This is a genomic window from Methyloprofundus sp., from assembly GCF_965251085.1.
Classification (GTDB): Bacteria; Pseudomonadota; Gammaproteobacteria; order Methylococcales; family Methylomonadaceae; genus Methyloprofundus.
This window is the reverse complement of sequence record NZ_OZ252594.1, coordinates 3402617-3460287: the sequence shown is the minus strand read 5'-3', so window position 1 is coordinate 3460287 and position 57671 is coordinate 3402617. Positions and strand designations below refer to the sequence as shown.

Annotated in this window: 57 protein-coding genes and 4 pseudogenes (1 of these 61 cut by a window edge); 36 read left to right on the top strand and 25 right to left on the bottom strand. The window is 41.1% G+C overall.

Annotated elements, in window-relative coordinates; translation table 11 throughout:
* On the top strand, positions 1 to 1215 hold the 3' portion of the coding sequence (gene tnpC / locus ACQY3F_RS16140) for an IS66 family transposase (RefSeq protein ID WP_428353782.1). 351 nt of this gene lie to the left of the window's left edge; only the last 1215 of its 1566 coding nucleotides appear in the window; its start codon lies beyond the left edge, outside the window; the stop codon is at positions 1213 to 1215.
* Positions 1212 to 1913, top strand: a pseudogene (locus ACQY3F_RS16135) (ISAzo13-like element transposase-related protein); the annotation flags it as partial. The gene tnpC (ACQY3F_RS16140) and the pseudogene ACQY3F_RS16135, both read left to right, overlap by 4 nt.
* Here ACQY3F_RS16135 and ACQY3F_RS16130 read toward each other — a convergent pair.
* The 3 genes from ACQY3F_RS16130 to ACQY3F_RS16120 all read right to left on the bottom strand — a co-directional run bounded on the left by ACQY3F_RS16130 (position 1852) and on the right by ACQY3F_RS16120 (position 5838).
* Entirely contained in the window at positions 1852 to 3612 is a 1761-nt protein-coding gene (locus ACQY3F_RS16130) for an acetolactate synthase large subunit (protein ID WP_428355961.1), read from the bottom strand. The pseudogene ACQY3F_RS16135 and the gene ACQY3F_RS16130 sit on opposite strands and share 62 nt — an antisense overlap.
* 405 nt (positions 3613 to 4017) lie before the next feature.
* On the bottom strand, positions 4018 to 5379 hold the full coding sequence (locus ACQY3F_RS16125) for an IS1380 family transposase (RefSeq protein WP_428352976.1): 1362 nt from the start codon (positions 5377 to 5379) through the stop codon (positions 4018 to 4020).
* Between the two features lie 21 nt (positions 5380 to 5400).
* A complete protein-coding gene (locus tag ACQY3F_RS16120) occupies positions 5401 to 5838 on the bottom strand; it encodes a DUF6789 family protein (protein WP_428355959.1) in 438 nt (145 codons plus the stop codon).
* A 348-nt stretch (positions 5839 to 6186) separates the two neighbouring features.
* On the opposite strand from ACQY3F_RS16120, the gene ACQY3F_RS16115 reads away from it, so the two are divergent.
* The 10 genes from ACQY3F_RS16115 to ACQY3F_RS16070 all read left to right on the top strand — a co-directional run bounded on the left by ACQY3F_RS16115 (position 6187) and on the right by ACQY3F_RS16070 (position 16772).
* Positions 6187 to 7068 (top strand): LysR substrate-binding domain-containing protein, encoded by an 882-nt coding sequence (locus ACQY3F_RS16115; RefSeq protein ID WP_428355958.1) that lies wholly within the window; start codon positions 6187 to 6189, stop codon positions 7066 to 7068.
* Between the two features lie 172 nt (positions 7069 to 7240).
* On the top strand, positions 7241 to 8704 hold the full coding sequence (locus ACQY3F_RS16110; RefSeq protein ID WP_428355956.1) for a catalase: 1464 nt from the start codon (positions 7241 to 7243) through the stop codon (positions 8702 to 8704).
* 362 nt (positions 8705 to 9066) lie between these two features.
* Complete coding sequence (locus ACQY3F_RS16105) at positions 9067 to 9933, top strand: Druantia anti-phage system protein DruA (protein ID WP_428355954.1); 867 nt, start codon at positions 9067 to 9069, stop codon at positions 9931 to 9933.
* Between the two features lie 146 nt (positions 9934 to 10079).
* On the top strand, positions 10080 to 10544 hold the full coding sequence (locus ACQY3F_RS16100; RefSeq protein ID WP_428353027.1) for a hypothetical protein: 465 nt from the start codon (positions 10080 to 10082) through the stop codon (positions 10542 to 10544).
* 59 nt (positions 10545 to 10603) lie between these two features.
* The gene (locus ACQY3F_RS16095) at positions 10604 to 12337 is read left to right on the top strand and encodes a putative transposase (protein ID WP_428354873.1); all 1734 of its coding nucleotides are present in this window, start codon (positions 10604 to 10606) and stop codon (positions 12335 to 12337) included.
* Positions 12322 to 14358 (top strand): EcoAI/FtnUII family type I restriction enzme subunit R, encoded by a 2037-nt coding sequence (hsdR, locus tag ACQY3F_RS16090; protein WP_428357710.1) that lies wholly within the window; start codon positions 12322 to 12324, stop codon positions 14356 to 14358. The genes ACQY3F_RS16095 and hsdR overlap by 16 nt, the downstream gene beginning before the upstream one ends.
* Positions 14359 to 14780: 422 nt before the next feature.
* A complete protein-coding gene (locus ACQY3F_RS16085; protein WP_428355952.1) occupies positions 14781 to 15017 on the top strand; it encodes an antitoxin in 237 nt (78 codons plus the stop codon).
* The gene (locus ACQY3F_RS16080) at positions 15017 to 15430 is read left to right on the top strand and encodes a type II toxin-antitoxin system VapC family toxin (RefSeq protein ID WP_428355950.1); all 414 of its coding nucleotides are present in this window, start codon (positions 15017 to 15019) and stop codon (positions 15428 to 15430) included. Before ACQY3F_RS16085 ends, ACQY3F_RS16080 begins: the two co-directional genes overlap by 1 nt.
* A gap of 343 nt (positions 15431 to 15773) precedes the next feature.
* A complete protein-coding gene (locus ACQY3F_RS16075; protein WP_428355904.1) occupies positions 15774 to 16307 on the top strand; it encodes a YaeQ family protein in 534 nt (177 codons plus the stop codon).
* A 9-nt stretch (positions 16308 to 16316) separates the two neighbouring features.
* Positions 16317 to 16772 carry a GNAT family N-acetyltransferase gene (locus ACQY3F_RS16070; RefSeq protein WP_428355949.1) on the top strand — a complete coding sequence of 152 codons (456 nt, stop codon included), beginning with the start codon at positions 16317 to 16319 and terminating at the stop codon, positions 16770 to 16772.
* 288 nt (positions 16773 to 17060) lie between these two features.
* On the opposite strand, the gene ACQY3F_RS16065 is transcribed toward ACQY3F_RS16070, so the two are convergent.
* On the bottom strand, positions 17061 to 17255 hold the full coding sequence (locus ACQY3F_RS16065; protein WP_428355948.1) for a hypothetical protein: 195 nt from the start codon (positions 17253 to 17255) through the stop codon (positions 17061 to 17063).
* A 442-nt stretch (positions 17256 to 17697) separates the two neighbouring features.
* Between ACQY3F_RS16065 and ACQY3F_RS16060 the strand changes: the two genes are divergently transcribed.
* The 5 genes and pseudogenes from ACQY3F_RS16060 to ACQY3F_RS16040 all read left to right on the top strand — a co-directional run bounded on the left by ACQY3F_RS16060 (position 17698) and on the right by ACQY3F_RS16040 (position 19361).
* The gene (locus tag ACQY3F_RS16060) at positions 17698 to 17931 is read left to right on the top strand and encodes a type II toxin-antitoxin system ParD family antitoxin (protein ID WP_428355947.1); all 234 of its coding nucleotides are present in this window, start codon (positions 17698 to 17700) and stop codon (positions 17929 to 17931) included.
* A complete protein-coding gene (locus ACQY3F_RS16055; protein ID WP_428355946.1) occupies positions 17931 to 18221 on the top strand; it encodes a type II toxin-antitoxin system RelE/ParE family toxin in 291 nt (96 codons plus the stop codon). Before ACQY3F_RS16060 ends, ACQY3F_RS16055 begins: the two co-directional genes overlap by 1 nt.
* An 85-nt stretch (positions 18222 to 18306) precedes the next feature.
* Positions 18307 to 18651, top strand: a pseudogene (locus tag ACQY3F_RS16050) (recombinase family protein); the annotation flags it as partial.
* Positions 18634 to 18816 carry a helix-turn-helix domain-containing protein gene (locus tag ACQY3F_RS16045; RefSeq protein ID WP_428357708.1) on the top strand — a complete coding sequence of 61 codons (183 nt, stop codon included), beginning with the start codon at positions 18634 to 18636 and terminating at the stop codon, positions 18814 to 18816. The pseudogene ACQY3F_RS16050 and the gene ACQY3F_RS16045, both read left to right, overlap by 18 nt.
* Positions 18816 to 19361, top strand: a complete 546-nt coding sequence (locus ACQY3F_RS16040) for a PHP domain-containing protein (RefSeq protein ID WP_428355945.1) — start codon at positions 18816 to 18818, stop codon at positions 19359 to 19361. Before ACQY3F_RS16045 ends, ACQY3F_RS16040 begins: the two co-directional genes overlap by 1 nt.
* A gap of 29 nt (positions 19362 to 19390) precedes the next feature.
* Here ACQY3F_RS16040 and ACQY3F_RS16035 read toward each other — a convergent pair whose 3' ends face one another.
* Entirely contained in the window at positions 19391 to 21124 is a 1734-nt protein-coding gene (locus tag ACQY3F_RS16035; protein ID WP_428355181.1) for a putative transposase, read from the bottom strand.
* A 59-nt stretch (positions 21125 to 21183) separates the two neighbouring features.
* On the bottom strand, positions 21184 to 21648 hold the full coding sequence (locus tag ACQY3F_RS16030) for a hypothetical protein (protein WP_428353027.1): 465 nt from the start codon (positions 21646 to 21648) through the stop codon (positions 21184 to 21186).
* A 164-nt stretch (positions 21649 to 21812) separates the two neighbouring features.
* Here ACQY3F_RS16030 and ACQY3F_RS16025 point away from each other — a divergent pair, with 164 nt between their 5' ends.
* Positions 21813 to 22208: an AAA family ATPase gene (locus ACQY3F_RS16025; protein WP_428355943.1), complete on the top strand. Its 396-nt coding sequence runs from the start codon at positions 21813 to 21815 to the stop codon at positions 22206 to 22208.
* 25 nt (positions 22209 to 22233) lie between these two features.
* Here ACQY3F_RS16025 and tnpC (ACQY3F_RS16020) read toward each other — a convergent pair whose 3' ends face one another.
* Genes tnpC (ACQY3F_RS16020) through tnpA (ACQY3F_RS16010) form a run of 3 tightly spaced genes read right to left on the bottom strand, consistent with a single transcriptional unit; the run spans position 22234 to position 24594 of the window.
* A complete protein-coding gene (tnpC, locus tag ACQY3F_RS16020; protein ID WP_428355942.1) occupies positions 22234 to 23868 on the bottom strand; it encodes an IS66 family transposase in 1635 nt (544 codons plus the stop codon).
* 46 nt (positions 23869 to 23914) lie between these two features.
* Positions 23915 to 24268 (bottom strand): IS66 family insertion sequence element accessory protein TnpB, encoded by a 354-nt coding sequence (tnpB, locus tag ACQY3F_RS16015; protein WP_428353775.1) that lies wholly within the window; start codon positions 24266 to 24268, stop codon positions 23915 to 23917.
* An 8-nt stretch (positions 24269 to 24276) separates the two neighbouring features.
* Complete coding sequence (gene tnpA / locus ACQY3F_RS16010) at positions 24277 to 24594, bottom strand: IS66 family insertion sequence element accessory protein TnpA (protein ID WP_428353774.1); 318 nt, start codon at positions 24592 to 24594, stop codon at positions 24277 to 24279.
* A 717-nt stretch (positions 24595 to 25311) separates the two neighbouring features.
* Between tnpA (ACQY3F_RS16010) and ACQY3F_RS16005 the strand changes: the two genes are divergently transcribed.
* Positions 25312 to 26508: an ISAzo13 family transposase gene (locus ACQY3F_RS16005; RefSeq protein WP_428352931.1), complete on the top strand. Its 1197-nt coding sequence runs from the start codon at positions 25312 to 25314 to the stop codon at positions 26506 to 26508.
* Between the two features lie 37 nt (positions 26509 to 26545).
* Here ACQY3F_RS16005 and ACQY3F_RS16000 read toward each other — a convergent pair.
* The 5 genes and pseudogenes from ACQY3F_RS16000 to ACQY3F_RS15980 form a co-directional block, all read right to left on the bottom strand.
* Positions 26546 to 27073: pseudogene (locus ACQY3F_RS16000) on the bottom strand (STY4526/YPO1902 family pathogenicity island replication protein); the annotation flags it as partial.
* A gap of 35 nt (positions 27074 to 27108) precedes the next feature.
* Positions 27109 to 28539, bottom strand: a complete 1431-nt coding sequence (locus ACQY3F_RS15995) for a ParB family protein (RefSeq protein WP_428355940.1) — start codon at positions 28537 to 28539, stop codon at positions 27109 to 27111.
* Between the two features lie 775 nt (positions 28540 to 29314).
* Positions 29315 to 29644, bottom strand: a complete 330-nt coding sequence (locus ACQY3F_RS15990) for a hypothetical protein (protein ID WP_428355939.1) — start codon at positions 29642 to 29644, stop codon at positions 29315 to 29317.
* Positions 29645 to 29650: 6 nt separating this feature from the next.
* Positions 29651 to 30457 carry a ParA family protein gene (locus ACQY3F_RS15985; protein WP_428355938.1) on the bottom strand — a complete coding sequence of 269 codons (807 nt, stop codon included), beginning with the start codon at positions 30455 to 30457 and terminating at the stop codon, positions 29651 to 29653.
* A gap of 20 nt (positions 30458 to 30477) precedes the next feature.
* A complete protein-coding gene (locus ACQY3F_RS15980; RefSeq protein WP_428355937.1) occupies positions 30478 to 30750 on the bottom strand; it encodes a hypothetical protein in 273 nt (90 codons plus the stop codon).
* Positions 30751 to 30862: 112 nt separating this feature from the next.
* Between ACQY3F_RS15980 and ACQY3F_RS15975 the strand changes: the two genes are divergently transcribed.
* The 3 genes from ACQY3F_RS15975 to ACQY3F_RS15965 all read left to right on the top strand — a co-directional run bounded on the left by ACQY3F_RS15975 (position 30863) and on the right by ACQY3F_RS15965 (position 32412).
* A complete protein-coding gene (locus ACQY3F_RS15975) occupies positions 30863 to 31540 on the top strand; it encodes a hypothetical protein (protein WP_428355935.1) in 678 nt (225 codons plus the stop codon).
* 202 nt (positions 31541 to 31742) lie between these two features.
* Positions 31743 to 32117 carry a type II toxin-antitoxin system RelE/ParE family toxin gene (locus ACQY3F_RS15970; protein WP_428355934.1) on the top strand — a complete coding sequence of 125 codons (375 nt, stop codon included), beginning with the start codon at positions 31743 to 31745 and terminating at the stop codon, positions 32115 to 32117.
* Positions 32110 to 32412, top strand: coding sequence for a helix-turn-helix domain-containing protein (locus ACQY3F_RS15965; protein ID WP_428355932.1), 303 nt, complete (start codon positions 32110 to 32112; stop codon positions 32410 to 32412). Before ACQY3F_RS15970 ends, ACQY3F_RS15965 begins: the two co-directional genes overlap by 8 nt.
* Before the next feature lie 163 nt (positions 32413 to 32575).
* Here the strand turns inward: ACQY3F_RS15965 and vapC are convergent, their stop codons facing one another.
* The 11 genes from vapC to tnpC (ACQY3F_RS15910) form a co-directional block, all read right to left on the bottom strand.
* Positions 32576 to 32971: a type II toxin-antitoxin system VapC family toxin gene (vapC, locus tag ACQY3F_RS15960; RefSeq protein ID WP_428355931.1), complete on the bottom strand. Its 396-nt coding sequence runs from the start codon at positions 32969 to 32971 to the stop codon at positions 32576 to 32578.
* Complete coding sequence (locus ACQY3F_RS15955) at positions 32958 to 33170, bottom strand: type II toxin-antitoxin system VapB family antitoxin (protein ID WP_428355930.1); 213 nt, start codon at positions 33168 to 33170, stop codon at positions 32958 to 32960. The genes vapC and ACQY3F_RS15955 overlap by 14 nt, the downstream gene beginning before the upstream one ends.
* Before the next feature lie 626 nt (positions 33171 to 33796).
* A complete protein-coding gene (gene tnpC, locus ACQY3F_RS15950; RefSeq protein WP_428355929.1) occupies positions 33797 to 35431 on the bottom strand; it encodes an IS66 family transposase in 1635 nt (544 codons plus the stop codon).
* Between the two features lie 46 nt (positions 35432 to 35477).
* On the bottom strand, positions 35478 to 35831 hold the full coding sequence (gene tnpB, locus ACQY3F_RS15945; protein ID WP_428353775.1) for an IS66 family insertion sequence element accessory protein TnpB: 354 nt from the start codon (positions 35829 to 35831) through the stop codon (positions 35478 to 35480).
* 8 nt (positions 35832 to 35839) lie between these two features.
* Positions 35840 to 36094 (bottom strand): IS66 family insertion sequence element accessory protein TnpA, encoded by a 255-nt coding sequence (gene tnpA, locus ACQY3F_RS15940; RefSeq protein WP_428355927.1) that lies wholly within the window; start codon positions 36092 to 36094, stop codon positions 35840 to 35842.
* On the bottom strand, positions 36091 to 37287 hold the full coding sequence (locus ACQY3F_RS15935; RefSeq protein WP_428352931.1) for an ISAzo13 family transposase: 1197 nt from the start codon (positions 37285 to 37287) through the stop codon (positions 36091 to 36093). The genes tnpA (ACQY3F_RS15940) and ACQY3F_RS15935 overlap by 4 nt, the downstream gene beginning before the upstream one ends.
* Positions 37288 to 38045: 758 nt before the next feature.
* The gene (locus tag ACQY3F_RS15930) at positions 38046 to 38723 is read right to left on the bottom strand and encodes a glutathione S-transferase (protein WP_428355925.1); all 678 of its coding nucleotides are present in this window, start codon (positions 38721 to 38723) and stop codon (positions 38046 to 38048) included.
* A 13-nt stretch (positions 38724 to 38736) separates the two neighbouring features.
* Positions 38737 to 40986 (bottom strand): peptidase U32 family protein, encoded by a 2250-nt coding sequence (locus ACQY3F_RS15925; RefSeq protein ID WP_428355924.1) that lies wholly within the window; start codon positions 40984 to 40986, stop codon positions 38737 to 38739.
* A 306-nt stretch (positions 40987 to 41292) separates the two neighbouring features.
* The gene (locus ACQY3F_RS15920) at positions 41293 to 41988 is read right to left on the bottom strand and encodes a 2OG-Fe(II) oxygenase (protein ID WP_428355923.1); all 696 of its coding nucleotides are present in this window, start codon (positions 41986 to 41988) and stop codon (positions 41293 to 41295) included.
* Positions 41989 to 42279: 291 nt separating this feature from the next.
* Positions 42280 to 43137, bottom strand: a complete 858-nt coding sequence (locus ACQY3F_RS15915; RefSeq protein ID WP_428355056.1) for a Druantia anti-phage system protein DruA — start codon at positions 43135 to 43137, stop codon at positions 42280 to 42282.
* A complete protein-coding gene (tnpC, locus tag ACQY3F_RS15910) occupies positions 43134 to 44855 on the bottom strand; it encodes an IS66 family transposase (protein WP_428355921.1) in 1722 nt (573 codons plus the stop codon). Before tnpC (ACQY3F_RS15910) ends, ACQY3F_RS15915 begins: the two co-directional genes overlap by 4 nt.
* 160 nt (positions 44856 to 45015) lie before the next feature.
* On the opposite strand from tnpC (ACQY3F_RS15910), the gene ACQY3F_RS15905 reads away from it, so the two are divergent.
* The 14 genes and pseudogenes from ACQY3F_RS15905 (at position 45016) to ACQY3F_RS15840 (ending at position 57650) form a co-directional block, all read left to right on the top strand.
* The gene (locus tag ACQY3F_RS15905; RefSeq protein WP_428355920.1) at positions 45016 to 46323 is read left to right on the top strand and encodes an NAD(P)/FAD-dependent oxidoreductase; all 1308 of its coding nucleotides are present in this window, start codon (positions 45016 to 45018) and stop codon (positions 46321 to 46323) included.
* A gap of 174 nt (positions 46324 to 46497) precedes the next feature.
* A complete protein-coding gene (locus tag ACQY3F_RS15900; protein WP_428355919.1) occupies positions 46498 to 47358 on the top strand; it encodes an ISAzo13-like element transposase-related protein in 861 nt (286 codons plus the stop codon).
* Positions 47325 to 47507, top strand: coding sequence for an ISAzo13-like element transposase-related protein (locus ACQY3F_RS15895; RefSeq protein ID WP_428355917.1), 183 nt, complete (start codon positions 47325 to 47327; stop codon positions 47505 to 47507). Before ACQY3F_RS15900 ends, ACQY3F_RS15895 begins: the two co-directional genes overlap by 34 nt.
* A gap of 71 nt (positions 47508 to 47578) precedes the next feature.
* The gene (gene tnpA / locus ACQY3F_RS15890) at positions 47579 to 47896 is read left to right on the top strand and encodes an IS66 family insertion sequence element accessory protein TnpA (RefSeq protein WP_428353701.1); all 318 of its coding nucleotides are present in this window, start codon (positions 47579 to 47581) and stop codon (positions 47894 to 47896) included.
* A gap of 8 nt (positions 47897 to 47904) precedes the next feature.
* Entirely contained in the window at positions 47905 to 48258 is a 354-nt protein-coding gene (gene tnpB / locus ACQY3F_RS15885) for an IS66 family insertion sequence element accessory protein TnpB (protein ID WP_428355774.1), read from the top strand.
* Positions 48242 to 49800: pseudogene (gene tnpC / locus ACQY3F_RS15880) on the top strand (IS66 family transposase); the annotation flags it as partial. The gene tnpB (ACQY3F_RS15885) and the pseudogene tnpC (ACQY3F_RS15880), both read left to right, overlap by 17 nt.
* Positions 49783 to 49869 carry a transposase domain-containing protein gene (locus ACQY3F_RS15875; RefSeq protein ID WP_428357706.1) on the top strand — a complete coding sequence of 29 codons (87 nt, stop codon included), beginning with the start codon at positions 49783 to 49785 and terminating at the stop codon, positions 49867 to 49869. The pseudogene tnpC (ACQY3F_RS15880) and the gene ACQY3F_RS15875, both read left to right, overlap by 18 nt.
* A gap of 101 nt (positions 49870 to 49970) precedes the next feature.
* Positions 49971 to 51167, top strand: a complete 1197-nt coding sequence (locus ACQY3F_RS15870) for an ISAzo13 family transposase (RefSeq protein ID WP_428352931.1) — start codon at positions 49971 to 49973, stop codon at positions 51165 to 51167.
* Positions 51168 to 51218: 51 nt separating this feature from the next.
* The gene (locus tag ACQY3F_RS15865; RefSeq protein ID WP_428353676.1) at positions 51219 to 51683 is read left to right on the top strand and encodes a hypothetical protein; all 465 of its coding nucleotides are present in this window, start codon (positions 51219 to 51221) and stop codon (positions 51681 to 51683) included.
* On the top strand, positions 51680 to 53476 hold the full coding sequence (locus ACQY3F_RS15860; RefSeq protein WP_428357705.1) for a putative transposase: 1797 nt from the start codon (positions 51680 to 51682) through the stop codon (positions 53474 to 53476). The genes ACQY3F_RS15865 and ACQY3F_RS15860 overlap by 4 nt, the downstream gene beginning before the upstream one ends.
* A gap of 50 nt (positions 53477 to 53526) precedes the next feature.
* The gene (locus ACQY3F_RS15855) at positions 53527 to 54945 is read left to right on the top strand and encodes a polysaccharide biosynthesis tyrosine autokinase (RefSeq protein WP_428355916.1); all 1419 of its coding nucleotides are present in this window, start codon (positions 53527 to 53529) and stop codon (positions 54943 to 54945) included.
* Positions 54946 to 55040: 95 nt separating this feature from the next.
* Positions 55041 to 56093, top strand: a complete 1053-nt coding sequence (locus ACQY3F_RS15850; RefSeq protein WP_428355914.1) for a Druantia anti-phage system protein DruA — start codon at positions 55041 to 55043, stop codon at positions 56091 to 56093.
* A complete protein-coding gene (locus ACQY3F_RS15845; protein ID WP_428355912.1) occupies positions 56072 to 56821 on the top strand; it encodes an ISAs1 family transposase in 750 nt (249 codons plus the stop codon). Before ACQY3F_RS15850 ends, ACQY3F_RS15845 begins: the two co-directional genes overlap by 22 nt.
* 238 nt (positions 56822 to 57059) lie before the next feature.
* The gene (locus ACQY3F_RS15840) at positions 57060 to 57650 is read left to right on the top strand and encodes a hypothetical protein (protein ID WP_428355910.1); all 591 of its coding nucleotides are present in this window, start codon (positions 57060 to 57062) and stop codon (positions 57648 to 57650) included.
* Positions 57651 to 57671 lie beyond the last annotated feature (21 nt).

Below are 57671 nucleotides of genomic sequence, written 5' to 3'. Positions count from 1 at the left end.
GGGCGACAACAAAAAATAGTGATCACAGACTATCAGGAACATTTTCCTGAAATATGTGAATGCTGCCATCAACCATTAAATGACCATTTCAAAAAAGCATACACGGCTTTTGAAACCATTGATATCGTATGGTCTGATGAGAAAAATCCAGGCCTGAGGCTAACGAATACCAAGCATAGCTATTATGAAGTCACCTGTCACTGTGGACATATTACAATAAAAGAACCGCATCGTTCCAATTCCGATGGCACCTTGCAGGATATAAACTGTAGCCAATGGAGATTGGTAGGTCCGGGGCTTGCAGCATTAATTATATGCCTTACTTATCGCATGCGGCTTTCACGAGAACGTGTCCAAGAGTTTTTATGTGATTGGCTAGGGTTACAGATTAGTGTTGGCACGATTAACAATACATTACATGAAAGCGGCGCAGCAGCAATGCCTATAGAAGCTGAATTAGTAAAGGAAGTCGTAGAAAGTAATCTACTTCATGTTGATGAAACTTCCTGGATGGAACTCACCACTTTTTTATGGCTATGGGTTTTTAGTACAGATACCGTCACAGCCTACTGGATTTCAACTCGGTCATCAGAACTGATTGAAAACATCCTGGGTCAAGCATATTGCGGCTGGCTAATGAGTGATGGTTACCAGGTTTATCGAAAATACCTTAATCGAGCTCGTTGCTGGGCTCACCTGATTCGTAAGGCAAAAGGCTTAAAAGAGGGCTTAAATAAAGACTCTCAGCTATTTGGAGAACAAACACTCAAATTAATGAACATGCTTATGACAGCAATTCGTGAAGCACGGCACCACCCTCCAAACTCGCCACTGACGGAAATTTACCAAACGCAATTGATAGCCTATCGGCAACTGTGTGAACAAATGAAAGCATCAACACACACAAAGACCCATGCGCTAGCAACAGAAATGCTCAATGATTGGGAGGCTATCTTTCGGGTACTCGAATTCCCTCATTTACCCTTAACCAATAACGAAGCAGAACGTGCCTTACGGCACTGGGTTATATTAAGGCGAATCAGCTATGGAACACGAACTGAAGAAGGTTCATGTGTGTTTGCTATTTTGATTAGTGTCATCGAAACCTGTAGAAAAAGGCAGCAATCCCCATGGATATATTTAGCGGCCGTTATTCACAATCAGCGGGTAGGTGTTGCGGTTCCTAAGCTACCAATTGTTAAGGGGTCTGAATAATTACCCTGAGTTACCATCCAAAAAAGGTACAAAAAACAAAGCCTCATAAGAAAATCAAGGAAACGGATGCAATTTTTGAACAAGTTCATGCAGTCAATGGAATGGCAGATATCAACCCAAAAGAGATTCGTATATCAATTGATGCCAAAGCAAGAATGAATATAGGAAATTTTTCACGGGGAGGACGAAATCGGGTTTTAACAAAAGCAGAGGATCATGATTTAGATGTTAAGGAAAAGTTAACTCCTTTTGGTTTTTATCTGCCTGAACATGATGATTTTTTCCTTTTCTTTACAGCAGGCTATGCCAGCAGTGATTTCATCGTTGACCGATTGGAAGAAATTTGGCCAGAAATTCAAGAAAAATATGGAGTAGATATTCTGACAATTAACGCTGACAATGGTATGGAGAACAGTAGCTCCAGAACTCAGTTTATAAAAAGGCTTGTGGAGTTTGCTGAAAAAAGCAACATAAAGATAAAACTGGCCTACTACCCTCCTTATCATAGTAAATATAACCCAATTGAACGAGTATGGGGAGCCTATGAAAATCATATTAGTGGCGACATAATGGATACAGTTGAAACAACTTTAAAATTTGCCAAAAGTATGACCTACAATGGCAAAGCACCTATTGTTAAATTAACAGAAAAAATATATGAAACAGGAGTAAAGGTAGGTAAAAAAGCAATGAAGACGTATTATCAGTTTGTTGACCGAATGCCATCGTTGGAGAAATGGTTTTTGACCATTTCTCCTGGTTGTTCTGGATGATTATTTCTTTCCATCTCCCTAACTTCATATTCTCACTGTAATCCACTGGCACATCGATGATAACAACCGTATTTTGCGCAAATGCTTTCTCCAGAGTAGGAATTAACTCTTCTGTCTTTTCGACTCGGTAGCCTATCGCACCGAACGATTCGGCATATTTGACAAAATCAGGATTATTAAAGCTGATATTTCCGCTACGACCGAAGCGGCGTTGTTGATGCCACTTAATTAAACCGTATTCTTTGTCATGCCAAATCATCACGACTAAGGCGAGCTTATAGCGCAATGCCGTTTCAATTTCTTGAGAATTCATCAAAAACCCAGCATCTCCGGTAATGGCAAGGATTCTTTTGTTCGGATATGCCATCTTGGCAGCCAAAGCACCCGGTAAGGCAATCCCCATTGAGGCAAAGCCATTGGAAATAATGCAGGTATTCGGCTGTTCACAATGATACAGTCGGGCAATCCACATCTTGTGTGCTCCGACATCAGAAAGTAAAATATCCTCGTCGGCTAAAACTTGCCGAGTGTCATATAAAATACGCTGAGGTTTGATTGGAAAACTGTTGTCATCGCGATAAGCATCAATTTGTTCTTTAATGATCTCACGCAAGGACCCTGCATAAACCGACTCCTTAGCGGTCGCCTGTTTCGCTATTAACTCCAGAGATGTGCTGATTTCACCCAGTACCCCGACTTCCAGCTGATAAAACGCATCGACCTCTGCATACGTCTGATCGATATGGATAATTTTTTTATCGCCTTGAGGGTTCCATGATTTAGGGTGATATTCCACCATATCGAAACCGACACAAATCACCACATCGGCACGGTCAAAGCCGCAATTCACATAATCATGCGCCTGAAGACCGACAGTTCCAAGACTTAAGGGATGAGAAAATGGCACACAGCCCTTGGCCATAAAAGTGTGTGCAACGGGAATATTAAGCTTCTCAACAAAATTAACTAATGCATTGCAAGCATTTGCTCGAATCACTCCATTACCGACCATAATAATAGGAAACTGCGCCGAAGAAATAAGCTCAGCGGCTTGAGTGATTTTATTGGGTGCAGGGAATGGGGGGGTTGCGCTTTGTACTTTTAGCGGGGTTAAATTTTCTGCCACTTCCATTCCGGCAATATTCTCAGGAAAGCTTATAAATGCACCTCCCGGTTTTTCTGACTGCGCATCCTTAAAAGCCTTGCGCACTATTTCAGGCACAATGTCTGGCTGTACTATTTCGGCACTATATTTTGATATAGGTTCAAATAAATTGACCAGGTCAATCATTTGATGGCTTTCCTTATGCATACGTGCAGTAGAACCCTGCCCAGCAATGGCCACAATCGGTGCTCTATCCATATTGGCATCCGCATAACCGGTAATGAGATTGGTTGCGCCAGGACCGAGTGTTGCTAGACAGACACCCGCTCGGCCAGTGAGGCGACCATACACATCAGCCATAAACGCAGCCCCCTGCTCATGTCTAACGGTAATAAATTTTATTGAGCTATTGCGCAGAGCATCCATGACATGGAGGTTTTCCTCTCCGGGGATTCCAAAAATAAATTCGACACCTTCATTTTCGAGGCACTTAATTAATAATTCAGCAGCTGTTGGCATTATCATTCTCCACTTAGGGGTTGAATAAAAGTTGGTAGGTAGAAATAAATAGGTATTGTAATGATTTTGTTAAGAGGGTTAAAAATCAACATTAGCTATTAAGACGGGCTTTTTAACTGATCTACCCATTTATAAACAAGACCTAGCACAACACCCCATATAATATGTAACCTAAATCCTGCAAGCCCATATTTTGACTCTCATTAACCTGTCTAGCTAAGTGGTTATTAGGTTTTTACTGCCGCTTTGCCAGCCCTCTTTGTCCAACCGATCAAAATATCCAGATTTAAATCATAAATAGAGGAAATTTTTTGTATCGTATGGATATCCCCCGAGCCCAAGGCAATAAACACCCTGCCAACGTGCCATGACCTTTTAATCAAAGTGACTTAACTTCGGTTAATGTTAAGCGAGTAACCCCACCTTAACCCAATCATCCCATTCCTGTGGATAGAGCGGACCTGCAGGTGTTCTGACTCTCAGCTGATTATTGCCTGTGAGTAATTTTCCAGCCACCCGAATCAGATAAGTACGAAGTGTATCCGGCTCCCATTGGCACAACGTTTTGTTGCCACTCAATTGAGCCATCCAGCGCACGGTATTGTAGGCAAGAACGGCGCAATGAAATAATGCGGCATTAGCCAGAAATTGATTCGTTCTGATTTTACCTAAACCCATTTGTGATTTTGCTTCTTCAATCCATGTTTCGCACGTCGCTCGTTCACCATACTTCTTATGTGTTTGCCAAGGCGATAGAGGTTCAGTTGTTACATAACAAAAATAGTCATATTCTGCCGTATCCCAAAGCTCGGACTGAGGTCCTGTCACTTGTTTAGGTTGCTTTATCCTGACCGCGACAAACTGACGAGAGCGAGACCAGCCACCACAACGATATTGAAACTCGCTCTGCTCCCAACCGGGTCGGCCTTGTATGGCTGTCCAGGCCTGTTTGGCCAGCAATGCGTTCAAATTCTTAAGTTTAACCTTTATTAGATACCCATGCCCTCTGGTATCGAGAAATTCAAGCAAATCACCGACAAAATAACCACTGTCACCGCGAAAAATAATGCGCATCCGATTGGGCAAGTGTGCAAGTAACTGTTTGGTAAATTCTACAACACCATTGCTTGTAAAGGCATTGCCTGTCCGGAACCAGGCTTGTAAAATTTCTTTTGTTTCCGCTAGAAAAGCGAGTTGTGGATGGTATGAACGGGCACCTTTCTTTTTGGGGTTGAAGCCTTTGGCACTTCCTTCTTGTCGACCACAAACGGTGTCCACAGTTGAATCGACATCGACCCACTGGACGGATTGTATGCCAGTTTTCGATTTTCCGGAACGAAGCAATCGCCGCCAGTGTTGACCACGCAAAGTATGCGTGAGCGTTTCAAACTGGCTTATCTGCCTATCACTTACTTCTTTAAAGATCCGTAAAATTGTGGTTTCAACAGGAATCTTTATCCAGCCAGCTACTTTGCGCAGTACGCTATCTGCCCATACGGTCGTCACCTTTGCCATTGATGTTGCTCCCCCCATCATGCCAACCAACGTCAATAGAACCACATCAGATAAGTGATGGTCTGCATTTTCACCCCGCCGATGTGGAACGCTTTGTTTTACGGTTTTTTCAAAACCTATCCTGTCTAAATATTTCACGACGGGAATCAGTCCCGCCTGGCTTGTCAATCCATGTGCTGTAGATGTCATTTTTACCGTTCGGGTACGGTTTCTTACGTGAGATGAGGATTTTGATACTTTAGAGGGCTTCATTAAAACAATGAGATAGTGAAATCAGGAAAATGATATTATATCATTGTTTAATAAGGAGTTTTGTGGATTATTATGTATAATGCTTGCAGGATTTAGGTGTAACATCAATGTTGCTACTGGTGCCATCATGCCAATATTTAGACCAAACAGACCCTCACCAGCCATTGGCATTGGTCCGATCATCATAATTAACCATGCAACGATGGAAAAAAGAATGGCACTGCTGATTACCCCCCCGGGAAGTTTATTAACTAGCAGTGCAAATAATATGCCCCACACAAATGTGCCGATCATAAAATGTGCGACCCAACCCATGAAAGGTGATGTATTCATCATGCCGGCCAGCATTTTGATCGCGTTGAGTTCTGGCATCACCCCCATTTTAGTCTTAATGACCATAATAATTGACAATGCTATGGTGGCTACAAAGCCTGATATTATGCCTGCTTTGATATTCATACGGGTATCCCCTGTTGTTGCCGGATTGTTGTCCAGCTGTTTAAGTTACCCCTTAGATGCCAGAATAGTCGATAAGGTTACAGTGGATGTTGAATGTTTTTTTGAATTGCTTGGTTTGGCGACCTGGCTTGGTGAGTTACCTTAGGTTCAACTAATAAGTGCAATTCATTTTTATGGGACTGAGAGGGTCAGCTGATGTATATAGTTCAGGATTTTTCATAACGACCTCCAAAGAACTGCTTGTTTACGACTTAATTTCTATGGTTGATATGTTATCGATTGATTGTATCAATGTATAATTGATTGTTCTTATGTTATCAATTGATACAGCCTATACATGGAGAGCTTATGAATCTAAGAGATTTAAGTTATTTGGTGGCAGTAGCAGATTTGCATAGCTTTGTGCAAGCAGCTGAACAATGCTGTATTAGCCAACCTACACTGAGTACGCAAATTAAGAAATTGGAAGAAAATCTGAACATCCAGATTTTTGAGCGGAGCAATAAAAAAGTATTAACAACTGAGTTAGGTGAACAGATTATTTCATCAGCCCGACGCGTGTTATTGGAAATTGATCATTTGGAGGAATTAGCCAGAAATGCACAGAACCCCTTTGCAGGTAATTTCAGGCTGGCGGCAATTCCTACACTTTCACCTTATATTTTCCCTAGCCTGGTCCCGCACATCAAAAAGGCGCTGCCTGAATTGCAACTCATTCTGATCGAAGAAAAAACAGATGAATTGATTATACAACTGAAACAAGGTCAAATTGATGCTGCTCTACTGACGTTACCAATAAAGGAAGACTTTCTGACCAGTGAAAAACTGTTTGATGATGAGTTCCAACTGGCTGTGGCAGTAGATAATCCCTTAGTAGGAAAAGCCATTATTAGGCCAGAAGATCTACTACATCAGCAAATATTATTGCTTGATGAAGGCCATTGTCTACGCGACCAGGCATTGCAGATTTGCCAATTGCAAGGAGCCGAAGAACAGCAGAATGTCAGAGCAACAGGACTGGAAACACTCAGACAAATGGTTCGAGCGGGTACAGGAATTACCTTTATGCCCAAAATTGCAATCAATGAAGCTGAGACAGGCATTAGTTATATTCCTTTCACAGAACCGGTTCCCAGTCGTAGCATCGGATTAGTCTGGAGAAAAACAAGTGTTAGGACGGAGCTAATGGTAAAGATTGTTGAGCTTATCGCCATATCTATAGAGCATTAACAAATATAAGCAGATAGGCTATGCGATTAGAGGTAGATCATTTATTTATAGAGCCCATCAATCGAAATAATATAAACAATCAATTATACAAATCTTTATCGTTTGTATAATCTAGATCACGAAAGCATACTAAAATTTGCTTATTGTTCAATTGCAATTGGGAGTACGAATAATGAATAAACCAACTTTAACAACTGCGACAGGTTCACCTGTCGCAGATGATGACAACAGCATTAGTATTGGAGATCGTGGTGCTTTAACTTTCGATAATCACTATACCTTCGAAAAACTAGCGCATTTAAATCGGGAAAGAATTCCAGAACGTGTTGTGCATGCCAGAGGCACCGGCGCTTATGGCACATTTACAGTCAGCAAATCATTAAGCGATTATACGATCGCGAGTTTCCTACAGGATGAAGAAAAGCAAACTGAAGTTTTTGTTCGTTTTTCTACCGTGGGTGGTGGACAGGATTCCAGTGATTATGCCCGTGATCCCCGAGGCTTTGCGATCAAGTTTTATACCGAACAGGGTAACTACGACATGGTCGGTAATAATACCCCAGTGTTCTTTTTGCGCGATCCGATCAAATTCCCGGATTTTGTGCATTCTCAGAAAAAAAATCCAAGAACCAACTTGCCTGATCCAGCGGCTATGTTTGAATTCTGGGCAAATCACCCTCAATCGTTACATCAAATGACCATATTGATGTCAGACAGAGGCATTCCAGCCACGCTTCGACACATGCATGGTTTTGGTTCACATACTTTTAGTTTCTGGAATGATAAAGGTGAACGTTTCTGGATGAAATGGCACTTTAAATCTAATCAGGGTATCAAGTGCTTGACCAATGAAGAGGCTGCACAAGCATCGCCTTTTGGTGCGCAACAAGATCTGGTTGAAGCAATTGATCGGGGTGATTTTCCAAGCTGGACAGCCAAGATTCAGATCATGACTGAGGAAGAAGCAAAGAATTATCACATTAATCCCTTTGATCTAACTAAAATCTGGCCTCATGCTGATTTCCCTTTAATTGAGGTCGGCCAACTTGAATTGAACCGCAATGTTGAAAATTATTTTGCCGAAACAGAACAAGCTTGTTTTGCACCCAGTAACTTGGTGCCCGGTATCGGTGCATCACCTGATAAAATGCTGCAAGGTCGTTTATTAGCCTATCAGGATGCCCATCGTTACCGTGTTGGCGTTAATGCAAATCAACTACCCGTTAATGCGGCAAAATGTCCGGTGAATCATTATCAAAGAGACGGTGCAATGGCTGGTTGTCCTGTACACGGCCAAAGCAGCATTCAAAGTTCAGAGGTTAATTTTTATCCTAATGATCAGATCAATGAAGGCGCACCAGTTCCCCAGCCATCAGTTGCAGAACCACCTATGCCAATACTGGAAAATGCATGGATTAAACGGCATGGAGTAGCGAATGATGAAGATCACTATAGCCAGGCGGGTGATTTATTCCGTCTGATGAATGAATCACAAAAACAACAGCTAACCACAACGATTGCTGAAGGTTTGGTGCAAGCGGAAGCATCAGTTCAGCAACGAATGCTTGAACAATTTAAAAAGATAGATCCTGATTATGCTAATCGTATTGCTGCTAATATGCGCACGTTAGGATAAAAAACATAATAAAGAAGTTTGGCTACCTATTTAAGCTGGGAGAGAGCACGACTAGTGTCTCGTATTAAGTTCGTAGCCAGAAGTTTTAACCTTGGCCTTTTCCTAACTGATGGGTATCGCTTTGAGTCTGTATCTGTATCAGATTTCAAATTCCATTAGAAATTGATATCTAATGGTGAGCTCGGTTTTACCCATTTCTCTGAAATGCGCCTTAATCTTAATATAGATACTAACGTACGTTTTCGTACCACGGCTAATTTGTTCTAGCTATAAAGGGTAAGCATGGTAATGAGTTACACCCCAAGATGGACAAACCCATGAAAAGCATGTATAGTTTCTATCCAGTTTCTTGAGATAAAACGATGCAACTCAACCAAATATCAGTCAGGCCCATTTTAAAGCAAGAAGAACCAAAATATCAGGATTTGATGGAGGCCCAGCATTACTTAGGTGCTATTCCAAAAATTGGTGAAACCCTTTGGTATGTGGCCTATTCTGAAACAGAATGGATTGCACTGATCAGCTTTTCGGCCGCCGCATTAAAGTGTGCGGCTCGTGATAGCTGGATAGGATGGAGTTATCGCCACCAAACGGGCCGCTTAAAACTGATTGCCAACAACAGCCGTTTTTTGATATTACCGACGAGGCATGATAAAAACCTAGGATCACGCCTCCTTTCACTGTGCCTTAAACGCTTATCCAATGATTGGGTTGAAAAGTATGGACACCCTATTTTGTTGGTCGAGACCTTTGTCGATCCAAAGCGATTTCATGGAGGTGTTTATCGAGCCAGTAACTGGCAGGCTATTGGTTACACGAAAGGGTTTCGCAGGGTAACAGACGGTTACTCTGCTCAAACAGAGCACAAAAAGCTGATTTTCGTTAAGCCACTTCATCGTCGAGCACAATCTGTTTTATCTCACACTATATTAAGTCATCATTTTTTATTAGGTGAGGTAAAAATGAAAATAACGCGTCATCAAATGCGTTCATTACCGGATTTCTTCAAGGAAATTAATGATCCCCGTAGAGCCCAAGGGCGACGCCATAGAATACAGACTGTTCTGGGAATAGCCGCTGGAGCTGTGTTATGCGGCATGAGGAGCTATGAATCTATTTTTGACTGGGCTGAAAGCTTATCTCAAAAGTCCAGAGCGCATTTTCGTTGCCGTTATGATAAAGGCCGTTATGTGATTCCAAGCCTCAGACATCTTGATTCGCTATCCTGAAAGAAATCCATTAAAACTTAAACTAGGCAATATAATTAAAGGGTTAGGGAATTATTGTCAAATGATTGATATTTTCAGCTAAAGAAATGAAAATGGTACTCATTTAGGTTAAACTAAGCCCTCATATCATACGAGGTATTCAATTAATGCAGCAACTCATGCTCCCAATAATTCCTCAGGGTACGACTATTATAAATGGTCAGGTCAGTGTTGATAACCGAAATGATGAGTGGTTTTATTTCCTCGGCGGTATCCCGATCTATTCTCACCAGGCTGACAATAAGAGATTATTTAGACTTCACACCTCTCAACTCATCAATACCGGTTCCTGTCGTTCAATCGATATTATTACAACCTTTGGTGTCTCTAAAAGTAGTGTTATGCGCTCATTAAGGCAACTACGAGAAAAAGGGGCTGATTCGTTTTTTGAACCTCGCCCGACTCGCAAGGGAGGACCACTCTTTACGCTTGAGGTTTTGCAGCAAGCTCAGGAATATCTGGATCAAGGTATGACGCCTAACGAAGCCGCTAAAGAATTAGGCATCCGGGCAGATACCTTTCGCAAGGCGATCAGTGATGGACGTTTAAAAAAAAGTCTGCCGCATCAATAGACCCCAATGATGGCAGTACCAAATCAGCCCGTGATATTATAGATGCCAATGCAGCCGATGTGCTTGGTACGGCCTGCACTCGAGTAGAAGAGCGAATCCAGGCTGCTTTGGGTGAGCAGGAAAAGGGAGCCTCAATCGAATTCGAATCCTGTTTAGATGTTCCTAAAGGCGGTGTGTTATGTGCATTGCCCGCGTTACTTGGCAATGGCTTATTAAATGACATTGAGCGCCACCTGGGCAAACTGACAGGTTACTATCAAACCTTTCATATTCTATTGCTACTCGCCTTTATGGGGCTATGTCGCATCAAAAATGCTGAACAACTTCGCGAGCATGCACCGGGTGAATTCGGAAAACTACTTGGCCTGGATCGGGCTCCCGAAGTGCGTTGTTTAAGATCCAAAGTAAAAGGACTGGCTGAACCAAAATCAGTCGAAAGCTGGGCGGCCGACCTCAGTCGACAATGGATGGAAAATGAACCAGAGGCAGCAGGAACACTCTACATAGATGGTCATGTCCGTGTCTATCATGGACACTTGACTAAACTTCCCAAACGGCATGTTTCACGCGAAAAACTCTGCTTACGGGGTATCACCGACTACTGGGTTAATGATGGTACGGGGCGTCCCTTCTTTGTCGTTGAAAAAACGGTGGATCCGGGCTTACTAAAAACGCTGGAAGAAGATATCGTCCCCCGATTACTCAAAGACATTCCGAATCAACCGAGTGCACAAGCATTACAGCAAAACAAACAAGCCTGTCGTTTTATCCTGGTGTTTGATAGAGAAGGCTATAGCCCCGCATTCTTTAGAAAGATGTGGGACAAGCATCGTGTCGCTTGCATGACCTATCATAAATTTCCCACCGAAAATTGGCCACTGGACAATTTTTCCAGTCAGGAGATCACACTACCGAGTGGTGAAAAAGTCATCATGAAACTCGCCGAACGAGGCAGTCTGGTTGGAACCAAAAAACAGGCGATGTGGATGAGAGAAGTGCGCAAGTTGACTGATTCTGGTCACCAAACCAGTATTATTACCACAGCCTATGAACTAGAGTTGACGGCTGTTTCTGGGCGAATGTTTAGCCGGTGGTGCCAAGAGAACTTTTTTAGATATATGAAGCACCACTATGGGCTAGATATGCTACAGGAGTATGGAATAGAGCCACTATCCGATACCCAAAAGGTGGTCAACCCTGATAGGCGCCAACAGGAAGGACAGCGTAATTCGATACAATCCAAACTCAATTACCGTCTATCTCGATTTGCAGCGATGGAACTTCATCCGGTGATTAAAAAAGATGAAACGGAAGATGTGAAATACAAGAAATGGGAAAGAAAACGAGCAGAATTACTCGAAGAAATAGAGCATTATGAAAATGAACTAAAAACCATCAAGGAAAAACTAAGCCAAACGCCCAAACACATTACCTGGCAAGAGTTGAGAGACGAAGATAAGTTCGAACAGCTTCTGCCAGGGAAAAAGCGGCTGATAGATACTGTCAACATGATCGCTTATCGGGCAGAAACAGCAATGGCCGCTCTGCTAACCTCACCGACAATCGACTTTCCGATGGCAAGGCAACTATTACAAACGCTGTTTGTGACAGAAGCAGATATATTACCCGATGAAGTAAAAAAACAACTTCGGATACGTGTGCATAGTACTTCCCGACCTGCAAGTAATAAAGCAATAGAAAAGTTATTTGAACAACTCAATCAAACGGAACTCAATTATCCAGGAACCGATCTGCGCTTAATTTATGAGCTGACTTCATCCGCAAAAAATTAGGAAATGGTCTCAAATTAGTTTCGTCTGAATCAAGATGTCTGAGCATCCCTTTTGAAGATAAGGGTGGCACATGGGAAGCGCGTTATTATCAACATAATGCGATTAATCAAGCCTTAGAATCTATAGCTTCAGGTAAAAACCGTATTCTATTAACACTGGCAACAGGGACAGGTAAGACTTTTATCGCTTTTCAGTTAGCGTGGAAGCTGTTTCAAAGTCGCTGGAATTTAAAAGACTGGAATAGTGGAACAGAACCCAGTCGCAGACCGCGTATTCTATTTTTAGCTGACCGAAATATATTAGCCGACCAGGCTTACAATTCATTTTCTGCCTTTCCAGAAGATGCTTTGATTCGTATATCACCCGAAACCATCCGTGAAAAAGGCAGAGTCCCCAAGAACGGTAATATCTTCTTTACCATTTTCCAGTCTTTTATGTCGGGTAAAGATGAAGAAGGCAACCCAGCACCCAGCTTCAGTGGTTACCCTAAAGACTTCTTTGATTTTATTATCATTGACGAATGCCATCGGGGTGGCGCCAATGATGAAAGCAACTGGCGTGGCGTTTTGGAATATTTTTCACCTGCTATTCAGTTAGGCTTAACAGCCACGCCTAAACGTAAAGGCAATGTTGATACTTATGCCTATTTTGGCGAACCTGTTTATATTTATTCGCTGAAAGAAGGTATTAACGATGGTTACCTAACACCCTTCAGAGTGCGACAGTTTGCAACGACCATGGATGACTATACCTACACCTCAGATGATGTGGTTGTGGGAGGCGAAGTTGAAGAAGGTAAGCGTTATGTCGAAGATGAATTTAATCGTCTTATCATTATTCCAGAACGTGAAGCGTACCGGGTTAAAGCCTTTATGGATTTAATAGACCAGAAACAAAAGACCCTGGTTTTTTGTGCAACACAGAAACATGCGTTGATGGTACGCGACGCGATTAATCAAGCTAAGCAAAGTGATAGTCCTAATTATTGCGTTCGTGTAACGGCAGATGATGGTAAAGAAGGTGAACGCTGGTTGCGTGTGTTTCAGGATAATGAAAAAACAATTCCTACTATTCTAACTACGTCAAAGAAACTTTCAACGGGAGTGGACGCACGTAATGTACGTAATATTATTCTGATGCGACCCATTAATTCGATGATTGAATTTAAGCAGATTGTCGGCAGAGGAACACGTTTGTTTGATGGTAAAGACTACTTTACGATTTATGACTTTGTTAAGGCGTATGAACATTTTAATGATGATGAATGGGATGGTGAGCCTTTAGAACCTGAGTTATGCAAACACTGTGGTAAAAGCCCCTGCGTTTGTGTGAATGAGCCGCCTCCTATATGTTACCTGTGTGGGAAACAGCCTTGTATCTGTGAAAAGCCATTACCTGAAGCTTGTTTTGAATGTGGTCAGAGCCCTTGCATTTGTGAGAAAAAGGTAAAGGTAGAAATTAAATTAGCCGATGGCAAAGCCCGCAAGATAAGGCATATTGATACTATGTCATTCTGGGCGGCAGATGGTAAGCCGATTTCTGCTGCTGAGTTTATTAAAAATCTATACGGTGAATTACCTGATTTATTTAAAGATGAAGACGAGTTAAGAGTCTTATGGGGTAAGCCTGATACCCGTAAAGCATTATTAGCAGGTCTGGAAGATAAAGGTTTTGGTCGTGAACAGCTGGACGATGTTAAACAGATGATTGATGCTGAAAATAGTGATGTGTTTGATGTATTGTCCTACATTGCGTTTGCATCAGACCCGATAAGCCGAGAAGAACGGGTAAATAACCATAAGCCAATCATATTTAAACATTATGCAGACCCGCAGCAACAGTTCTTAGCTTTTGTTTTAGACCATTATATTTCAGATGGTGTTGGTGAACTGGATTTGGAGAAATTACCTGATTTAATAAAAGCGAAATATCAGACTGTAAGAGATATTCCTGCTGAACTTGGCAGTGTTGCTGAAATACGTGATGTATTTGTTGGGTTTCAAGAGCATTTGTATCGTTAATTGTTGTCCTTCTTGAGATGAAGGAACAATTAAGCGTTTGTGACAGGGCTAATGCGACCTTAAAAAGTATACAGAAAGAATAGAATTAAACTTTCAATCTAGCTCAAACATATAAATCCAATCGCCTAATTCGGTACTGGCTTCATTGTCTGAGTGTTGGGAAGGCGAGCCTTTAGAGACTATGAAAGTATTCGTTTTTATCTATAAAAAATGCAGTTATGTAGGCTGGGTTGAGGTAACGAAACCCAGATTCAATAACTTAACTCACTTTTATTGCTGGGTTTCGTACCTCAACCCAGCCTACACTGAATAGGTTCACAGCCTCTTTAGAGCAGGCGCCGCAAGTTTAATGGTACCGGGTTGACAAGCCTATTTAGGTGGCCTATGCTTTGGCATAGGCTGTTATTTTAGGGGTGAAAAAAATGCACGGTGAACGACATGTTAGTTTATTTAGAAATGGCCGTAATCAGGCCATACGGATTCCCAGAGAATTTGAATTAGAGGGTACAGAAGCCATTATTTACAAAGAGGGGGATAAGTTAATTATTGAGCCTATCAGGAAAAAAAGCTTGACTGCCGTGTTAGCGACTTTATCCCCTGTTGCTGAAGATTTTCCTGAGTTTATTGATTTACCCATAGAGCCTGAAGATATTTTCTGATGGCTGAGTATCGTTATTTACTGGATACCAATATTCTTTCTGACTTAATTAAGAACCCGGCGGGCAGGGTTGCAGAAAAAATCAACGTATTGGGTGTGGAAGATGATTGTTGTACCAGTATTATCGTAGCGTGTGAGTTACGCTATGGTGCTGCTAAAAAACAATCCGCTAAATTATCATTCAATATTGAGCAGGTTTTAAACAGTTTACCCATATTGGCATTAGAAGCGTCGGTTGATGAGGTTTATGCTGCTATTCGAGTGAATCTTGAAAAACGGGATTTAATCATTGGTCAGCATGATTTATTGATTGCCGCTCATGCTCAATCTTTAGGTCTAACCGTTGTCACGGCGAATGAGCGTGAATTTAGGCGGGTTGAAAATTTAACAGTAGAAAACTGGCTTCAAGTCTGAGTACACGGAAATCGAACAGTTTTTTTTATAGCTTTTAATTTATAAATTATTGATTGATATATTATAAATATGTGTGTTTAGCGCTAGATGGTAAGGCACCTGGAAATAAATAAGCGTCCAATATTTGGGCCGGATTTTTGTTTGTCATTAGTGCTATAGCAATAGGCGCATAACTGGATGATTATTTGTTTCCAGGTGCCTACGCTTCTAAAAGATATTTATAATGATGTTTATAGTGATCAGGATGACTCTTAATAGTGTGTAACAAAGCTATTAATATTGTTCAGTAGTAAAATACAGTTTCCTACTTGAATTCAGTCAATTTATACAGATATTCGCAGATATGGCTATTAGCTCAACAATCAATAAAGTTTCGCTTAATATTGCAGATATGGATAGGCATTATTATCACAGTCATGAATTAACTGTGGCACAACACCCGTCTGAAACAGAAATTCGCTTTATGATACGGCTAATAGCGTTTATGGCAAATGCTGGTGAACAGCTTTGTTTTACAAAAGGATTAAGTAGCGATGATGAACCTGAACTCTGGCAAAAGTCGCTCACTGATGATATTGAGCTATGGATTGATTTAGGCCAGCCTGATGAAAAAAGGATTCGTAAGGCGTGTGGGCGTGCTCAGCAAGTCATTATCTACACTTATGATGAGCGTAAGGCAAAGGTCTGGTGGGAACAACAGCAAGATAAATTACAACGCTTTAGCAATCTTAAAGTTGTACATGTTAACGCAAAGGGTGTGGACTGCATGGTAAAACGTACGATGCAATTGCAATGCAATATTCAGGATGGAGACGTCTATTTAAATGATGATAGTTCTAGCCATAGCATTACGCTGGACAGACTTTTTGGTTATTGAGTATGCGCAATGATTAAATGGCAATGGTCATTATTTGATGAACTTTCCTTGCACGACTTATACGAAGTCTTAAAAGTACGCCAGGCTGTATTTGTGGTTGAGCAGGGTTGTGCTTACCAGGATGTCGATGAACTGGATCAAGTTGCGTGGCACTTAATTGGATGGCATGAGGATGCAGGTTTTAAAAAAATTGTTGCCTATTTGCGGGTAGTCTATCCTGAAGAAAAATTTTCAGAGCCATCCATTGGTCGAGTCCTTGTTACACCTGAATTACGCAAATCAGGTTTAGGAAAAAAGCTTATTGCTGAAGCAATAGTCCGCATTTCTGATGAGTATCCAGATTCAGCTATTAGAATTTCTGCGCAGAAGTATTTGGAAGTGTTTTACTCAGACTTTGGCTTTACAACTGTTTCTAGTATCTATAAAGAAGATGGGATCCCGCATATTGAAATGTTAAGGTCTTGAGTAGCTCTCTTTGGTTACAAATTTCAGCGACCACCTGGTCATTTCATAAGTCTCGAATTCATTTATTTTCCATTCGCAAGGTTAAAACCTTCGCCTTTCAAGCGAACAGATTTATTCAAATGTTTTACTTAAGAATTAACATAATTATACCCGAAACTTTGTGTAGCCTGCATGAAACTTGCGTAATGCAGGAATAGCAGTGCATCCACTTTCCCGTATTCCGCAAGCTTCATACAGACCACATTCTGATGATTTTAAAATAGAATAGGGTGAGCCTAAATAACAGGGCTATTCGCCCTGTATCCCGACTTTCAGTCGCCAAGCTTTCAAACCTACCCGTCTTTCAGCGGGTGGTTGTTTAGTGGCTACTTCAGAAATGCAGGTTTGTTTGGTTTTGTTATCGTCAGGTTTTTTAACGGTTGAAGCGCACCCCGTCAAGGTTGCTGCAATAAAAAGTGTGAATGCAGCAGGTATTTTAGGCATCTTTAGACTCCTGTTAGTTTTTCATTAGTTTGCCTATTTGGTGAGCTGCGTTCAACAATAAACCCTTTTTACATTTAAGAGGGTTTATTGTTGAAGATTCTTAGTCTTTGTTAATGGATGCCAAAAATTATCCCCAAAATCCTTGGCTAAACTGTATCAGCGGTAGCGCTGGCAAATAGAGATGGGTTATAGATCAATAAAAACACATATGGGGATGGAGATGTTACTTTGCAAAACAGCAGAGATGGTTAAGAAGTCTTAAAAAGTAAACCTTCTAATATATAGGGAAAGGCGTGTCTCTTTCCATGTATCAAAATAATGTTCTCATATCGCCTTAGATAAAACTTAACACTTTTAAGGCTGTTTCTCTTCAGCAAACTACGTTTTTTCTTGTATTTCTTGATATTCATATATACTATTAAATAGTATAGGAGGACATATTATGGCAACAACGAGTTTTACTCTAGGCGAACACTGGGAAGTGTTCATGAAAAATCAAATAGCTAGCGGGAAGTACGGTTCAGCTAGTGAATTAGTGCGTGATGGTTTACGCTTACTTGAACGAAGAGAAACCAAGATTGCAGCTTTACAAAAAGCTATTACAGAAGGCTTTGAAAGCGGCATTGTAGAAAATTTTAGTATGGATGAATTACAAAAAGAATTGGATTCTGAATAGTGCTGCGTTACCGAGTTAGTCAACGAGCAAAAGAAGATTTACGGCAAATTGGCCTTTATACTCAAAGAGAGTGGGGCAAGGTGCAACGGCGCAAATATCTATCTGGCCTCGATAACAAATTTTCTTTTCTTGCAGACTCCCCTTTAATTACCCCAGAACGACAAGAGTTTTTTCCTGTTGTTCGGATTCACCAGCATGAAAGCCATTTAATTATTTATGTGATTGATGACCTTGGAATTACTATTTTACGTGTTTTACACCAAAACGCAGATATAAACAGGCATTTGTAATTCACCAAAAGGGCATGTCAATATTACGCCCATGAAAATAGGCTATGCTAGAGTATCAACAGATGAATAAAATCTCGATCTACAGCTTGATGCACCCAAGGCGGGAGGCTGTGACAAGATATTCACCGATGAAGGTATTAGCGGAATACCTAAAGATAGGGATGGGCTTTCGCAAGCTCTTTCAGCCGTTGCAGAAGGTAACAATACTCTGGTTATCTGGAAGCTGGACAGATTAGGGCGTTCTCTAGGATTTCTTTGTGAATTAATTGATAAATTAAAAGGGCAAGGAGCAGGCTTTCATAGTTTAACTGATGGTATTGATACCACCACAGGCGGCAAGCTGGTCTTTCATATCATGGGTGCATTAGCTGAATTTGAACGTGATTTAATCAAAGAACGCACAAAAGCAGGAATGAGAGCCGCAAAAAAACGCGGTAAGCATGTCGGACGACCAAAAGCTTTATCACCAGGGCAAGTTCAGCATATGCATGAATTATTGAACAGCGGAAAAACACAAGCCGAAGTAGGGGCGTTGTTAGGAGTTTCTGCGAATACTATCGAGCGTGAATTAAGAAAAAACAAAATGGATAAATAATGGTAGATATTAATGATGGCGATCATTTTGTAAGAGCTGATCTTCACATACACTCTTACGGAGTCGATGATGGTTCTTTTGATGTTACAGACGAAAGCATGACACCAGAAAATATAGTTAATACAGCTATAAGTTCTAATCTCTCAATTATTAGCATTACTGACCATAATGAAATTGGGAACTCTAAGAAAGCCATAGACTACGCCAAAGTTAAGAATATATTGGTAATACCTGGAATAGAGGTAAGTACTACACAAGGTCATTTACTGGTTTTTTTTGAAACATTCACAAATTTACGATCTTTTTATGGGAAGTTAACAATATCAGATAATAAAGAGCGTTGTGATCAAGGAATAGTAGAATGTTTAGATTATGCCAAACAATATGGTGGCTTTGGGATTTTAGCCCATATTGATCTTGACTCAGGGTTTGAAAAGGTCATTGGTCGATTTAATGATGTTACCGAAGCGTGTTTTAGTCACCCCGAGTTATTAGGACTGGAGATTAGCAAAAAAGATAATTTTGAGCAGTATCAGACATCTTGATTCAGACGAAACTAATTTGAGACCATTTCCTAATTTTTTGCGGATGAAGTCAGCTCATAAATTAAGCGCAGATCGGTTCCTGGATAATTGAGTTCCGTTTGATTGAGTTGTTCAAATAACTTTTCTATTGCTTTATTACTTGCAGGTCGGGAAGTACTATGCACACGTATCCGAAGTTGTTTTTTTACTTCATCGGGTAATATATCTGCTTCTGTCACAAACAGCGTTTGTAATAGTTGCCTTGCCATCGGAAAGTCGATTGTCGGTGAGGTTAGCAGAGCGGCCATTGCTGTTTCTGCCCGATAAGCGATCATGTTGACAGTATCTATCAGCCGCTTTTTCCCTGGCAGAAGCTGTTCGAACTTATCTTCGTCTCTCAACTCTTGCCAGGTAATGTGTTTGGGCGTTTGGCTTAGTTTTTCCTTGATGGTTTTTAGTTCATTTTCATAATGCTCTATTTCTTCGAGTAATTCTGCTCGTTTTCTTTCCCATTTCTTGTATTTCACATCTTCCGTTTCATCTTTTTTAATCACCGGATGAAGTTCCATCGCTGCAAATCGAGATAGACGGTAATTGAGTTTGGATTGTATCGAATTACGCTGTCCTTCCTGTTGGCGCCTATCAGGGTTGACCACCTTTTGGGTATCGGATAGTGGCTCTATTCCATACTCCTGTAGCATATCTAGCCCATAGTGGTGCTTCATATATCTAAAAAAGTTCTCTTGGCACCACCGGCTAAACATTCGCCCAGAAACAGCCGTCAATTCTAGTTCATAGGCTGTGGTAATAATACTGGTTTGGTGACCAGAATCAGTCAACTTGCGCACTTCTCTCATCCACATCGCCTGTTTTCCAGTTCCAACCAGACTGCCTCGTTCGGCGAGTTTCATGATGACTTTTTCACCACTCGGTAGGGTGATCTCCTGACTGGAAAAATTGTCCAGTGGCCAATTTTCGGTGGGAAATTTATGATAGGTCATGCAAGCGACACGATGCTTGTCCCACATCTTTCTAAAGAATGCGGGGCTATAGCCTTCTCTATCAAACACCAGGATAAAACGACAGGCTTGTTTGTTTTGCTGTAATGCTTGTGCACTCGGTTGATTCGGAATGTCTTTGAGTAATCGGGGGACGATATCTTCTTCCAGCGTTTTTAGTAAGCCCGGATCCACCGTTTTTTCAACGACAAAGAAGGGACGCCCCGTACCATCATTAACCCAGTAGTCGGTGATACCCCGTAAGCAGAGTTTTTCGCGTGAAACATGCCGTTTGGGAAGTTTAGTCAAGTGTCCATGATAGACACGGACATGACCATCTATGTAGAGTGTTCCTGCTGCCTCTGGTTCATTTTCCATCCATTGTCGACTGAGGTCGGCCGCCCAGCTTTCGACTGATTTTGGTTCAGCCAGTCCTTTTACTTTGGATCTTAAACAACGCACTTCGGGAGCCCGATCCAGGCCAAGTAGTTTTCCGAATTCACCCGGTGCATGCTCGCGAAGTTGTTCGGCATTTTTGATGCGACATAGCCCCATAAAGGCGAGTAGCAATAGAATATGAAAGGTTTGATAGTAACCTGTCAGTTTGCCCAGGTGGCGCTCAATGTCATTTAATAAGCCATTGCCAAGTAACGCGGGCAATGCACATAACACACCGCCTTTAGGAACATCTAAACAGGATTCGAATTCGATTGAGGCTCCCTTTTCCTGCTCACCCAAAGCAGCCTGGATTCGCTCTTCTACTCGAGTGCAGGCCGTACCAAGCACATCGGCTGCATTGGCATCTATAATATCACGGGCTGATTTGGTACTGCCATCATTGGGGTCTATTGATGCGGCAGACTTTTTTTTAAACGTCCATCACTGATCGCCTTGCGAAAGGTATCTGCCCGGATGCCTAATTCTTTAGCGGCTTCGTTAGGCGTCATACCTTGATCCAGATATTCCTGAGCTTGCTGCAAAACCTCAAGCGTAAAGAGTGGTCCTCCCTTGCGAGTCGGGCGAGGTTCAAAAAACGAATCAGCCCCTTTTTCTCGTAGTTGCCTTAATGAGCGCATAACACTACTTTTAGAGACACCAAAGGTTGTAATAATATCGATTGAACGACAGGAACCGGTATTGATGAGTTGAGAGGTGTGAAGTCTAAATAATCTCTTATTGTCAGCCTGGTGAGAATAGATCGGGATACCGCCGAGGAAATAAAACCACTCATCATTTCGGTTATCAACACTGACCTGACCATTTATAATAGTCGTACCCTGAGGAATTATTGGGAGCATGAGTTGCTGCATTAATTGAATACCTCGTATGATATGAGGGCTTAGTTTAACCTAAATGAGTACCATTTTCATTTCTTTAGCTGAAAATATCAATCATTTGACAATAATTCCCTAACCCTTTAATTATATTGCCTAGTTTAAGTTTTAATGGATTTCTTTCAGGATAGCGAATCAAGATGTCTGAGTATACAGATTCAGATACCAATCCTAACCGAAAAAAATTAATGACTTCACGAAGAGATAAGCTTAGTCAGTCTGAAAGCACCATACTTCCCAAAGTAATGTCCTCGGATTCTCATAATTTAAATAAGCTTGGGATAAATGCTGTTGGAGAAAAAAGGTTAACTCGTTTTAAAGTAGATGAACTCAGTTTTGATGCTGTAAAAATAGCACTTTTTTCGTATGAATCCAGAATTAGGATTGAAGAGTTTATACCAGAAAAAATCCCTCACTTTGTGGGTATAAAACTTAAGGGAGGTCTTCTTGATGGTCAGTCGATAAATTTTAGTAAAAACTTAACGTGCATTATAGGTGGAAGGGGAACAGGAAAATCCACATTATTAGAATCGTAAGCGCTCAACGAAGCACGTACTTGCCCTATTCAGGCGTATCTGATTTTTTAATATTCCAGGGCAACAAAGCCTCCACTTTATCAACCGTATCAGCATAAGGTAAAGCAGTGAGAACCTGCTTAAGATATGCATAAGGCTCCAGCCCATTTGCTTTAGCTGTTTCTATCAGGCTGTAATGTATTGCACTGGCACGAGCACCCGCAGGGGTATCAGAAAATAACCAGGCTTTGCGCCCTATCACAAACGGGCGAATCGCATTTTCTGCCAGGATGTTGCTAATATTGAGTTCACCATGGGTGCAATACACATTGAGTTTTTCCCACTGGTTACTCAGGTAAGTCATTGCCTTTCCTGTCAGGCTATCTTTAGGTACTTTATGCTGGTTTTCTTCCAGATAGGCTTTGAGCTGGTTCAATACAGGAATGCTCTTCTCCTGGCGCTGCTGATATTTTTCATCCACTGACAGGTCTTTAATTTCTCGCTCAATGACATACAGTTTATTGATCAGGCTCAGCGCTTTACCTGCTTTTGAGGGTTTGTTATTTTGTCCCTTTTTGCGTTTAGGCTGTGCATTCTGGGCATCTTTAAAATAACGACGCGCATGATCCCAGCACCCCAGCTGGGTGATGCTGTTTTTTTGGCACACGGCATTGTACCCCGCATAGCCATCGGTTTTCAGATAGCCACTAAAGCCGTCAAGCAGGCGCATGGGGACGTCTCCACTACGAGAGGGATCGTATTCAAACAGGATGCTTTTTTCACCCGGTGGCCCGCCAAGCGTCACCCACATATATTTATCTGAGGTCGCTGGCCGCCCCGGTTCTTTTAATACCTGAACCCGCGTTTCATCAGCGAGTATGACTGCCCCTGTGTGTTGATGCTCTCGCATCAGGTTAATCAGGGGCTGAAGTTGTTTAGCCAGTGCGATCATCCAGTTTGCTAATGTCGCTCTGGAGATGTCACCCCCATAACGAGACAAGATGCCTTCTTGCCGATATAAAGGTAAGCCGTCAGCATACTTGGCGATAATAACAAAGCACATTAAACTGATGCTTCCCATTGCTCTGGCAATAGGGTGTCTGGGCATTTGTGCGGCTTTAACCTGGCGTTGCTTTTCGCCTTCAATCTGTTCGACAAAGACCGCTTTTTCCTGCATGTATTCAAGAACACGTACTTTAGCAGGAATAATATCCAGCTCTTCTTTCACTTTCGTGAAGAAAGTATCAATAGCGCCTTCTTTTTCTTCATCCGTTAAATGAATAAAAATTTGCTCGCGGGGTAACTTATCCGAAAAGGGTTTGCGTCCCGGCTTTTTCTTCGTGCCAGTAGAACTTGTCTGCTTATCGCCCTCAGGTGCTTCATCAGCTTCCTGGTCTAATTCCTCGCTGCTATCTGCTTCATTCTCTGCTTCATCAAACAAAGAGGATTGATGAGATTGTTCACTCGATGACCCAAAGCGTTTTATTTTAGATAAGCGTAGTACCTCTTCCAGAATAAGGATGCGTTTTTTCTGTTCGGAAATCACCCCAGACTTAACTTCAATCACACGCGTCAGTTCATCAATAGCCTCTTCTTTTTCAAGCAACAAAGCAACACTCTCCGACAGCAAAGAACCGGCTTTATCTTGTTGTTTTATATTTGAAATATCGGCTAAAATCATGGCTTTATTATAGCCTTTATAGTGGCAATAATGAACACAAAAACAGCTAAAAAACAGACTCATATTGAAGTTTTTTATGACCCTTCATCGCGCTAATATCAAAGCCATCCAGCAACCAGTTTAACGGCTGTCCTGTTAAGGTTAATGTCTCTTCATCACCTTTAGGCCACTTAAATTTGTCTTCTACCAATGACTTGTAATAAAGGACAAAACCATTATCTTCCCAGAACAGACATTTAATCTTATTCCGCTGTTTATTCGTAAAGGCATAGAGAGCCCCCTCAAAAGGATTATGCCCTAACTCACATTCAACAATCGCCGATAGCCCTCGGTGTGACTTACGAAAATCAATGGGACGCCGATACAGATACACCTCCGTTAAAGACAGGGATGGACGCATAACAACCGTCACCGCAACAGCTCAAGCAGTGGTTGAATACACGACATAGTGTCCTGCGTAATACCTTCCAGACGTGTGCCATCATTAAATCGTAAGGATAATCCAATAGCTAGATCCGGTGAGATACCCTCGTCAACCCGAATGCGCGTAAATCCTGTAGGGGAAGTAGTAGGCTTTACAGTCGATTTACGTTTCCAGTAGCCGAACTTTTGCGGGCATAAATCATGTTGCCGACAATAAGCTGCCTGTGATTGGCCTGATGCCTGCCAGTGCTCTATGTGAATAGGCCAGAAAGTCTTTTCCTGTATTTTTTCTAACGCTGCCATTTAAAATTCCCCGTGGTATTTAACAATGGGGATAGTTTGGCATTAATCTGAGTTGCCGTGAAGTACGCTGACTATTGAGCGCTTACTTTTTATGTGATATCTGTTGCTGTACAAAAGTTAAATACTCTTTATCAAGGTAGATAGAGTCAGAGATAGATACCGGTGCATCGTGGATAGCATAAATATTGCCTTTAAATTGCCCCTCTTGTGTTCGCAGTTGGGAGCAGAGTGATATCCACCGAGTTAACCTGAGAACATAGATTATTCTCGACACCGTTGCATTGGAGTAATTTAATGTTTCCGTTAACAATCTGTTTAGGCTCAACATGACAGCCGAACTATGTATCGCCTGGGTTCTAATAATCCCCCATGACCTGACTTCTCTTGAATCAAGCTCTTTATCAACCCATATGGATCTTGGGATGGCATCCTGCCAATTGCCAATATAAACCAGCGAGTCAACAGAGCTTGTGTCTCCTCGCGGTTCACTCGATAACCTTTCCAACTCACTTGAAATGCGGTTCGATAGAATCTTTATGTTATCTGATATCTCGTTTTCCATTGCTTAACAGGCGACTATTTTTAACAAACAGTCTTTGCTGTATATTCAGGTAAGGGAGATGGAAAGAAATAATCATCCAAACGAAGTAAGCTTGTGTCTCAATAATTTATAATAATGAATTCTGAATTTATTCTCACACTAGGCAGATAAGCTTGTTGATATTAACAGATAGCATTATAGGTTGGATTATAAATACAGCCCATCGTTTAAAAGGCTCGGTACGTCGTATATTCATGGCTGAAACGGTGGAGCTACTAGGCTCAGGTGGTGCAAGTATTGCTGAAGAAAAACTAGGATGGAATAGAGGCACTATCCGAAAAGGACAATATGAACTTGAAACTCAGCCCATAGAAGATAATTTTTCAGCGAGAGGGCGTAATAAAAGTGAAGAGCATTTTCCTCATCTACTTGATGACATAAAAAAAATTGCTGAACCGGAGTGTCAAACGGATCCCTCTTTTAATTCCTGTCGATTATATACCCGGCTAACGGCTAAAGAAGTTAGAAAACGTTTACTGGAGATTGATTATTACGATGAAAAAACATTACCTTGCTCAAAAACTATCAATACAAAATTAAATGACCTGAGTTACCATCCAAAAAAGGTACAAAAAACAAAGCCTCATAAGAAAATCAAGGAAACGGATGCAATTTTTGAACAAGTTCATTCAGTCAATGGAATGGCAGATATCAACCCAAAAGAGATTCGTATATCAATTGATGCCAAAGCAAGAATGAATATAGGAAATTTTTCACGGGGAGGACGAAATCGGGTTTTAACAAAAGCAGAGGATCATGATTTAGATGTTAAGGAAAAGTTAACTCCTTTTGGTTTTTATCTGCCTGAACATGATGATTTTTTCCTTTTCTTTACAGCAGGCTATGCCAGCAGTGATTTCATCGTTGACCGATTGGAAGAAATTTGGCCAGAAATTCAAGAAAAATATGGAGTAGATATTCTGACAATTAACGCTGACAATGGTATGGAGAACAGTAGCTCCAGAACTCAGTTTATAAAAAGGCTTGTGGAGTTTGCTGAAAAAAGCAACATAAAGATAAAACTGGCCTACTACCCTCCTTATCATAGTAAATATAACCCAATTGAACGAGTATGGGGAGCCTATGAAAATCATATTAGTGGCGACATAATGGATACAGTTGAAACAACTTTAAAATTTGCCAAAAGTATGACCTACAATGGCAAAGCACCTATTGTTAAATTAACAGAAAAAATATATGAAACAGGAGTAAAGGTAGGTAAAAAAGCAATGAAGACGTATTATCAGTTTGTTGACCGAATGCCATCGTTGGAGAAATGGTTTTTGACCATTTCTCCTGGTTGTTCTGGATGATTATTTCTTTCCATCTCCCTAAGTCTTTATCCCATTTATTTAATACCAGCCAAATAACATTTATCTGTAAGTTCGTGGTTTTTGATGCGTGCAATAATTTATCTGCTAACTCCTCAGTTTTAATATGAATATCTACATGAGTAATATGCTTCCATAGGTTGTGCTGCTTGTCCTCCGATGGAAGTGAGGGCCTTCCTTCACTTTTGGGTAAGTTAAGGAATTTTTTATAATTTGCCATATCAGACGTTGTTAGCCCGTATAGGTATTTCATAACCGGATATGACGCTCCTTCTCTGAGTAATTCATAAATTTTATGTTGATGTCTTTTTTTGTCGCCAATAATTACTAGGGCTTTATCCAGTGCCTTTTGATCAAATTGAACTGACAAAAATTTTGCTTGTGTCAAATCAGACAAGACATGAATATCCTGGGTACTTAAGTCACTAATTTTAGACATTTGCTCGTTACTTAATCCCATGCATCCAGCGGCTTTAAAATCACCTTCTGACACTAATCTTGAAACATATAGTAATGTTTGAAATGCATAGTCAGATGCACTGCTCATATATTCCCCATAATTGTAATAATTACTTGTTAAACTTATTCCTGGTGATCCCAAATCAGCTTATCCGGGTAATGTTTTTTTATTTTTCTAATATTTTCCATTAATCTAAATAACTGTAGAAAACCTGTGTCTGTTAATGCTACTGGGCATTGTATGATGATCGCTAATAAATTTAATATCTCAGGTGGTTGTTTAACACGATCAGTAAGCGCATTAGTACCGCGCTCATGATGATGAAAAAGTGTAAATAATTCTAAGTGATTCCATGCATGGAATCGCTTTGGATCAGTATTTTGTTCAGACAGTCCTAATAAAAACCACCAAACAACATATTTAAGATATGTCGTTTCTTTATGTCTCTGTGATCCTTCAAAATCAAATGGCTCAACAGGGCACTCAATAATAAAACCAAGTCCCGAATCACTTTGATGGATAACATGATCCATAATGAAATGACGAGCAAAGTGACATATCAGCTCATAGTTTCTTTTGCGTAAGCTGGCTAAGTTGACTTCACCTTCTGGATCAAGTGTTAATTGAGTGGAATTATCTTTAGAGCTAGGGGAGGGCGTGCTTTGCTGATTATTTGTCGCTTGTTTTTCTGCCAGGTTTTCTGGTTGCTGTTCGGTTGCTGCAGCGTTTGTTTTATTTGCATAATTACTAACATCACTCTCTTGAGATGAAGTGGAGGGCACTGAAGTCGTATTATCAGGATCAATCACTTCACTTTGTTGTGTGGATTGACTTTCAGTTGAGGTGGTGTGTTGTGCCAATGAATTAAAAGCATCACTGCTATTTTGATGGGCTGTAGAGTTGACTATCCTTGACTGAATCTCAAGGAAAATATGATTACTTTGAACTTCGATTTCGGCGGCAAGCTGCTCATCAAGATCAGTGCGCATATCTTTTATATTAAATTCTTCATTATCATGCTCTGACATAACCCCCATAAAAATTAGCTCAAAACGATCAGTTTTATCACTACAGTAATCACTGTAGGTTTGGTGTAGTTTTTTTAAATCATCTAATAATTTATAGCTACCAGTTCCTCGTCTCATTACTTGCGGGATCATTTGGTCGAGCTCAATGGCGTAATCTAATCGAATGAGGTTTCTTCGTGAGACCTTATAGCCTCGCTCAGCCGCAAGTTTAGAAAATTCGTTACGAGATAGTTCTTTCGCCAGCTCGATTTCTATTTCCTCTTTCAGGCTTTTCACCGCATAAGCTTTATCAATTAATATCATATCGCCACGTATTTCATTTTCTATCAGATGAGACGTGAGAATAGTTGACTCGGATGACCAGGGCACAAACAGGCATTGAACCTGATTAAAAACTTCATCGCCTGTTTCGTTATACAGCTCATTGAGTATTTGCAGGCGTGTATTCCCACCTGATTCAACCATAAACAGATTGTCGCCAGGCCTTCTGGTGATATTGAAGTTATTTGCGACACGAAGTTGCATAAATATATGTTGTAAATCACTTTTTTTTAAGTGAGGCGCAACCTGGAGTTCTGCCTCCAGTATCCTACCAGGCCATGCGACACGGATGTGGTGTGAAGCGTCTGGGACAATGAAACTCGTATAAGAGGAACCGTGAGGGGAATCGTAACTGCCAGTGCTAAGGCGGACGGGAGCTAGGATGGAATGATAGGGTGAATGTAATGTGAACTGTCGTCTTGAAGTCCCGTTAACAAAAGAGCAGCCAAAAGCACTGATAGGCTGTAACCAACAGGTGGGTAGTCAGTGGAACTGTTATAACGTCGGTTTCACGCAGATAATGCACTACTGGGATACAGGCAGCACCTAAGTCGTTCGTTAAGATATTTATGTGGAACGTGGCAATGTCGTATCGTCCTCCAGCAATGGAGAAAGCTGCCCGCAAGGGGTGCTGATGGCCATGCGTCGATGAGAGAATGGAAAAAGCGAAGGCGATTATGTAATGTAGTTGATACGGATTCAAGATTTGTCCGACACGAAAGTGTGCGCACGTCCATTTGGTGCTTCGTTGCGAGAGAGTTTAGAGAACCGGTTTTAAGAAGGAAACGCAAATGACGGCCTTTGGCTGGTGCACCTTCTGGCATAGCAATATGTATTATCGGCTGTAGATACGTATCGCAAAGGTTGGCTATTAAATTTGTTCAACAGACATTGTTTTTGGTAGTAAAGTTAGTGATGGAAAATACATCATTTTACACTAAATAAAATGAGTTTACTGTTGAATAATAAGGCAGCTGGGTCAGTTTATTCTGGCTTTTGAAGGGCTTGAGCCGTATGCTGGGAAACTCGCAAGTACGGTTCTTAGGGGGCAAAGGGTCGCGAGACCCTGAGCTACCCGGTTATTCAGTCGTTTATTACTTAGAACGGAGGCTTTGATTTCATCATAAAGCGGATTTTTTTCTTTGCGTGGGTTTTTGTCATACGCTTTGATTTCAGATAGCTTTAAAATCATTTGGGTGACCGTTAACGGGTCTGATAGTGTTAAGGGTGTATCAGTATGCTCTGCAAAATTACCCTCTAATAACATACCCTGTACCTGCTTTTTTGTTGCCCTTGCTTTTGTTGTCATCGGTCTTTACGCTATATCTGGAAGGTTAGGGATTAATTCACGAGCGAGTTCAACCATAATTTGCTTTGCTGACAAATTATTATTTCGTTTGTTTTTTTGCTCTAATCGATGCACGGGGATTTTTTGAGTCGCAGCTTCTCTGTACACAACTGAGCTGGGGATAACAGTATTAAGGATTGTAATCGCCCCTTTGCTAGGGGTAAATGATGCGGCTCTTAATTCTTCGGTGATAATTCTGGCATCAACTGTTCTATCCTGACGATAAATGATGCCGCGAAGAGGGCCTATAGGCGCACCTAATCTCGCCATGGGTTGTAATCTTTCAATCATTTTAACAGTTCCCCGGACAAATTCTTTGGCCGATAAGATTTCCGGGGGAATAGGGGAGAGCATAAAGTCTGCAGCGGTCACGGCAGCATCTTGAAGGGGGCCTACTGCTCCCTGGGTATCGAGTAAAACAAAATCGTATTGATTATCCAATTGTGACAATATGTGCTTCAATCGTACTCGACCATCCGGTGTATCACGTATCCAGTCTCTTAATTTTACATTGGGATCATCCGATACAATGATATCCAGATTATCAATATGTGTATGAGAGATAACAGTACGACTATCAGAGTTGATAAGAAAATGCGTTAGGCCATTGTCGGTTTTCTCTTTTAATGCATAATAACTAGAGAGTGTTGGCTGAGGGTCTGCGTCAATTAATAGAACGCGGTAACCAGAGTCGGCGAGCAAACCGCCTAAATTAGCTGTTAAGGTTGTTTTTCCAACACCGCCTTTGGTACTCACAATGGTTATTTTAATCATTTCTTCAGGCCTGCTTTGCGTTATTGACAATCTAAGAGGGGCGAACATGCACTCTTCTTATTTCTTTTTTTTCTGGGTTCAACTTTTGCATAAAAAAAGTTTGTTAAATCAGTAACGCTAACGCTATCTTCACTCGCTTCAGCCAGGCTAAGCATCAGCTTTTTACGGGGGATCTTGTAACGCGTAATGAGATGTGCCTGTATATAAGCTGCAGAGGTACCCGCTTTTTGTGCGTATATCACTTTTTCAAGCTCAGACATCGCCAAAAATAATGCTCTAAAATCTTGTTTCATAAGTCCCTCTCATGTATTTGTAAAGTTAAATATTATCAGCAAGATAATACAAAAGCAAGTCATTACCTTTTAATGAATTACCTAAAAGGTATTAATGGTGTATAATAAAACTATGAATATTTCAGAAATAAGACTCGAAAACGCAAGGTATCTGGCTAACTCAATAGGTGGCGTGGTTGCTATGTCTGTGAGACTGGGTAAATCACAACCGCAAGTTAGTCATTTTATAGGGGGCAACCCCATCAAGAATATTGGCAATAGAATCGCCCGGCAAATTGAGGAGGCTTTTAACAAAGAGAATGGCTGGCTAGATAACTGTCATACACAAAGAAGTGATATGGCGCATGATTCTGCGTCAAATACCACAAACAAAACATATCGCACTGATTTCTTAGCGTTTCCTATAGGTGAAATGGAAGCGCATGACTTTTGCACCTTTATTAACTCCATCAACAAATTGGAGTATGAAAAAGTGTATATAAAATTGGATTTTGAAATTAGTAATAAGGCCTTTGCTGTTTCAGTCGGCAAAGAAGGGTGCGGTGATTTTGCCGTTCTGGATGACTACATTATTTTTGATCCTGATGTCACTATGGATACAAAGGACTATGTACTTGTACAGTTTGGAGAACAACCACCCACAATTATGCAATATGTAACAATGGCTGATAAATCTTTCTTTGAAGACTTAACCAGGCGTTACCCACCCATAGAAATTACCGATGTTCTTGACTATAAAGTACATGGGATTGCTGTTTATAAGGGCCATAAGGGGACAAGGCTGAAGTAGTTGTATTTGTAATTGGAGGGGGATTACCTTTCCCCACCTTCTGTTTTCTTTCATTTATGTAAAAGTTGTTTTATGGGTAATTTATTCTGCGGCAAATACTTGCGGGAGTGCGTTGGCGCTAACATTCGGTAAGAGGAAAACTATTTTAATTTTGAAGTGGTGAACACAAGGGTATATATTAAGGCAGGGAGTTGTTGTAAATATGAGAATCTTCAAATATAAAACATTTGTAAAATGGGCTAAAAAGCAGGGAATGAGTGATGATGACCTGAAAAAATCGATAGTTGAAATACAAACAGGTCTAATAGATGCAAATTTAGGTGGAGATGTGTACAAAAAAAGGATTGGGATACATGGTCGTGGTAAACGAAGTTCACATCGAACAATCATTTTAATGAAGATAGGCAATAAAGCAATATTTGCTCATGGGTTTTCTAAGGGAGAAAAGGATAATATTGAAAAAAATGAACTTGAAGGGTTTAAAGTAATGGCTGAAGCTTTTCTTAGTTTGAATGATGAGCAACTTACAGTTTTAATTGATAAACAGAGTTTAGTAGAGGTGTTTTTAAATGAATAATGTCCAAGAAACAATAAGTGAAATGGCTGCAGATCTCCATGAAGTTGGTGCAATCAATAAAGTAACATTAAGGAAATTCAATGTTAAATCATTATCTCCCGTGCCAAACTATACTGCAAAACAGATTAGTTTAATTAGAAAGAAAGTAGGCCTTAGTCAAGCAGTGTTTGCTGCTTATTTAAATGTGTCTGATAGAGCCGTGAAAAAATGGGAACAAGGTGAAAGTAAGCCTAGTGGAGCAACTCTTAAGCTACTTTCTATAGTTGATAGAAAAGGGGTTGATATAATTGCATAGCACCAGGTCTTGAGAAGGAAAGCGATACAATTGTCCCCGTCTCTATGGTGAGTTTTGACCAAAATAAATAAGTAATCGGGATCGGGAATTACTCAAGCATGCCTGGTCAAGAGAAAAAATATTTTTAACAAAAATAAGGGCTTAGTTATAAGAGTTATCAGTATTACAGCCATTGGTGATGAACTAAAGGTCTTACTTTATGAATAACATTGAAGTCTTTATCGTTGTGCAGGAGTAATAAGTCATTCTCTATCGCAATTTGAGCAATACAGCAATCGATGGGACTGCGTACTGTCAATCCTTGACGACGCAAATCATAATAAATACGAGCAGCAGATTGCCATGTATCGTTTATTGCTTCAATATAGGTTTGGTTTTCAAGATAACTACTCAGTAATAACCATTCTTTGTTATCACGACAACCTTGTAAAAGCTCTAACTGATTAAATCGTGTTAAAACAGCTTCGCGTTCATCTAGCCAGATTTGTATGCGTTTAGCTTCAGTTCCCTTTTTATCTTTAAAAATACGGATCCAAACTGAGGTATCAATCAAAATCATGGCGCATTACTCGATCTTCCTTGTGATTAAAATCTTCCCTGAATTCTATTTGACCTGCAAGTTTGAATAAATCCTTCTTTTTACGTTTTGTAACTAATTCTTGTAACGCTAAATCAACTAATTCACGTTTAGTTCGAATTCCCGTTAAGCTAATTGCTTCATTTATTAAATCATCATCTATAACAATATTGGTACGCATAAGTTCATTTCCTGTTGTGTATTTTGATACACATTATACACTTAAAAAGTTAGCTTTTATCTAGGGGAGACAAAAAGAAAGATTTTCTGCTTTGTTTTTCTTACTGAAAGAGACCTATTTTGTAGGCTAGAGATAAGTATAGAAGGGCGCTTGCCTAAAGCAGTTTCCACCGGTAGCTGTTTGTTGGAAATAATAAGAAAACTATACCTAGTACAAATAACAGCTGTAGTAATTTTGTAACATCACCAGAATACAAGCCGCATTGGGTGTAGTGGTGGTGGTGTAGTAGGATTTGATTGGGCAAGTCCTGTAAGTAATTGATTTTAAAGCACTCATGCATTGAGTACATTTCTTTTAATGCGATGGTCGCGAGTTCGAATCTCGCAGGACCCACCATAGAAGACTTTTGAAAACATTGAGGTTTTCAAAAATAAACCAGCCGTCGAGCTGGTTTTTTTATGCCTATTGTCCAGTTATCCCATGAGTGTTCCCTTTAAGAGATAAGATAACAAAGAATAATCTGGCAAACCAGTAACCTAAGGCTCACTACGACGTTATTCTTCGTATTCCACAAAATATGCTGCCAGCGATAGAGTGGTAAGCGCTCAACGAAGCACGTACTTGCCCTATTCAGGCGTATCTGATTTTTTAATATTCCAGGGCAACAAAGCCTCCACTTTATCAACCGTATCAGCATAAGGTAAAGCAGTGAGAACCTGCTTAAGATATGCATAAGGCTCCAGCCCATTTGCTTTAGCTGTTTCTATCAGGCTGTAATGTATTGCACTGGCACGAGCACCCGCAGGGGTATCAGAAAATAACCAGGCTTTGCGCCCTATCACAAACGGGCGAATCGCATTTTCTGCCAGGATGTTGCTAATATTGAGTTCACCATGGGTGCAATACACATTGAGTTTTTCCCACTGGTTACTCAGGTAAGTCATTGCCTTTCCTGTCAGGCTATCTTTAGGTACTTTATGCTGGTTTTCTTCCAGATAGGCTTTGAGCTGGTTCAATACAGGAATGCTCTTCTCCTGGCGCTGCTGATATTTTTCATCCACTGACAGGTCTTTAATTTCTCGCTCAATGACATACAGTTTATTGATCAGGCTCAGCGCTTTACCTGCTTTTGAGGGTTTGTTATTTTGTCCCTTTTTGCGTTTAGGCTGTGCATTCTGGGCATCTTTAAAATAACGACGCGCATGATCCCAGCACCCCAGCTGGGTGATGCTGTTTTTTTGGCACACGGCATTGTACCCCGCATAGCCATCGGTTTGCAGATAGCCACTAAAGCCGTCAAGCAGGCGCATGGGGACGTCTCCACTACGAGAGGGATCGTATTCAAACAGGATGCTTTTTTCACCCGGTGGCCCGCCAAGCGTCACCCACATATATTTATCTGAGGTCGCTGGCCGCCCCGGTTCTTTTAATACCTGAACCCGCGTTTCATCAGCGAGTATGACTGCCCCTGTGTGTTGATGCTCTCGCATCAGATTAATCAGGGGCTGAAGTTGTTTAGCCAGTGCGATCATCCAGTTTGCTAATGTCGCTCTGGAGATGTCACCCCCATAACGAGACAAGATGCCTTCTTGCCGATATAAAGGTAAGCCGTCAGCATACTTGGCGATAATAACAAAGCACATTAAACTGATGCTTCCCATTGCTCTGGCAATAGGGTGTCTGGGCATTTGTGCGGCTTTAACCTGGCGTTGCTTTTCGCCTTCAATCTGTTCGACAAAGACCGCTTTTTCCTGCATGTATTCAAGAACACGTACTTTAGCAGGAATAATATCCAGCTCTTCTTTCACTTTCGTGAAGAAAGTATCAATAGCGCCTTCTTTTTCTTCATCCGTTAAATGAATAAAAATTTGCTCGCGGGGTAACTTATCCGAAAAGGGTTTGCGTCCCGGCTTTTTCTTCGTGCCAGTAGAACTTGTCTGCTTATCGCCCTCAGGTGCTTCATCAGCTTCCTGGTCTAATTCCTCGCTGCTATCTGCTTCATTCTCTGCTTCATCAAACAAAGAGGATTGATGAGATTGTTCACTCGATGACCCAAAGCGTTTTATTTTAGATAAGCGTAGTACCTCTTCCAGAATAAGGATGCGTTTTTTCTGTTCGGAAATCACCCCAGACTTAACTTCAATCACACGCGTCAGTTCATCAATAGCCTCTTCTTTTTCAAGCAACAAAGCAACACTCTCCGACAGCAAAGAACCGGCTTTATCTTGTTGTTTTATATTTGAAATATCGGCTAAAATCATGGCTTTATTATAGCCTTTATAGTGGCAATAATGAACACAAAAACAGCTAAAAAACAGACTCATATTGAAGTTTTTTATGACCCTTCATCGCGCTAATATCAAAGCCATCCAGCAACCAGTTTAACGGCTGTCCTGTTAAGGTTAATGTCTCTTCATCACCTTTAGGCCACTTAAATTTGTCTTCTACCAATGACTTGTAATAAAGGACAAAACCATTATCTTCCCAGAACAGACATTTAATCTTATTCCGCTGTTTATTCGTAAAGGCATAGAGAGCCCCCTCAAAAGGATTATGCCCTAACTCACATTCAACAATCGCCGATAGCCCTCGGTGTGACTTACGAAAATCAATGGGACGCCGATACAGATACACCTCCGTTAAAGACAGGGATGGACGCATAACAACCGTCACCGCAACAGCTCAAGCAGTGGTTGAATACACGACATAGTGTCCTGCGTAATACCTTCCAGACGTGTGCCATCATTAAATCGTAAGGATAATCCAATAGCTAGATCCGGTGAGATACCCTCGTCAACCCGAATGCGCGTAAATCCTGTAGGGGAAGTAGTAGGCTTTACAGTCGATTTACGTTTCCAGTAGCCGAACTTTTGCGGGCATAAATCATGTTGCCGACAATAAGGGAGATGGAAAGAAATAATCATCCAGAACAACCAGGAGAAATGGTCAAAAACCATTTCTCCAACGATGGCATTCGGTCAACAAACTGATAATACGTCTTCATTGCTTTTTTACCTACCTTTACTCCTGTTTCATATATTTTTTCTGTTAATTTAACAATAGGTGCTTTGCCATTGTAGGTCATACTTTTGGCAAATTTTAAAGTTGTTTCAACTGTATCCATTATGTCGCCACTAATATGATTTTCATAGGCTCCCCATACTCGTTCAATTGGGTTATATTTACTATGATAAGGAGGGTAGTAGGCCAGTTTTATCTTTATGTTGCTTTTTTCAGCAAACTCCACAAGCCTTTTTATAAACTGAGTTCTGGAGCTACTGTTCTCCATACCATTGTCAGCGTTAATTGTCAGAATATCTACTCCATATTTTTCTTGAATTTCTGGCCAAATTTCTTCCAATCGGTCAACGATGAAATCACTGCTGGCATAGCCTGCTGTAAAGAAAAGGAAAAAATCATCATGTTCAGGCAGATAAAAACCAAAAGGAGTTAACTTTTCCTTAACATCTAAATCATGATCCTCTGCTTTTGTTAAAACCCGATTTCGTCCTCCCCGTGAAAAATTTCCTATATTCATTCTTGCTTTGGCATCAATTGATATACGAATCTCTTTTGGGTTGATATCTGCCATTCCATTGACTGAATGAACTTGTTCAAAAATTGCATCCGTTTCCTTGATTTTCTTATGAGGCTTTGTTTTTTGTACCTTTTTTGGATGGTAACTCAGGTCATTTAATTTTGTATTGATAGTTTTTGAGCAAGGTAATGTTTTTTCATCGTAATAATCAATCTCCAGTAAACGTTTTCTAACTTCTTTAGCCGTTAGCCGGGTATATAATCGACAGGAATTAAAAGAGGGATCCGTTTGACACTCCGGTTCAGCAATTTTTTTTATGTCATCAAGTAGATGAGGAAAATGCTCTTCACTTTTATTACGCCCTCTCGCTGAAAAATTATCTTCTATGGGCTGAGTTTCAAGTTCATATTGTCCTTTTCGGATAGTGCCTCTATTCCATCCTAGTTTTTCTTCAGCAATACTTGCACCACCTGAGCCTAGTAGCTCCACCGTTTCAGCCATGAATATACGACGTACCGAGCCTTTTAAACGATGGGCTGTATTTATAATCCAACCTATAATGCTATCTGTTAATATCAACAAGCTTATCTGCCTAGTGTGAGAATAAATTCAGAATTCATTATTATAAATTATTGAGACACAAGCTTACTTCGTTTGGATGATTATTTCTTTCCATCTCCCTAAGCTGCCTGTGATTGGCCTGATGCCTGCCAGTGCTCTATGTGAATAGGCCAGAAAGTCTTTTCCTGTATTTTTTCTAACGCTGCCATTTAAAATTCCCCGTGGTATTTAACAATGGGGATAGTTTGGCATTAATCTGAGTTGCCGTGAAGTACGCTGACTATTGAGCGCTTACTTTGGTTTGTTGATGGTAGTGGATAACCTTGTTTAGCTTTTCATCTTCAGTATCAGTTTTCACGGTTTTATTGATTTAGTTATATCCTTTCCTGATTACCCATAACTCTCAGCTATTCTCCGTCATTCCTGCAAGCTTTTAGCAGGAATCTCATGGGTTTAGTGCAGATTCCCGATAAAAGACTTCGGGAATGACGAGGTTTTTAATATGCTGATTTTCTAGGTTTATTCTACTGTAGCTGAGAGTTGTACGTAATCAGGTATCCTTTTGAAAAGGGAATAAGTAGTTATTTCTATCTATCCCTCAACTACAAAGTATCTCAATCTATCATACGCCTCAGAATGGGCTAATATATTTATTGATGTCTCTACTCGCTAGGACGGATCGTTGATATCCCTTTATTATTATGTCAGGCATAGGTTGAGTACCCAGCGGAAAAGGCAGTTCCATTATAAAAAAGTGGCACGGCTTGTTTGTGACTTTAAGATTCTAGAGAAGCTGGCTTACCCAGTATGATTTCTTCATGTGTCTCTAACCATAACGGATATTTAAGCATGGCCTTGGAAAATAACCGGCTTTGTAAATGGTGTTTTAACCAATTTTGCAAATGAGTATAAGGGCCATGTAAATAGTGTTGTCGATTGACTCGAGAGAACTGCCGCACAAAAGGTAATAATGCAAAATCAAGCAAGCTGGGTGTAGAGCCCATTAAAAAGGGTTGTTGTGACAAGCGCTGTTCTAATGCCTGGATAAAAGGTTCGCATTGTAGGCGGCACTCTTCTTCATCATCTCCATGAAAACGTTTTGCACGTTTGTAGCGTTCTAAGTTGGGTTTAAATTGTTGGTCATTTTTATTAATTATTGTCAGCATTTCAGGCAATGCTTTTGCATCTTCTGCATAAAGTAAATTGTCAGGGTCATTAAGATTAAGAGCCCATAACATAATATCTAGGCTTTCATCGATAACGTGAGTGCTAGGCTCAGTGCCTAACACTAAAACGGGCACTGTGCCTTTTGGGGAAAGCGCTAATTGTTCGGCAGGTTTGTTTTTCATCACAATAGCGCGAATTAATACGCTTTGTTGAGACATTAAAATGGCAAGTCTAGCGCGCATTGCATAGGGGCAGTTTTGCAAGGAGTACAGTATGGGGTGAGTCATAAGAGTGTGCTATTTACAGTCCTTTCCTATATTGGTTTCTAGTCGATAGTGCTACCATTTGGTCAAGGTTTTGCTGTGCATTCTCATCACCGTTTAGGATATTTTCAAATTGAGTAATTAATTGTGCTTTGTCTGGCTCAGCTTTAGACCCAGAACCAATGTCAGTGAGATCAATAAAAAATTCATCAAATAAATCACCAAGATCATTCACTATGTCTACATTTAAAAATTGCTCATTATTGTAGATGCTGGGGTAGCCACCTTTTTGTTTATCAACGGCAAAAGAAACGCCATTAGTATTGGTGATAGTGGTCGATTTTTCGCACTTCAGCATACAGCCATCTTCAATACTGGTTTTTTCACAACCGACGGTACGTTGGAAGAAGCATTGCCTGCTGGTCATCATTAAAATAGGATGATAAATACTGTATAACAATTTGAAGTTGTTAGGTCGTGCGATTTTTTTGATTTGCACGCGGTTAATCTCGTTTGAAATAAAAGCGCCAGCACAATTTAATTCCTCTTGAAGGGTTAATAATGCATATGAATTGGTGGTGTTTAAAAAGGGGCCTGCAATCCACTCAATGCCCATTTCAAATGCTTTGTATGCAATGCCGGTGTTATTGCTGACAATACGTTTGGGACGAACATATTCTAAAATTCGTACAGATTCGTCATAATCTTTGCCAATTAAAACTGCTGGAAACCACGGAATTAAACGTGGGTTATTCAATAAAATATCAATGTGTTTATTGCAGCCTTTTTTTAGACTTTCAGGTAATTTGAAATACACATCTGCCTGGGTTAAATCACATAAATACATATCTTTTACGTCTGCTATTAAAATTGACAGACTCAGCTTGTCGAAACGTTTTTTATGCTTAACTAATTCGGGAACATTGACGTGAGGAACTATTTTGGCAGAATTAGTGAGCAACAAAGTCGCTTGATTTTTAAGCGTGGTTATTTCCTTAAACGGAATGATTAAATTTTCACCCAAGCCAGTGCAATTAAAATCGTTAATGTCAAAATGATTGAAAGCAAAGTTTTTGAAACTTCTTTCTAAGGCAGGCTGATTAATGGGTAATTGCTGGGCAGAGCTTAGCGTGGATTCTGTTTTTAGACTATGTGTTTTATCGTTATCACCTATGATGAGAGTTAACGTTAATGGCTCATTCAATTTGCCGGTGAAAAACAAAGAAATACTTTGTTTGGCAATGCTAAGGTCTTTGATTTTTTCAGCAAGTTCGTCACCCAGACTATTTTTTTGCTGATAATGCTCTTTCTTAACTTGCTCGATATCTTTCAATGAAACAACCTTACTTTCTTTTATCGCATGTTTAAGGCTGTAATCACGCGGACTGTCGATAAACATATCCTTGGTGAGATCACCCTTTAAAAAAGAGTTGGTAAAGCCACGGTTAAAAACACGATGTAAGTTTGAATCATCATTTTGTAACTGTCCTGACTTTTCAAACGTGTCGATCTGTTTACGCCAAGTGTCAACAACGGTATAGACATAGTGTGAATTTTTGATGCGGCCTTCAACTTTAAGGGAATCAACCTGTGCATCAACGAGTGCTGGAAGATCGAAATAGGCAGAATTATCTTTTAGGTTAAGCGGGTAGACATTGCCTGTTTCTGTGACTTCATATTCATCGCGACAGGCTTGGCTGCAACTGCCACGGTTGCCAGAGTTACCCACGCTCACAGAGCTAGAATAGCACTGACCAGAAAAAGCAACGCACAAGGCGCCGTGTACAAAAACTTCGGTTAGCAAATCATGTTGATGGGCAACTGAAGTTAATGATTTTATTTCGTCGATATTAAGTTCTCGTGACAAATTAACCCGTGTTGCGCCAATTTTTGCAAGAAACTTTATTTGTCCTTCGTTATGAGTTGTTAACTGTGTTGAAGCGTGAATATTTAAGGTAGGAAAGTGTTTTTTGACTACATTGAAAACACCCAAATCTTGCACGATAATGCCATCGATTGTAGTGTTAACGAGTTTGTTTAGAATCTTAATTAAACTCGCCATTTCTTGCTCTAAAATCACCACGTTTAGGGTCAAAAACACCTCGCAATCATGCGCGTGAGCTAAGCGTAAAATTCCAGGTAAATCGTCAAAAGACAAATTAGATGCTCTGTTGCGAGCATTGAAATTAACTAAACCACAATACACTGCATTAGCACCAGCAATAACGGCTGCTTTAATGGCTTCAACATCGCCGCCAGGCGCTAATAATTCAATTTTTTTATTCATCTTGCGGTTCAGTAATGATAGAAAGTGACCAAGGAGCGAGAATTCAATAATACCCGAGTCTGACTTGACTTTTTACTTCACAGCCGAGCTAGAAAAGTAGTTACGTAGCCTGCTTTTCTAACACGCCTGTGAAGCCAAAATCCTACACCATACTTTCGGGGATTATTAAATCCTCGCTCCTAAGGAGTCAGTTTAATGCGGATTAAAAATAAGCGGGGAATAATAGCATATTGTTTTCCTTTATTACTTACTAACGGTGTTTTTCAAGGTAATTCTATCTGAGGTAGGTGTATTTTAGAAAGTGAATTACTCTGACCAATACCAACTTACCACATTGTATCGATATTCAATTGATGCTTGAGAATTTAGCATTGTCACCCAATGTTCAGAGCCTATTGATGAAGGGGTAAACAAAACACAACGGTTATATAATGGTGCGATGCTGACTTGTTTATCGTCCTTACCAATAAAGACTAGCTCACCACCAGAATTGATATTCCAGTCTTTATTTAAATACAAGAGCATACAAATTTCTCTTCCAGGAGAATCGTCAGCATGTTGTTTTACAAAGTCTTTAGTGCCAAGGCGAAAAAAGTTAGTATTAATGTCTGGGGTAGCTACGTTAATATCAGTGATTGTTACATTAAAAATGCGCGATAACACCGCCATGAACTCTTTACTACGTAAAAAGTCCAATAAATTTTGCGCGATACTGGTGTCAGCGCAATCAGGTTCGTTAATTTCACGTTGCCATATTTCACGCTGTACAAAGCGCTCTTCAATATTTGTTGTTTGCCACTGTTCGTTATCGACGTATAAAGCCGAATAAGTGTGTTTTTGTGTTTGCCAATGATGTTTTTTCTGCAAAAGGTTCAATACTTCGTTAAGTTTTTCTTCATTAAATAAGTTATCAATCACAATATAATTTGGGGTGGCGCGCAATAAAGACTCTCGATAAGTATGTATCTCAGTTTCGTTTATTTTATTGTCATTTAACCACATGGATATTGCTCTCTTAAAAATGGGGGGTCTTTCTATAACACATTTGTATATGCTAAACCTATCCTATGGCAGACTATTTATATTATAGTTGACAGAGTGATGTTGCCTGGAAAGACCTGATCCCATAACTTTTCGTGCGCACAATACATAATGCTAACTTTGACCCATTTGGGTCATGTGTTTTGTTTTCAGGAGGTGTAGGATTGCTATAGGTTTTTTTTATAGGGTTTATTTTGACTAAGGTTGAGATTAATCAAACGTAAATATTCGACCAACACATACTACCTAGAATCAGCGAGTTAGGTGGCTTCTAAACTGACGACACAGCGGATAAAGCCATAAGTCTTTGATGGGTACGCTTTGTTTACCAGCAGGTCCCAACTTGCCGCGCCCTTTGGTTTTACCTACGTAGATCCAGTTGGCGGCTTTGTAACAAGTCCCTGCAAATCGCTCGGTATCAACAAAAGTTTCCAGTAACACCGGACGGATGCCATAACGCTCTTCCCATTGTGTAGGAAGGCGACGAGCTATCATGGATAAAATAGTGGAAGCAAGATTTTTGGATTTCACCCAGGGCATAATCAGAAAACGGGCATTGTTCACGACTAACGGCAGGTTTTTTTGCCGCTGTTCGTGGCTCCAGCCAATAAACTGATCACGTGGTGCCGTTTGCCAGGCGGCCGCACTAAAACCGAGCGCTGCAATAATTTGCTCGTCGAGGATGACGAAGTAGCAAAGCTGTGCGCCGGGTAGCGGCTTGTGCCCCAGGTAGTGGTAGCGATGTATGTACTCATTCCATAGTCGTGAATGATCACGGGTGATGACTGGACAAAGCTGGATGGCCGCAAGTTCATGAACAGGCCGGAGGATCGCTGGTTGCGGGTCCGTCTGTTCAGTAAAGTTGAGTTTCTGTCGCGGGGGTGGTTTGCGCCGTGGTGGCGGCAGAGCGATAAGTCCATCTTCTGCCATGCGCAGCATGGCAACACGGCATGACATATCCTTGAGCCCCCCATCAGGCTTGTACCAATCAAGCATCCTGCAGGTCAGGCGCGAAAGTTCGGCACGCGTGCGCCCAGCATCCTCGGCAATCAATTTCCGCATCTGTTCCAGTTCCTGCTCGCTAAAGTTTCGTCCACAATACCGTGTCATGGTGATTGGGGCTGTTCTGACTCGAGTGGAGTCGCAGTCAGTTCAGGCAAGGGTTTGCTCAACTGCTGTTTACGCGACTCGCTCATCATCCAGGGAATAAACGGGCGGATGTCTGAGGGAGGCTGCCCACCATTATTCGCACAGGCATCTAGATAGTCGTGAAGCCAGTGATGTGGGTTCAATCCCCATAACAGGATTGTCTGAAACAGTGAAAACATCATGGCTGCCAGTCTGGCACTCCATTGACTCCCTGAACCATAATAGTTTTTACGCCCCATACCGGGATTACGCATACGCCGCTCAGCAGTATTGTTGTCCATGGGTACCTGGGGATTGAGTACGAATACCATCAATCCTTTCCAGTGGTTATTCAGGCTGTTTAGGATCTTGCATTGAATGCGCTCTAGGTTTTTGTTCTCTTTCTCCGCTTCCAGTAAATGCGCGTAGCGCTCTTTCATCTTTTGGCTTGCCTGTGCAAGGGCTTGATGGTGTTGCTTGAAGTCTTGATTCTGGGTTTCCAGGCTTTTTGTTTCGTCCCACTCTTTCAGGCGTTGCTTGTTAAGATGATAGAGTTCGGCAATGAGTTCGACCCAATCAAGCATCCATGCTTCAAGTTTCGGATAGCTTCTGGCGGCATCCAGAAAGTCACGGCGGACATGTGCCCAGCAGAAAGCCAGTATGATCTGTGGAATTTCCCGTGCCAGCCGAATGTAACCTTTATAACGATCACAGACCACAATGACCTGTTCCAGGTGTTTATCCAGTCCGGAAAAATACTTGATGGGTATATCACCACTACGGCTAGGTGCCAGTATGTAATAGACTACCGAACGGGACTGAGTGACCCACAACCACCAGCGGTAGCCCGTTTTTCCCTCTATGATTTCAAACACTTTCCAGCCGGTTTCATCATTATGGAATAGATCTTCGGTGAGTTGTTTTTTAACCAGTTCATTGACGAGCGGTTCGAATAGCGGAGCTATCTTCTGTAATCCACCCGTGAGTGTGCCAGGGGCAATGCATAGACCTCGATGTGTGTAATCTGTACACAAATTATTGAGTGCTCGTGAGAACAGAAACTTGTTAAGCAGAACTTCTCTCCATACCGAGATGCCAATACCACTTTTGGGGATAAGACGTGGTGCAGGAGGAGCCGTAATCAATCCGGTGACTCCCTCGCATTGACAGCCCTGAACAGTCACCTTTCGTTTGACACGACGAATATAGCTGTTAACCTTTATTTCAACAATATTTGAATCCTCTGTCTGTGACAGAAGCTTGTAGGGTTTTGTACAAACTAGGCACAACGTGTTTTCAGCAGCAATGTCATGCTCTTCTTCAATAATCGGCAAATCAGGACGGGGAGTGCGCCCGTGTCCCTTGCTACCTTTTTGCTGGCCACGAGGCCGAGGTGTATCAGTATGATTATGTCTTCCAGAACTATTTCTCTTGGCAACGCCTTTTTCAGTTTTTTTGCCAAATAGGCGTTGTTTCAAGTCTCGAATGCGTGCCTGTGCAGATTCAAGCTCTAGCTTAAGATCTTCATTTTTCTGTTTGACCTGGTGATACTGTCCTTTCCAATAGTTTGCATCCCATTTAAGCTGTATATACTCTGCTTGTGTCAGTTCAATGACAATTTGAGCAAAGGGAGACTTTGTGATTTCTCCTGTCTCTATGCGTTGCGGACACGCTGCTGAATGTTGGGAGGCACTTTCCATGAACACCTTTATACAGGGTTTTGGATGATGTGTCCCGTACTCTTTTTATTTATTGCTGTATAGATGGGTTAGTCGAATATTTACTAATTATGCGCCTACTGATTTTTCTAGGTTAAATAAGGTATAGTGTGTGAAAATTCAAACTGCAAAGGAAGCCCCTATGAATACAACAAGCCCCAAACACAGAATTCTTATAGTCGGAGGTGGCGCAGCTGGCCTAGAACTAGCCACCAGTCTGGGTAAAAAACTTGGCAAGCCCGGCATCGCTGAAATTGTTTTACTGGACGCCTCACAAACTCATATATGGAAACCTTTGCTGCATGAAGTCGCCGCAGGAACACTGGATGCTGCTGAAGAATTTGAATACTTAGCGCAGGCTCACCGTAACCATTTCCACTTTCGCCTGGGTAAAATGCAAAGTCTGGATAGGGAAACACAGGAAATCACTGTCAGCCCAACCGTTAACGAAGCGGGCGAAGAATTAATACCGCAACGAACTTTTCATTACGATACCTTGGTGATGGCGGTTGGAAGCATCAGTAATACCTTTAATATTGAAGGCGTAGACGAACACTGCATGTTTCTGGATAAAGTAGCCGAAGCATTTAAGTTTCAAAAACACCTGGTTGAAGCCTGCATAAAATTACACGCCCAACATGAACATAATAACGAGCAGCAATTATCCATAGCCATTATTGGTGGCGGTGCAACCGGGGTAGAGCTTTCCGCTCAGCTGTATGAAGTCGCCAGAGTACTGGCAATTTATGACCTGGATGAAGGCGTTGATAAGATAAAAATAACCATTATTGAAGCATCACCGCGCTTATTAGCCGCCCTTCCCGAAAACCTGTCCATTGCCACACAGAAACAACTGGTCAAATTAGGGGTTGATTTAAAGCTCAATCGCCGGGTTGTCAAAATTACAGAGAACAGTATAGAAACTGGTGATGGCGAAGTCATCCCTGCTGACTTAAAAGTATGGGCAGCGGGCATTAAAGCACCCGACTGGTTTAAAGATTTAGACGGCCTGGAAATTAACCGCATTAATCAATTAGTGGTGAGTCAATCCCTGCAGACCAACGATGCCAATATTTTTGCTCTGGGTGATTGTGCCGCCTGTCCATGGCCAGGTCATGAGCAAAACGTACCACCGCGCGCTCAGGCTGCTCATCAGCAAGCGGGAACACTGCATAAAACACTAGTCAACCGAATGCATAATAAGCCCCCTATAGAATATATGTATCGCGACTATGGTTCACTCGTCTCTTTAGGTAAGTACACCACCGTGGGCAATGTTATGGGCAATCTGATGGGGACGGTTACTATTGGGGGTTTTATCGCCCGCATGGTTTATTTGTCTCTGTATATAATGCACCAGACTGCTTTATTTGGTTACTTTAAAACAACTTTATTAACGCTATCTAACCTGTTTAAAAGTACGATTTATACACGTATTAAATTACACTAAGAAATATCTACGCGAACGATTTTATAACGCTTTGGAAGCATTTTCGTAGGTATACTTCGCGCGGTCACTTAAGGGAGATGGAAAGAAATAATCATCCAAACGAAGTAAGCTTGTGTCTCAATAATTTATAATAATGAATTCTGAATTTATTCTCACACTAGGCAGATAAGCTTGTTGATATTAACAGATAGCATTATAGGTTGGATTATAAATACAGCCCATCGTTTAAAAGGCTCGGTACGTCGTATATTCATGGCTGAAACGGTGGAGCTACTAGGCTCAGGTGGTGCAAGTATTGCTGAAGAAAAACCAGGATGGAATAGAGGCACTATCCGAAAAGGACAATATGAACTTGAAACTCAGCCCATAGAAGATAATTTTTCAGCGAGAGGGCGTAATAAAAGTGAAGAGCATTTTCCTCATCTACTTGATGACATAAAAAAAATTGCTGAACCGGAGTGTCAAACGGATCCCTCTTTTAATTCCTGTCGATTATATACCCGGCTAACGGCTAAAGAAGTTAGAAAACGTTTACTGGAGATTGATTATTATGATGAAAAAACATTACCTTGCTCAAAAACTATCAATACAAAATTAAATGACCTGAGTTACCATCCAAAAAAGGTACAAAAAACAAAGCCTCATAAGAAAATCAAGGAAACGGATGCAATTTTTGAACAAGTTCATTCAGTCAATGGAATGGCAGATATCAACCCAAAGGAGATTCGTATATCAATTGATGCCAAAGCAAGAATGAATATAGGAAATTTTTCACGGGGAGGACGAAATCGGGTTTTAACAAAAGCAGAGGATCATGATTTAGATGTTAAGGAAAAGTTAACTCCTTTTGGTTTTTATCTGCCTGAACATGATGATTTTTTCCTTTTCTTTACAGCAGGCTATGCCAGCAGTGATTTCATCGTTGACCGATTGGAAGAAATTTGGCCAGAAATTCAAGAAAAATATGGAGTAGATATTCTGACACACACGCTGACAATGGTATGGAGAACAGTAGCTCCAGAACTCAGTTTATAAAAAGGCTTGTGGAGTTTGCTGAAAAAAGCAACATAAAGATAAAACTGGCCTACTACCCTCCTTATCATAGTAAATATAACCCAATTGAACGAGTATGGGGAGCCTATGAAAATCATATTAGTGGCGACATAATGGTAAGCGCTCAATAGTCAGCGTACTTCACGGCAACTCAGATTAATGCCAAACTATCCCCATTGTTAAATACCACGGGGAATTTTAAATGGCAGCGTTAGAAAAAATACAGGAAAAGACTTTCTGGCCTATTCACATAGAGCACTGGCAGGCATCAGGCCAATCACAGGCAGCTTATTGTCGGCAACATGATTTATGCCCGCAAAAGTTCGGCTACTGGAAACGTAAATCGACTGTAAAGCCTACTACTTCCCCTACAGGATTTACGCGCATTCGGGTTGACGAGGGTATCTCACCGGATCTAGCTATTGGATTATCCTTACGATTTAATGATGGCACACGTCTGGAAGGTATTACGCAGGACACTATGCCGTGTATTCAACCACTGCTTGAGCTGTTGCGGTGACGGTTGTTATGCGTCCATCCCTGTCTTTAACGGAGGTGTATCTGTATCGGCGTCCCATTGATTTTCGTAAGTCACACCGAGGGCTATCGGCGATTGTTGAATGTGAGTTAGGGCATAATCCTTTTGAGGGGGCTCTCTATGCCTTTACGAATAAACGGCGGAATAAGATTAAATGCCTGTTTTGGGAAGATAATGGTTTTGTCCTTTATTACAAGTCATTGGTAGAAGAAACATTTAAGTGGCCTAAGGGTGAGGAAGAGACATTAACCTTAACAGGCCAGCCGTTAAACTGGCTGCTGGATGGCTTTGATATTAGCGCGATGAAAGGTCATAAAAAACTTCAATATGAGTCTGTTTTTTAGCTGTTTTTGTGTTCATTATTGCCACTATAAATGCTATAATAAAGCCATGATTTTAGCCGATATTTCAAATATAAAACAACAAGATAAAGCCGGTTCTTTGCTGTCGGAGAGTGTTGCTTTGTTGCTTGAAAAAGAAGAGGCTATTGATGAACTGACGCGTGTGATTGAAGTTAAGTCTGGGGTGATTTCCGAACAGAAAAAACGCATCCTTATTCTGGAAGAGGTACTACGCTTATCTAAAATAAAACGCTTTGGGTCATCGAGTGAACAATCTCATCAATCCTCTTTGTTTGATGAAGCAGAGAATGAAGCAGATAGCAGCGAGGAATTAGACCAGGAAGCTGATGAAGCACCTGAGGGCGATAAGCAGACAAGTTCTACTGGCACGAAGAAAAAGCCGGGACGTAAACCCTTTTCGGATAAGTTACCCCGCGAGCAAATTTTTATTCATTTAACGGATGAAGAAAAAGAAGGCGCTATTGATACTTTCTTCACGAAAGTGAAAGAAGAGCTGGATATTATTCCTGCTAAAGTACGTGTTCTTGAATACATGCAGGAAAAAGCGGTCTTTGTCGAACAGATTGAAGGCGAAAAGCAACGCCAGGTTAAAGCCGCACAAATGCCCAGACACCCTATTGCCAGAGCAATGGGAAGCATCAGTTTAATGTGCTTTGTTATTATCGCCAAGTATGCTGACGGCTTACCTTTATATCGGCAAGAAGGCATCTTGTCTCGTTATGGGGGTGACATCTCCAGAGCGCATTAGCAAACTGGATGATCGCACTGGCTAAACAACTTCAGCCCCTGATTAACCTGATGCGAGAGCATCAACACACAGGGGCAGTCATACTCGCTGATGAAACGCGGGTTCAGGTATTAAAAGAACCGGGGCGGCCAGCGACCTCAGATAAATATATGTGGGTGACGCTTGGCGGGCCACCGGGTGAAAAAAGCATCCTGTTTGAATACGATCCCTCTCGTAGTGGAGACGTCCCCATGCGCCTGCTTGACGGCTTTAGTAGCTATCTGCAAACCGATGGCTATGCGGGGTACAATGCCGTGTGCCAAAAAAACAGCATCACCCAGCTGGGGTGCTGGGATCATGCGCGTCGTTATTTTAAAGATGCCCAGAATGCACAGCCTAAACGCAAAAAGGGACAAAATAACAAACCCTCAAAAGCAGGTAAAGCGCTGAGCCTGATCAATAAACTGTATGTCATTGAGCGAGAAATTAAAGACCTGTCAGTGGATGAAAAATATCAGCAGCGCCAGGAGAAGAGCATTCCTGTATTGAGCCAGCTCAAAGCCTATCTGGAAGAAAACCAGCATAAAGTACCTAAAGATAGCCTGACAGGAAAGGCAATGACTTACCTGAGTAACCAGTGGGAAAAACTCAATGTGTATTGCACCCATGGTGAACTCAATATTAGCAACATCCTGGCAGAAAATGCGATTCGCCCGTTTGTGATAGGGCGCAAAGCCTGGTTATTTTCTGATACCCCTGCGGGTGCTCGTGCCAGTGCAATACATTACAGCCTGATAGAAACAGCTAAAGCAAATGGGCTGGAGCCTTATGCATATCTTAAGCAGGTTCTCACTGCTTTACCTTAGGGAGATGGAAAGAAATAATCATCCAAACGAAGTAAGCTTGTGTCTCAATAATTTATAATAATGAATTCTGAATTTATTCTCACACTAGGCAGATAAGCTTGTTGATATTAACAGATAGCATTATAGGTTGGATTATAAATACAGCCCATCGTTTAAAAGGCTCGGTACGTCGTATATTCATGGCTGAAACGGTGGAGCTACTAGGCTCAGGTGGTGCAAGTATTGCTGAAGAAAAACTAGGATGGAATAGAGGCACTATCCGAAAAGGACAATATGAACTTGAAACTCAGCCCATAGAAGATAATTTTTCAGCGAGAGGGCGTAATAAAAGTGAAGAGCATTTTCCTCATCTACTTGATGACATAAAAAAAATTGCTGAACCGGAGTGTCAAACGGATCCCTCTTTTAATTCCTGTCGATTATATACCCGGCTAACGGCTAAAGAAGTTAGAAAACGTTTACTGGAGATTGATTATTACGATGAAAAAACATTACCTTGCTCAAAAACTATCAATACAAAATTAAATGACCTGAGTTACCATCCAAAAAAGGTACAAAAAACAAAGCCTCATAAGAAAATCAAGGAAACGGATGCAATTTTTGAACAAGTTCATTCAGTCAATGGAATGGCAGATATCAACCCAAAAGAGATTCGTATATCAATTGATGCCAAAGCAAGAATGAATATAGGAAATTTTTCACGGGGAGGACGAAATCGGGTTTTAACAAAAGCAGAGGATCATGATTTAGATGTTAAGGAAAAGTTAACTCCTTTTGGTTTTTATCTGCCTGAACATGATGATTTTTTCCTTTTCTTTACAGCAGGCTATGCCAGCAGTGATTTCATCGTTGACCGATTGGAAGAAATTTGGCCAGAAATTCAAGAAAAATATGGAGTAGATATTCTGACAATTAACGCTGACAATGGTATGGAGAACAGTAGCTCCAGAACTCAGTTTATAAAAAGGCTTGTGGAGTTTGCTGAAAAAAGCAACATAAAGATAAAACTGGCCTACTACCCTCCTTATCATAGTAAATATAACCCAATTGAACGAGTATGGGGAGCCTATGAAAATCATATTAGTGGCGACATAATGGATACAGTTGAAACAACTTTAAAATTTGCCAAAAGTATGACCTACAATGGCAAAGCACCTATTGTTAAATTAACAGAAAAAATATATGAAACAGGAGTAAAGGTAGGTAAAAAAGCAATGAAGACGTATTATCAGTTTGTTGACCGAATGCCATCGTTGGAGAAATGGTTTTTGACCATTTCTCCTGGTTGTTCTGGATGATTATTTCTTTCCATCTCCCTAAGCCCTCATATCATACGAGGTATTCAATTAATGCAGCAACTCATGCTCCCAATAATTCCTCAGGGTACGACTATTATAAATGGTCAGGTCAGTGTTGATAACCGAAATGATGAGTGGTTTTATTTCCTCGGCGGTATCCCGATCTATTCTCACCAGGCTGACAATAAGAGATTATTTAGACTTCACACCTCTCAACTCATCAATACCGGCTCCTGTCGTTCAATCGATATTATTACAACCTTTGGTGTCTCTAAAAGTAGTGTTATGCGCTCATTAAGGCAACTACGAGAAAAAGGGGCTGATTCGTTTTTTGAACCTCGCCCGACTCGCAAGGGAGGACCACTCTTTACGCTTGAGGTTTTGCAGCAAGCTCAGGAATATCTGGATCAAGGTATGACGCCTAACGAAGCCGCTAAAGAATTAGGCATCCGGGCAGATACCTTTCGCAAGGCGATCAGTGATGGACGTTTAAAAAAAAGTCTGCCGTATCAATAGACCCCAATGATGGCAGTACCAAATCAGCCCGTGATATTATTGATGCCAGTGCAGCCGAGTCACTCGGTACGGCCTGCACTCGAGTAGAAGAGCGAATCCAGGCGGCTTTGGGTGAGCAGGAAAAGGGAGCCTCAATCGAATTCGAATCCTGTTTAGATGTTCCTAAAGGCGGTGTGTTATGTGCATTGCCCGCGTTACTTAGCAATGGCTTATTAAATGACATTGAGCACCACCTTGGCAAACTGACAGGTTATTATCAAACCTTTCATATCCTATTGCTACTCGCCTTTATGGGACTATGTCGCATCAAAAATGCCGAACAACTTCGCGAGCATGCACCGGGTGAATTCGGCAAACTACTTGGCCTGGATCGGGTTCCCGAAGTGCGCTGTTTAAGAACCAAAGTAAAAGGACTGTCTGATCCAGAATCAGTTGAAAGCTGGGCGGCCGACCTCAGTCGACAATGGATGGAAAATGAACCAGAGGCAGCAGGAACACTCTACATAGATGGTCATGTCCGTGTCTATCATGGACACTTGACTAAACTTCCCAAACGGCATGTTTCACGCGAAAAACTCTGCTTACGGGGTATCACCGACTACTGGGTTAATGATGGTACGGGGCGTCCCTTCTTTGTCGTTGAAAAAACGGTGGATCCGGGCTTACTAAAAACGCTGGAAGAAGATATCGTCCCCCGATTACTCAAAGACATTCCGAATCAACCGAGTGCACAAGCATTACAGCAAAACAAACAAGCCTGTCGTTTTATCCTGGTGTTTGATAGAGAAGGCTATAGCCCCGCATTCTTTAGAAAGATGTGGGACAAGCATCGTGTCGCTTGCATGACCTATCATAAATTTCCCACCGAAAATTGGCCACTGGACAATTTTTCCAGTCAGGAGATCACCCTACCGAGTGGTGAAAAAGTCATCATGAAACTCGCCGAACGAGGCAGTCTGGTTGGAACCAAAAAACAGGCGATGTGGATGAGAGAAGTGCGCAAGTTGACTGATTCTGGTCACCAAACCAGTATTATTACCACAGCCTATGAACTAGAGTTGACGGCTGTTTCTGGGCGAATGTTTAGCCGGTGGTGCCAAGAGAACTTTTTTAGATATATGAAGCACCACTATGGGCTAGATATGCTACAGGAGTATGGAATAGAGCCACTATCCGATACCCAAAAGGTGGTCAACCCTGATAGGCGCCAACAGGAAGGACAGCGTAATTCGATACAATCCAAACTCAATTACCGTCTATCTCGATTTGCAGCGATGGAACTTCATCCGGTGATTAAAAAAGATGAAACGGAAGATGTGAAATACAAGAAATGGGAAAGAAAACGAGCAGAATTACTCGAAGAAATAGAGCATTATGAAAATGAACTAAAAACCATCAAGGAAAAACTAAGCCAAACGCCCAAACACATTACCTGGCAAGAGTTGAGAGACGAAGATAAGTTCGAACAGCTTCTGCCAGGGAAAAAGCGGCTGATAGATACTGTCAACATGATCGCTTATCGGGCAGAAACAGCAATGGCCGCTCTGCTAACCTCACCGACAATCGATTTTCCGATGGCAAGGCAACTATTACAAACGCTGTTTGTGACAGAAGCAGATATATTACCCGATGAAGTAAAAAAACAACTTCGGATACGTGTGCATAGTACTTCCCTACCTGCAAGTAATAAAGCAATAGAAAAGTTATTTGAACAACTCAATCAAACGGAACTCAATTATCCAGGAACCGATCTGCGCTTAATTTATGAGCTGACTTCATCCGCAAAAAATTAGGAAATGGTCTCAAATTAGTTTCGTCTGAATCAAGATGTCTGACGGTAGGTTTGTCCCAACAGCAATTATCTGAAATCAATAGTCAGTTGATTATTGCGAGAACCCAGCGAGCGGAAGCTGAAGCGCGTGTGCGTCAGGTGCAGCGATTGGTTCGTCAAGGCGGTGAGGTGGGGAGTGTTTCTGAGGTGCTGAATTCTTCTTTGATTCAGCGCTTAAAAGAACAGGAATCGGCATTGCAGCGTAAACATTCTGAGATGTCGGTAGAGTTTGGTAAAAAACATCCTAAGATGATTCATCTACAGGCAGAGTTAGGCGATATTAACGCTAAAATTAAATCAGAAGTGCAAAAAATTGCCGTTAGCTTACAAAATGAACTGGAAGTTGCTCAAACGCGCGAATATTCATTGCGATCAAGTTTAAAGCAGATTCAGGAAGAAACAGGAGGCGATCGTGAAGCGGCAGTCGGTTTACGGGCCTTAGAAAGAGAAGCGTCCGCGAATAGAATATTATTTGAAACCTTTTTGACACGGTTTAAAGAGACGACTTCTACACAAGGAATGGGCGAAGCCAATGCGCGCGTTATTTCTGAAGCAGAAGTGCCTTCAGGAGCTTCATTTCCTAAGAAAAAACTGTTGTTAATTGTTAGTGTCCTGGGCGGTTTGTTTTTCTCTATCGTATTGGTATTTGTATTAGAGATGTTAAACCCTGGCTTACGTAGTCCTGAGCAAGTTGAAGAGCATTTGCGTTTGCCGACTTTGGGTGTTATCCCTTCTTCAACCTCTAAATTAGAGGCGCATGATTATGTACTGGATAAACCGCATTCTAGTTTAACTGAGGCGATTAATTCTTTGCGTGTTTCTTTAATGTTGCTGAATCCTGATGAGCAAGTTAAAACTTTATTAGTAACGTCTGCCGTTCCATCTGAAGGTAAGAGTGTGTTGGCAATGTTGATTGCTAGAATTTCCGCGCAAGTAGGGCAAAAAGTCGTGTTAGTCGATACGGATTTTAGACGTCCAACGCTTGAGAAAAAATTGGGTATTGATACCAGTCAACCAGGCTTAACGGATTTATTAATGCAGCATGATTTAGCGGTGAGTGAGGTGTTACTGACTGATGAAAAAACAGGGATGAAGGTTTTATCGCGTGGTATGTCGAGCTATGTTAATCCTTCTGATTTGTTTGCTTCTAAGCGTATGCAAAATATTTTAGATGAATTAAAAAATGAGTTTGATTTGGTGATTTTGGATTCGCCTCCGGTAATGGCGGTGACTGATTCCCGTGTACTATCGCGGATGGTTGATAAAACTTTGTTTGTGTTACGTTGGGATGATACGCCGAGAAAAGTTGTAAAAGCCGCCTTGCAGCAAATGGCACAGTCGGGTGCTGATAATGTGGCGGGTATTATTTTACAGCAAGTTGATTTAAAACAGTATGGCCGTAGTGGCTATGGCACGGCTAATTTGTTCTAGCTATAAAGGGTAAGCATGGTAATGAGTTACACCCCAAGATGGACAAACCCATGAAAAGCATGTATAGTTTCTATCCAGTTTCTTGAGATAAAACGATGCAACTCAACCAAATATCAGTCAGGCCCATTTTAAAGCAAGAAGAACCAAAATATCAGGATTTGATGGAGGCCCAGCATTACTTAGGTGCTATTCCAAAAATTGGTGAAACCCTTTGGTATGTGGCCTATTCTGAAACAGAATGGATTGCACTGATCAGCTTTTCGGCCGCCGCATTAAAGTGTGCGGCTCGTGATAGCTGGATAGGATGGAGTTATCGCCACCAAACGGGCCGCTTAAAACTGATTGCCAACAACAGCCGTTTTTTGATATTACCGACGAGGCATGATAAAAACCTAGGATCACGCTTCCTTTCACTGTGCCTTAAACGCTTATCCAATGATTGGGTTGAAAAGTATGGACACCCTATTTTGTTGGTCGAGACCTTTGTCGATCCAAAGCGATTTCATGGAGGTGTTTATCGAGCCAGTAACTGGCAGGCTATTGGTTACACGAAAGGGTTTCGCAGGGTAACAGACGGTTACTCTGCTCAAACAGAGCACAAAAAGCTGATTTTCGTTAAGCCACTTCATCGTCGAGCACAATCTGTTTTATCTCACACTATATTAAGTCATCATTTTTTATTAGGTGAGGTAAAAATGAAAATAACGCGTCATCAAATGCGTTCATTACCGGATTTCTTCAAGGAAATTAATGATCCCCGTAGAGCCCAAGGGCGACGCCATAGAATACAGACTGTTCTGGGAATAGCCGCTGGAGCTGTGTTATGCGGCATGAGGAGCTATGAATCTATTTTTGACTGGGCTGAAAGCTTATCTCAAAAGTCCAGAGCGCATTTTCGTTGCCGTTATGATAAAGGCCGTTATGTGATTCCAAGCCTAAGCATTTTTAGAAATATCTTAGTAAGAGTAGACCCGAATGAACTTGACGCAGCCTTTAATGCCTGGAACAAAGCCTATGCCCAGGATGACAACTCACTCGCAATAGATGGCAAAGTCATGTGTAATGCGATTGATGAATCAGGGCGCCAAACACAAATAATGAGTGCTGTTGGGCATACCACAGGAATTTGCTACGCCCAAAAAAAGTAGGTACTTTGCCTGTTGGAGATGGGTCGGATGAAGTTAAGCAAACCAATGAAATAACATTTGCTCCGAAATCATTAGATACACTACCGATTGAAAATAAAGATATCACCAGCGATGCTTTGCACACCCAGACTGAATTCGCGCGTTATTTAGTAGAACAACGAAAAGCGCATTATTATTTTAGTGTCAAAGGAAACCAGCCGACACTGCTTGATGATATTACCACCTACTTTTCAAATGATAGCCGTTTGGCAGATTATGAAGACAAAGTGTCTGTCGGGCACGGACGAATTGAGATTCGTAGAATCTGGGTCACATCGGAATTAAGTGAGTATGTATTATTCCCTCATGTTGCCCAGGTTTATCGCATAGAACGAGAAATAACGGACAAGAAAAGTGGGAAAACATCACTTGCGACCGCTTACGGTGTGACCAGCAGAACAAAAAAAGACGCAGATCCGAAAACCATCTTATATAAAGTTCGAGGTCACTGGTCTATTGAAGTCAGTCATTATATTATTGACTGGGTTTTTGATGAAGATCGCTCAACAATTCGTACCGGTTATGGCCCTGAGAACATGACCCGTCTTAGGCGCTTTGCTATCGGATTAATAAAATCAAAAGTTGAGAAAGGGATTTCAAAGAAAATGAGGCAACTCAATAAGAATACCAGAGCTGTTTTAGACTATTTGAAAATTACAAAAAATACCAGGAGGCCTTGTGCCGCATAAGGTTTAGAATATGAACAAATTAACCCTGGTGGCTATGGGGATTCAGGGTATTATTATCACTATGGTAAGTATGGGCAATATTATGTTAGAGTTTTATCTGATTCTCCTGATGAGTTACTTGTGTTTAATAAGCTGTTGTTAAAGTTAAGGCATTAATATTTTTAGGTATGTTGATTAAAGAGCCGCTATTGCTTTATTTTTGTATTGTTTTTATGTTGTTTTTAATGGAGTTTTATCTATGAAATATTTTTTGTCTATTCTTTTTTTCCTGAGTTCGGTTAATATCAGTTCGGCAGGGGTTTTTAACGAAGTAGGTGATGCGGGTGAATTAGTGTCAACTGCACAAAATACAGCGGGAGATGGATCTCTTGATGCTATAAACGGGTATTTGGACTTTGATGATGTTGATTTATTCAAGATTTCTGTCACTGATTTTCTTAACTTTGAAGTTTCAATGACCGCTTCTTTAACGCCAGATGCAAGCCCCTTTCCAGTGGAGGATGTAGCGGGTTTGTGGTTATTTGATATGGCGGGTGATTTAGTTACGGAGGATTCTTCATACGATTTGTTTTTTTCTGATCCCGCGCTGTTTGATCCATTAGCATCAAATGGTATGTATTTATTAGCCGTTGCTTTGTTTGGTATTGAGCCTGATAATTTGTTTGATTTGGACACTGGCTGGTATAAAGATGTTGCTAGTATTCAAGAAGGATCTTATACCCTGCAAATAACAGGCGCTGAATTTTCTGTGCCCGTGCCTGCACCGCCAGTTTTATGGTTATTATCAATTGGCTTGATTGCTTTAGTTAGAAACAGGAAAATAGCGTAAATTGATTCGGAAATGGGACTT

Excerpts from the sequence above, each read along its gene's own strand:
- ACQY3F_RS16130 (WP_428355961.1), bottom strand. The coding sequence starts at position 3,612 with ATGCCAACAGCTGCTGAATTATTAATTAAGTGCCTCGAAAATGAAGGT.
- ACQY3F_RS16125 (WP_428352976.1), bottom strand. The coding sequence starts at position 5,379 with ATGAAGCCCTCTAAAGTATCAAAATCCTCATCTCACGTAAGAAACCGT.
- ACQY3F_RS16120 (WP_428355959.1), bottom strand. The coding sequence starts at position 5,838 with ATGAATATCAAAGCAGGCATAATATCAGGCTTTGTAGCCACCATAGCA.
- ACQY3F_RS16115 (WP_428355958.1), top strand. The coding sequence starts at position 6,187 with ATGAATCTAAGAGATTTAAGTTATTTGGTGGCAGTAGCAGATTTGCAT.
- ACQY3F_RS16110 (WP_428355956.1), top strand. The coding sequence starts at position 7,241 with ATGAATAAACCAACTTTAACAACTGCGACAGGTTCACCTGTCGCAGAT.
- ACQY3F_RS16105 (WP_428355954.1), top strand. The coding sequence starts at position 9,067 with ATGCAACTCAACCAAATATCAGTCAGGCCCATTTTAAAGCAAGAAGAA.
- ACQY3F_RS16100 (WP_428353027.1), top strand. The coding sequence starts at position 10,080 with ATGCAGCAACTCATGCTCCCAATAATTCCTCAGGGTACGACTATTATA.
- ACQY3F_RS16085 (WP_428355952.1), top strand. The coding sequence starts at position 14,781 with ATGCACGGTGAACGACATGTTAGTTTATTTAGAAATGGCCGTAATCAG.
- ACQY3F_RS16080 (WP_428355950.1), top strand. The coding sequence starts at position 15,017 with ATGGCTGAGTATCGTTATTTACTGGATACCAATATTCTTTCTGACTTA.
- ACQY3F_RS16075 (WP_428355904.1), top strand. The coding sequence starts at position 15,774 with ATGGCTATTAGCTCAACAATCAATAAAGTTTCGCTTAATATTGCAGAT.
- ACQY3F_RS16070 (WP_428355949.1), top strand. The coding sequence starts at position 16,317 with ATGATTAAATGGCAATGGTCATTATTTGATGAACTTTCCTTGCACGAC.
- ACQY3F_RS16065 (WP_428355948.1), bottom strand. The coding sequence starts at position 17,255 with ATGCCTAAAATACCTGCTGCATTCACACTTTTTATTGCAGCAACCTTG.
- ACQY3F_RS16060 (WP_428355947.1), top strand. The coding sequence starts at position 17,698 with ATGGCAACAACGAGTTTTACTCTAGGCGAACACTGGGAAGTGTTCATG.
- ACQY3F_RS16045 (WP_428357708.1), top strand. The coding sequence starts at position 18,634 with ATGAGAGCCGCAAAAAAACGCGGTAAGCATGTCGGACGACCAAAAGCT.
- ACQY3F_RS16040 (WP_428355945.1), top strand. The coding sequence starts at position 18,816 with ATGGTAGATATTAATGATGGCGATCATTTTGTAAGAGCTGATCTTCAC.
- ACQY3F_RS16030 (WP_428353027.1), bottom strand. The coding sequence starts at position 21,648 with ATGCAGCAACTCATGCTCCCAATAATTCCTCAGGGTACGACTATTATA.
- ACQY3F_RS16025 (WP_428355943.1), top strand. The coding sequence starts at position 21,813 with ATGTCTGAGTATACAGATTCAGATACCAATCCTAACCGAAAAAAATTA.
- tnpC (WP_428355942.1), bottom strand. The coding sequence starts at position 23,868 with ATGATTTTAGCCGATATTTCAAATATAAAACAACAAGATAAAGCCGGT.
- tnpB (WP_428353775.1), bottom strand. The coding sequence starts at position 24,268 with ATGCGTCCATCCCTGTCTTTAACGGAGGTGTATCTGTATCGGCGTCCC.
- tnpA (WP_428353774.1), bottom strand. The coding sequence starts at position 24,594 with ATGGCAGCGTTAGAAAAAATACAGGAAAAGACTTTCTGGCCTATTCAC.
- ACQY3F_RS15995 (WP_428355940.1), bottom strand. The coding sequence starts at position 28,539 with ATGCAACTTCGTGTCGCAAATAACTTCAATATCACCAGAAGGCCTGGC.
- ACQY3F_RS15990 (WP_428355939.1), bottom strand. The coding sequence starts at position 29,644 with ATGACAACAAAAGCAAGGGCAACAAAAAAGCAGGTACAGGGTATGTTA.
- ACQY3F_RS15985 (WP_428355938.1), bottom strand. The coding sequence starts at position 30,457 with ATGATTAAAATAACCATTGTGAGTACCAAAGGCGGTGTTGGAAAAACA.
- ACQY3F_RS15980 (WP_428355937.1), bottom strand. The coding sequence starts at position 30,750 with ATGAAACAAGATTTTAGAGCATTATTTTTGGCGATGTCTGAGCTTGAA.
- ACQY3F_RS15975 (WP_428355935.1), top strand. The coding sequence starts at position 30,863 with ATGAATATTTCAGAAATAAGACTCGAAAACGCAAGGTATCTGGCTAAC.
- ACQY3F_RS15970 (WP_428355934.1), top strand. The coding sequence starts at position 31,743 with ATGAGAATCTTCAAATATAAAACATTTGTAAAATGGGCTAAAAAGCAG.
- ACQY3F_RS15965 (WP_428355932.1), top strand. The coding sequence starts at position 32,110 with ATGAATAATGTCCAAGAAACAATAAGTGAAATGGCTGCAGATCTCCAT.
- vapC (WP_428355931.1), bottom strand. The coding sequence starts at position 32,971 with ATGATTTTGATTGATACCTCAGTTTGGATCCGTATTTTTAAAGATAAA.
- ACQY3F_RS15955 (WP_428355930.1), bottom strand. The coding sequence starts at position 33,170 with ATGCGTACCAATATTGTTATAGATGATGATTTAATAAATGAAGCAATT.
- tnpC (WP_428355929.1), bottom strand. The coding sequence starts at position 35,431 with ATGATTTTAGCCGATATTTCAAATATAAAACAACAAGATAAAGCCGGT.
- tnpB (WP_428353775.1), bottom strand. The coding sequence starts at position 35,831 with ATGCGTCCATCCCTGTCTTTAACGGAGGTGTATCTGTATCGGCGTCCC.
- tnpA (WP_428355927.1), bottom strand. The coding sequence starts at position 36,094 with ATGATTATTTCTTTCCATCTCCCTTATTGTCGGCAACATGATTTATGC.
- ACQY3F_RS15930 (WP_428355925.1), bottom strand. The coding sequence starts at position 38,723 with ATGACTCACCCCATACTGTACTCCTTGCAAAACTGCCCCTATGCAATG.
- ACQY3F_RS15925 (WP_428355924.1), bottom strand. The coding sequence starts at position 40,986 with ATGAATAAAAAAATTGAATTATTAGCGCCTGGCGGCGATGTTGAAGCC.
- ACQY3F_RS15920 (WP_428355923.1), bottom strand. The coding sequence starts at position 41,988 with ATGTGGTTAAATGACAATAAAATAAACGAAACTGAGATACATACTTAT.
- ACQY3F_RS15915 (WP_428355056.1), bottom strand. The coding sequence starts at position 43,137 with ATGACACGGTATTGTGGACGAAACTTTAGCGAGCAGGAACTGGAACAG.
- tnpC (WP_428355921.1), bottom strand. The coding sequence starts at position 44,855 with ATGGAAAGTGCCTCCCAACATTCAGCAGCGTGTCCGCAACGCATAGAG.
- ACQY3F_RS15905 (WP_428355920.1), top strand. The coding sequence starts at position 45,016 with ATGAATACAACAAGCCCCAAACACAGAATTCTTATAGTCGGAGGTGGC.
- ACQY3F_RS15895 (WP_428355917.1), top strand. The coding sequence starts at position 47,325 with ATGGAGAACAGTAGCTCCAGAACTCAGTTTATAAAAAGGCTTGTGGAG.
- tnpA (WP_428353701.1), top strand. The coding sequence starts at position 47,579 with ATGGCAGCGTTAGAAAAAATACAGGAAAAGACTTTCTGGCCTATTCAC.
- tnpB (WP_428355774.1), top strand. The coding sequence starts at position 47,905 with ATGCGTCCATCCCTGTCTTTAACGGAGGTGTATCTGTATCGGCGTCCC.
- ACQY3F_RS15865 (WP_428353676.1), top strand. The coding sequence starts at position 51,219 with ATGCAGCAACTCATGCTCCCAATAATTCCTCAGGGTACGACTATTATA.
- ACQY3F_RS15850 (WP_428355914.1), top strand. The coding sequence starts at position 55,041 with ATGCAACTCAACCAAATATCAGTCAGGCCCATTTTAAAGCAAGAAGAA.
- ACQY3F_RS15840 (WP_428355910.1), top strand. The coding sequence starts at position 57,060 with ATGAAATATTTTTTGTCTATTCTTTTTTTCCTGAGTTCGGTTAATATC.